This is a genomic window from Amycolatopsis sp. NPDC051071, assembly GCF_040682875.1.
GTDB lineage: Bacteria > Actinomycetota > Actinomycetes > Mycobacteriales > Pseudonocardiaceae > Amycolatopsis.
This window is the reverse complement of sequence record NZ_JBFBBY010000019.1, coordinates 1-57,671: the sequence shown is the minus strand read 5'-3', so window position 1 is coordinate 57,671 and position 57,671 is coordinate 1. Positions and strand designations below refer to the sequence as shown.

General features: G+C 66.9%; 47 protein-coding genes and 8 pseudogenes (1 of these 55 running past the window's edge). 26 read left to right on the top strand and 29 right to left on the bottom strand.

The features are described from left to right. The 8 genes and pseudogenes from AB0M65_RS09765 to AB0M65_RS09730 form a co-directional block, all read right to left on the bottom strand. A protein-coding gene (locus AB0M65_RS09765; RefSeq protein WP_364024173.1) for a hypothetical protein crosses the window boundary here: on the bottom strand, positions 1-1,136 show its 5' portion. 289 nt of this gene lie to the left of the window's left edge; only the first 1,136 of its 1,425 coding nucleotides appear in the window; its start codon is at positions 1,134-1,136; its stop codon lies beyond the left edge, outside the window. Between the two features lie 830 nt (positions 1,137-1,966). Continuing rightward, positions 1,967-2,158, bottom strand: a pseudogene (locus AB0M65_RS09760) (FAD-dependent oxidoreductase); the annotation flags it as partial. Next, a pseudogene (locus tag AB0M65_RS09755) lies at positions 2,133-2,411 on the bottom strand (aldehyde dehydrogenase family protein); the annotation flags it as partial. The pseudogenes AB0M65_RS09760 and AB0M65_RS09755, both read right to left, overlap by 26 nt. Continuing rightward, positions 2,408-3,112, bottom strand: coding sequence for a transporter (locus AB0M65_RS09750; RefSeq protein ID WP_364024170.1), 705 nt, complete (start codon positions 3,110-3,112; stop codon positions 2,408-2,410). The gene AB0M65_RS09750 and the pseudogene AB0M65_RS09755, both read right to left, overlap by 4 nt. Continuing rightward, the gene (locus AB0M65_RS09745) at positions 3,109-4,500 is read right to left on the bottom strand and encodes a flavin monoamine oxidase family protein (RefSeq protein WP_364024167.1); all 1,392 of its coding nucleotides are present in this window, start codon (positions 4,498-4,500) and stop codon (positions 3,109-3,111) included. The genes AB0M65_RS09750 and AB0M65_RS09745 overlap by 4 nt, the downstream gene beginning before the upstream one ends. A 52-nt stretch (positions 4,501-4,552) precedes the next feature. After that, positions 4,553-5,899: an FAD-binding oxidoreductase gene (locus tag AB0M65_RS09740; protein ID WP_364024164.1), complete on the bottom strand. Its 1,347-nt coding sequence runs from the start codon at positions 5,897-5,899 to the stop codon at positions 4,553-4,555. Positions 5,900-5,920: 21 nt separating this feature from the next. After that, positions 5,921-6,844 (bottom strand): alpha/beta hydrolase, encoded by a 924-nt coding sequence (locus AB0M65_RS09735; RefSeq protein ID WP_364024161.1) that lies wholly within the window; start codon positions 6,842-6,844, stop codon positions 5,921-5,923. Further along, positions 6,837-8,369, bottom strand: a complete 1,533-nt coding sequence (locus AB0M65_RS09730; RefSeq protein WP_364024158.1) for an NAD(P)/FAD-dependent oxidoreductase — start codon at positions 8,367-8,369, stop codon at positions 6,837-6,839. Before AB0M65_RS09730 ends, AB0M65_RS09735 begins: the two co-directional genes overlap by 8 nt. Before the next feature lie 163 nt (positions 8,370-8,532). Here AB0M65_RS09730 and AB0M65_RS09725 point away from each other — a divergent pair, with 163 nt between their 5' ends. Beyond that, positions 8,533-9,768, top strand: coding sequence for a helix-turn-helix domain-containing protein (locus tag AB0M65_RS09725; RefSeq protein ID WP_364024155.1), 1,236 nt, complete (start codon positions 8,533-8,535; stop codon positions 9,766-9,768). Between the two features lie 198 nt (positions 9,769-9,966). Here the strand turns inward: AB0M65_RS09725 and AB0M65_RS09720 are convergent. After that, positions 9,967-11,159, bottom strand: a protein-coding gene (locus AB0M65_RS09720) for an IS3 family transposase (protein ID WP_364024152.1) whose coding sequence is annotated in 2 segments (ribosomal slippage) — positions 9,967-10,907 and positions 10,907-11,159 — 1,194 coding nt in all. Because the reading frame shifts where the segments join, the coding sequence is not laid out codon by codon here. 109 nt (positions 11,160-11,268) lie between these two features. Here AB0M65_RS09720 and AB0M65_RS09715 point away from each other — a divergent pair. Beyond that, positions 11,269-11,439, top strand: a complete 171-nt coding sequence (locus AB0M65_RS09715; protein ID WP_199745757.1) for a hypothetical protein — start codon at positions 11,269-11,271, stop codon at positions 11,437-11,439. 141 nt (positions 11,440-11,580) lie between these two features. After that, the gene (locus AB0M65_RS09710; protein WP_364024147.1) at positions 11,581-12,225 is read left to right on the top strand and encodes a methyltransferase domain-containing protein; all 645 of its coding nucleotides are present in this window, start codon (positions 11,581-11,583) and stop codon (positions 12,223-12,225) included. A 113-nt stretch (positions 12,226-12,338) separates the two neighbouring features. On the opposite strand, the pseudogene AB0M65_RS09705 reads toward AB0M65_RS09710, so the two are convergent. From AB0M65_RS09705 to sigJ, 3 genes and pseudogenes are all read right to left on the bottom strand, one after another. Further along, a pseudogene (locus AB0M65_RS09705) lies at positions 12,339-12,665 on the bottom strand (conjugal transfer protein TraC); the annotation flags it as partial. A 122-nt stretch (positions 12,666-12,787) separates the two neighbouring features. Next, positions 12,788-13,177: an NAD(P)H-binding protein gene (locus AB0M65_RS09700; protein WP_364024144.1), complete on the bottom strand. Its 390-nt coding sequence runs from the start codon at positions 13,175-13,177 to the stop codon at positions 12,788-12,790. A gap of 52 nt (positions 13,178-13,229) precedes the next feature. Then, on the bottom strand, positions 13,230-14,156 hold the full coding sequence (sigJ, locus tag AB0M65_RS09695) for an RNA polymerase sigma factor SigJ (protein WP_364024141.1): 927 nt from the start codon (positions 14,154-14,156) through the stop codon (positions 13,230-13,232). Between the two features lie 149 nt (positions 14,157-14,305). Between sigJ and AB0M65_RS09690 the strand changes: the two genes are divergently transcribed. Beyond that, positions 14,306-14,851 carry a YceI family protein gene (locus AB0M65_RS09690; protein ID WP_364024138.1) on the top strand — a complete coding sequence of 182 codons (546 nt, stop codon included), beginning with the start codon at positions 14,306-14,308 and terminating at the stop codon, positions 14,849-14,851. 18 nt (positions 14,852-14,869) lie between these two features. After that, entirely contained in the window at positions 14,870-15,706 is an 837-nt protein-coding gene (locus AB0M65_RS09685) for an endonuclease/exonuclease/phosphatase family protein (protein WP_364024136.1), read from the top strand. Positions 15,707-15,805: 99 nt separating this feature from the next. Here AB0M65_RS09685 and AB0M65_RS09680 read toward each other — a convergent pair whose 3' ends face one another. The 5 genes and pseudogenes from AB0M65_RS09680 to AB0M65_RS09660 all read right to left on the bottom strand — a co-directional run. After that, a complete protein-coding gene (locus AB0M65_RS09680) occupies positions 15,806-16,234 on the bottom strand; it encodes a nuclear transport factor 2 family protein (RefSeq protein ID WP_364024133.1) in 429 nt (142 codons plus the stop codon). A 155-nt stretch (positions 16,235-16,389) separates the two neighbouring features. Continuing rightward, positions 16,390-16,560, bottom strand: coding sequence for a hypothetical protein (locus AB0M65_RS09675; protein ID WP_364024130.1), 171 nt, complete (start codon positions 16,558-16,560; stop codon positions 16,390-16,392). Positions 16,561-16,698: 138 nt separating this feature from the next. After that, positions 16,699-17,229 carry an NAD(P)H-binding protein gene (locus tag AB0M65_RS09670; protein ID WP_364024127.1) on the bottom strand — a complete coding sequence of 177 codons (531 nt, stop codon included), beginning with the start codon at positions 17,227-17,229 and terminating at the stop codon, positions 16,699-16,701. A gap of 48 nt (positions 17,230-17,277) precedes the next feature. Then, the gene (locus tag AB0M65_RS09665) at positions 17,278-17,805 is read right to left on the bottom strand and encodes an LLM class flavin-dependent oxidoreductase (RefSeq protein ID WP_364024246.1); all 528 of its coding nucleotides are present in this window, start codon (positions 17,803-17,805) and stop codon (positions 17,278-17,280) included. 32 nt (positions 17,806-17,837) lie between these two features. Next, positions 17,838-17,933: pseudogene (locus AB0M65_RS09660) on the bottom strand (LLM class F420-dependent oxidoreductase); the annotation flags it as partial. A gap of 101 nt (positions 17,934-18,034) precedes the next feature. Between AB0M65_RS09660 and AB0M65_RS09655 the strand changes: the two are divergent. Further along, on the top strand, positions 18,035-18,367 hold the full coding sequence (locus AB0M65_RS09655; protein ID WP_364024124.1) for a hypothetical protein: 333 nt from the start codon (positions 18,035-18,037) through the stop codon (positions 18,365-18,367). A 164-nt stretch (positions 18,368-18,531) separates the two neighbouring features. Further along, positions 18,532-18,951: a hypothetical protein gene (locus tag AB0M65_RS09650; protein ID WP_364024121.1), complete on the top strand. Its 420-nt coding sequence runs from the start codon at positions 18,532-18,534 to the stop codon at positions 18,949-18,951. Between the two features lie 78 nt (positions 18,952-19,029). On the opposite strand, the gene AB0M65_RS09645 is transcribed toward AB0M65_RS09650, so the two are convergent. From AB0M65_RS09645 to AB0M65_RS09630, 4 genes are all read right to left on the bottom strand, one after another. Then, positions 19,030-19,332 carry a hypothetical protein gene (locus AB0M65_RS09645; RefSeq protein WP_364024119.1) on the bottom strand — a complete coding sequence of 101 codons (303 nt, stop codon included), beginning with the start codon at positions 19,330-19,332 and terminating at the stop codon, positions 19,030-19,032. 129 nt (positions 19,333-19,461) lie between these two features. Continuing rightward, on the bottom strand, positions 19,462-20,430 hold the full coding sequence (locus tag AB0M65_RS09640; RefSeq protein WP_364024116.1) for a sugar phosphate isomerase/epimerase: 969 nt from the start codon (positions 20,428-20,430) through the stop codon (positions 19,462-19,464). Positions 20,431-20,483: 53 nt separating this feature from the next. Next, positions 20,484-21,914, bottom strand: a complete 1,431-nt coding sequence (locus AB0M65_RS09635) for a hypothetical protein (protein ID WP_364024113.1) — start codon at positions 21,912-21,914, stop codon at positions 20,484-20,486. Next, the gene (locus tag AB0M65_RS09630; RefSeq protein ID WP_364024110.1) at positions 21,911-22,513 is read right to left on the bottom strand and encodes a sigma-70 family RNA polymerase sigma factor; all 603 of its coding nucleotides are present in this window, start codon (positions 22,511-22,513) and stop codon (positions 21,911-21,913) included. The genes AB0M65_RS09635 and AB0M65_RS09630 overlap by 4 nt, the downstream gene beginning before the upstream one ends. A 961-nt stretch (positions 22,514-23,474) precedes the next feature. Here AB0M65_RS09630 and AB0M65_RS09625 point away from each other — a divergent pair. Continuing rightward, entirely contained in the window at positions 23,475-24,251 is a 777-nt protein-coding gene (locus AB0M65_RS09625; RefSeq protein ID WP_364024107.1) for a hypothetical protein, read from the top strand. 774 nt (positions 24,252-25,025) lie between these two features. Here the strand turns inward: AB0M65_RS09625 and AB0M65_RS09620 are convergent. Then, positions 25,026-25,181 carry a hypothetical protein gene (locus AB0M65_RS09620; protein WP_364024104.1) on the bottom strand — a complete coding sequence of 52 codons (156 nt, stop codon included), beginning with the start codon at positions 25,179-25,181 and terminating at the stop codon, positions 25,026-25,028. Positions 25,182-25,640: 459 nt separating this feature from the next. Beyond that, positions 25,641-26,465 carry a hypothetical protein gene (locus AB0M65_RS09615; RefSeq protein ID WP_364024101.1) on the bottom strand — a complete coding sequence of 275 codons (825 nt, stop codon included), beginning with the start codon at positions 26,463-26,465 and terminating at the stop codon, positions 25,641-25,643. A gap of 972 nt (positions 26,466-27,437) precedes the next feature. Here AB0M65_RS09615 and AB0M65_RS09610 point away from each other — a divergent pair. From AB0M65_RS09610 to AB0M65_RS09595, 4 genes are all read left to right on the top strand, one after another. Further along, complete coding sequence (locus tag AB0M65_RS09610) at positions 27,438-27,914, top strand: hypothetical protein (RefSeq protein WP_364024098.1); 477 nt, start codon at positions 27,438-27,440, stop codon at positions 27,912-27,914. A gap of 259 nt (positions 27,915-28,173) precedes the next feature. Then, positions 28,174-29,046, top strand: coding sequence for a hypothetical protein (locus tag AB0M65_RS09605; protein WP_364024095.1), 873 nt, complete (start codon positions 28,174-28,176; stop codon positions 29,044-29,046). Continuing rightward, positions 29,043-29,471: a hypothetical protein gene (locus AB0M65_RS09600; protein ID WP_364024092.1), complete on the top strand. Its 429-nt coding sequence runs from the start codon at positions 29,043-29,045 to the stop codon at positions 29,469-29,471. Before AB0M65_RS09605 ends, AB0M65_RS09600 begins: the two co-directional genes overlap by 4 nt. Positions 29,472-29,945: 474 nt before the next feature. After that, entirely contained in the window at positions 29,946-30,494 is a 549-nt protein-coding gene (locus tag AB0M65_RS09595; RefSeq protein WP_364024089.1) for a hypothetical protein, read from the top strand. Positions 30,495-30,617: 123 nt separating this feature from the next. Here the strand turns inward: AB0M65_RS09595 and AB0M65_RS09590 are convergent, their stop codons facing one another. Next, positions 30,618-31,055 carry a DUF4254 domain-containing protein gene (locus tag AB0M65_RS09590; protein ID WP_364024086.1) on the bottom strand — a complete coding sequence of 146 codons (438 nt, stop codon included), beginning with the start codon at positions 31,053-31,055 and terminating at the stop codon, positions 30,618-30,620. 28 nt (positions 31,056-31,083) lie between these two features. Here AB0M65_RS09590 and AB0M65_RS09585 point away from each other — a divergent pair, with 28 nt between their 5' ends. Then, a complete protein-coding gene (locus tag AB0M65_RS09585) occupies positions 31,084-31,233 on the top strand; it encodes a hypothetical protein (protein WP_364024083.1) in 150 nt (49 codons plus the stop codon). Between the two features lie 174 nt (positions 31,234-31,407). On the opposite strand, the gene AB0M65_RS09580 is transcribed toward AB0M65_RS09585, so the two are convergent. Together AB0M65_RS09580 and AB0M65_RS09575 are read right to left on the bottom strand one after the other, a co-directional pair. Beyond that, complete coding sequence (locus AB0M65_RS09580; protein ID WP_364024080.1) at positions 31,408-33,387, bottom strand: CHAT domain-containing protein; 1,980 nt, start codon at positions 33,385-33,387, stop codon at positions 31,408-31,410. 4 nt (positions 33,388-33,391) lie between these two features. Further along, on the bottom strand, positions 33,392-33,754 hold the full coding sequence (locus AB0M65_RS09575) for a hypothetical protein (protein ID WP_364024077.1): 363 nt from the start codon (positions 33,752-33,754) through the stop codon (positions 33,392-33,394). A 129-nt stretch (positions 33,755-33,883) separates the two neighbouring features. On the opposite strand from AB0M65_RS09575, the gene AB0M65_RS09570 reads away from it, so the two are divergent. The 7 genes from AB0M65_RS09570 to AB0M65_RS09540 are packed head-to-tail and all read left to right on the top strand — an operon-like array spanning position 33,884 to position 46,836. Continuing rightward, on the top strand, positions 33,884-36,670 hold the full coding sequence (locus AB0M65_RS09570; RefSeq protein ID WP_364024074.1) for an AAA family ATPase: 2,787 nt from the start codon (positions 33,884-33,886) through the stop codon (positions 36,668-36,670). Continuing rightward, positions 36,667-37,935, top strand: a complete 1,269-nt coding sequence (locus tag AB0M65_RS09565; RefSeq protein ID WP_364024072.1) for a serine/threonine-protein kinase — start codon at positions 36,667-36,669, stop codon at positions 37,933-37,935. The genes AB0M65_RS09570 and AB0M65_RS09565 overlap by 4 nt, the downstream gene beginning before the upstream one ends. Beyond that, positions 37,932-42,884 (top strand): hypothetical protein, encoded by a 4,953-nt coding sequence (locus AB0M65_RS09560; protein WP_364024069.1) that lies wholly within the window; start codon positions 37,932-37,934, stop codon positions 42,882-42,884. The genes AB0M65_RS09565 and AB0M65_RS09560 overlap by 4 nt, the downstream gene beginning before the upstream one ends. Further along, on the top strand, positions 42,881-43,327 hold the full coding sequence (locus tag AB0M65_RS09555; protein WP_364024066.1) for a hypothetical protein: 447 nt from the start codon (positions 42,881-42,883) through the stop codon (positions 43,325-43,327). Before AB0M65_RS09560 ends, AB0M65_RS09555 begins: the two co-directional genes overlap by 4 nt. After that, positions 43,311-43,862: a hypothetical protein gene (locus tag AB0M65_RS09550; protein ID WP_364024064.1), complete on the top strand. Its 552-nt coding sequence runs from the start codon at positions 43,311-43,313 to the stop codon at positions 43,860-43,862. The genes AB0M65_RS09555 and AB0M65_RS09550 overlap by 17 nt, the downstream gene beginning before the upstream one ends. Beyond that, the gene (locus AB0M65_RS09545) at positions 43,862-46,444 is read left to right on the top strand and encodes an Hsp70 family protein (RefSeq protein WP_364024243.1); all 2,583 of its coding nucleotides are present in this window, start codon (positions 43,862-43,864) and stop codon (positions 46,442-46,444) included. The genes AB0M65_RS09550 and AB0M65_RS09545 overlap by 1 nt, the downstream gene beginning before the upstream one ends. Further along, on the top strand, positions 46,444-46,836 hold the full coding sequence (locus AB0M65_RS09540) for a hypothetical protein (RefSeq protein WP_364024061.1): 393 nt from the start codon (positions 46,444-46,446) through the stop codon (positions 46,834-46,836). The genes AB0M65_RS09545 and AB0M65_RS09540 overlap by 1 nt, the downstream gene beginning before the upstream one ends. 1,149 nt (positions 46,837-47,985) lie before the next feature. On the opposite strand, the gene AB0M65_RS09535 is transcribed toward AB0M65_RS09540, so the two are convergent. Continuing rightward, positions 47,986-48,264: a hypothetical protein gene (locus AB0M65_RS09535; protein WP_364024059.1), complete on the bottom strand. Its 279-nt coding sequence runs from the start codon at positions 48,262-48,264 to the stop codon at positions 47,986-47,988. A gap of 235 nt (positions 48,265-48,499) precedes the next feature. Here AB0M65_RS09535 and AB0M65_RS09530 point away from each other — a divergent pair, with 235 nt between their 5' ends. The 4 genes and pseudogenes from AB0M65_RS09530 to AB0M65_RS09515 all read left to right on the top strand — a co-directional run bounded on the left by AB0M65_RS09530 (position 48,500) and on the right by AB0M65_RS09515 (position 51,406). Then, complete coding sequence (locus AB0M65_RS09530) at positions 48,500-48,889, top strand: transposase (protein WP_364024056.1); 390 nt, start codon at positions 48,500-48,502, stop codon at positions 48,887-48,889. After that, a pseudogene (locus AB0M65_RS09525) lies at positions 48,849-49,253 on the top strand (RHS repeat protein); the annotation flags it as partial. The gene AB0M65_RS09530 and the pseudogene AB0M65_RS09525, both read left to right, overlap by 41 nt. 39 nt (positions 49,254-49,292) lie before the next feature. Continuing rightward, positions 49,293-51,233: an RHS repeat-associated core domain-containing protein gene (locus AB0M65_RS09520; protein WP_364024053.1), complete on the top strand. Its 1,941-nt coding sequence runs from the start codon at positions 49,293-49,295 to the stop codon at positions 51,231-51,233. Further along, the gene (locus AB0M65_RS09515; RefSeq protein WP_364024050.1) at positions 51,230-51,406 is read left to right on the top strand and encodes a hypothetical protein; all 177 of its coding nucleotides are present in this window, start codon (positions 51,230-51,232) and stop codon (positions 51,404-51,406) included. Before AB0M65_RS09520 ends, AB0M65_RS09515 begins: the two co-directional genes overlap by 4 nt. Before the next feature lie 949 nt (positions 51,407-52,355). Here the strand turns inward: AB0M65_RS09515 and AB0M65_RS09510 are convergent. After that, positions 52,356-53,477 (bottom strand): annotated as a pseudogene (locus AB0M65_RS09510) (IS256 family transposase); the annotation flags it as partial. A gap of 104 nt (positions 53,478-53,581) precedes the next feature. Between AB0M65_RS09510 and AB0M65_RS09505 the strand changes: the two are divergent. Next, positions 53,582-54,810, top strand: a pseudogene (locus tag AB0M65_RS09505) (IS3 family transposase). 35 nt (positions 54,811-54,845) lie between these two features. Here AB0M65_RS09505 and AB0M65_RS09500 read toward each other — a convergent pair. Further along, positions 54,846-56,768: a hypothetical protein gene (locus tag AB0M65_RS09500; protein ID WP_364024047.1), complete on the bottom strand. Its 1,923-nt coding sequence runs from the start codon at positions 56,766-56,768 to the stop codon at positions 54,846-54,848. A 537-nt stretch (positions 56,769-57,305) separates the two neighbouring features. On the opposite strand from AB0M65_RS09500, the pseudogene AB0M65_RS09495 reads away from it, so the two are divergent. Beyond that, positions 57,306-57,671 (top strand): annotated as a pseudogene (locus tag AB0M65_RS09495) (IS982 family transposase); the annotation flags it as partial.

Here is a 57,671-nt window from a genome sequence, read left to right as displayed (position 1 = left end):
TACCCGAACAACGCGTCCTGGATCCAGCCCCAGACCCGGCCGGCGAGGTGACGGCGTCGCAGGAGATGCCGTTCCCTTGCCAGCCGGACCGTCCGGGCGGACCGCTCGTCTCCCGCGCTCTGATAGTGGGCGGCCAGTCGTTCGAACGAGGCCGCGCTCACCTCTGGATCACGGGTGAGCCAGCCGATCCGCTCGCGGGCCGTCAGGGACTCCGTGGCCCCGATCCGGTCGTAATTCAGTCCTTCCACGTCGAGATCGCCGTCTGCGGGCCAGGCCGCAACCGCATCGACCAGAGAGCTGACCCGTGCGTCGCGCAGGATGAGGCGTCCGCTCGGAGCGGCGCGGGTGTCCAGTCTGAGGCGCGAGGTCGTGAGCCTGGTGAGGTTCGCCGAGGTCGGCGATCCGCGCAGGTCGGCGTCGTGGAAGGTGACGATGTTTCCCGCCTGCATGGCGAGCAGATCCACCGGACCGGACGCGATGAACCCGTATGCGGCGAAGAAGCCGCCGTTCACCGTCACGATGCTCGCGTCGACCTCGCCGACCTCCGCCCCGTCGAACACGATGGAGTTCGCCAGTTTCGCTTCCCAGAGACTGATTCCCCCGGTCGCCCGGAGTCGATTGGCGATCAACGACCCGGACGCCTGTAACCGCGGCGCGTAGAGTGCCCACTTCTCGCCGGTATGGATCGTGACGTCCGAGAGGACGATGTCGCCCTCGATCCGGGCGCTCGTCAGGTTTACCGGAGCGACCACGTCCCGGTCCGGTGTCCGTATCGGAGTCTGCACCTGGTCACCTGTGCGCCGACGGAATTCCTGCGCGGCGGACCGCGGCCCGTACTGGTTCGCCTGCCCTATCCGGGCCTGGTGCAGTACGAGGTCGCCGCCTATCCGCGCGCCGGCGGCGAGGAAGGAGTCCATCTCGGTGCCGGACAGCTCGACCGAACCGACGGTCGTGCCCGTGAGTATCAGCCCGCCGGAGATCGTGCACCCCGACAGATCCAGGTCGCGGGCCAGTCGAAGGTGAGAGAGATCGAGAGAACCGATGATGCGGATATTACAGATCCGCAGGGGGCGCAGTGACGATAGCGTGTGCTGCGCGCATGCCAGTAGCAGATCTCGTACTTCATCTGCGGCCATCGAAAGGTGGCGGTCGATTCCGTCGATTCCGCCGTCAAGCACTGTTTTGAACGCGTGCCGCGACCTTCTCTGGCGATTCAGCATTGGTTCCCCCAGTTTCCGGCGACGGCGAATCACCGAATATAGCGACGGGGAACGAGCGGCCCGGCTATTTCACGTCACAGTCCGCTAGGCGGCGCTGTTCCCGATGTCCGTGTTCGACACGTAGCCCGCCGTGTTGGCCCACTGGACCGTGTTTCCCCGGCGTGGTGGTCTTACGGCCCGGCGGGTTCGAGTTGGGCGCGAGCCGGGCGCGTGACACCAGGTCGCGGCTTGGCTCGTTGAACACCACCACGAGTTTCCAGCAGACGGCGTCACCGACTGAATCACCACCATGGACGAGTGTCGGACGCCGCGCTCGGTCCGCCGCCGCGGTCCGCAGACGCTTATCGGCGGATCGACCGGGACGCCGACGAATACTCGGCCACCACGACGGAGCCGTCGTACACAAGGCGTGATCGTCTCAGCCATCCTTGACCATCACCGAGAAATAAGGCAAACAGTTGCTCCCAACCGAGATCACACGCGCCACAGTCGTTGGTGCACCGTACTGGCAGGGTGTACATATTCGAAGTTGCGTTACTTGCAAGGGTGTCGCTCATGAGTTCGATGTCGCTGGACCTTTGCCGGTTTGGGGGTGTGACCTAAGCAGGGCGCTGTGGCCTGGCGTCGGCGTGGGCAGTGATGTGTCTGAGAGCAGGGCAGAGCCGGTTGGTGCCGTGAGGATGGGACACCTGTCAGGGCGTGGTCGCGGTGGCGGTCTGCCCTGCTCTCGGACGAGGCGGCGAGAGCTAGACCGAGGTGTCTTCTGTGACGCCGAGTTGCTTGGCGATTCGGTCGGCGGCGTGCTGACCTGTCAGTACTGCGCTGTTCATGGTGCCGGCCCACTCGCCTGCGGTTTCGACCCCGGCCCAGTGGACGCGCCCATGGGGTTCGGTCAGGGAAAGAATAGATCGACGCGCTGAATTCGATCTCGGCGACGGCTTCGTCCAGTGGCTTGCCCATCTCCCGGTGGGCGATACGGGCGAGTTCGCCGCTGCGCGCGGTGTGCAAGGCGGCGACGGCGCGCAGTAGACCGGCGCGCTGAGCCACGGTCTGGTGCGACCATTCCCGGTAGGCTTTCGCAGCCGAGTCGAGCGCCAGGTTCATGGTCGCGTCGGTAGCGGTCGGGTACGCCCGCACCAGCTCGTTGGTGACCGGATCGACCACGGCGTACCGCTGCGTGTTCGCGTTCATGACGACGCACCCGCTTCCTGTGTCGTCTTCGCGGCCGAGGCCACGTTGTGGTTGTGCAGCGCGCGATAGGCGAAGAAGTAGACGAATCCCTGGGTTCCCCAGGTCGCCAGCGCGGCGGTGTAGAAGATCGTGCGGTTCGCGTCGTCGAACGGGAAGGGGAAGAAGTCGTAGGTGATCGCGATGGTGGTGGCGGCCGCGGTCACCAGCCCGGTCCAGACCGCCTGCCATTTCGCGCCGATGTCCCAGAGCCGCTTGGCGAAGTACGCTAGGAAGGCTGCTGTGACGAGGTTGACCACGACGTAGAACGTGGAGACGGCGAACGCGGCAGCGTCGACGCGCGGGTCTTCGCCGTGGAACTGGCGGAGAAACAGCCCGGCCGCGGTGGCGAAGGCGAACACGCCGACGTCGACGGTGCGAGACGGCTTGTAGCGATGGGTGGCCTTCATCAGGCCCATCACGAGGATGAGCGTGATGCCGACCGAGCGGGAGAAGGCGTCGAAGAAGTACGCCACGTCGTACAGGAGGCTGTCCGGGCTGGCTCCGAGCAACGACCAGAGCAGGAAGTTGCTGCCCGAGGTCGCGACGACCATCCATTCGAGGCCGAGCAGGTAATTGCCGTAGCGACGGATGAATTTCCAGCCGAAGAAGTAGCCGGCGAAGATCATCCACACATCGGCGAGGAGGAAGAGTGCTTCCTTCATCGCGCCACCACCTCCTGGGGTTCGCGGGCCACCGCGGCCGCGACGCGCTCGGCGGTGCGCTGACCGGTCAGGACGGCGCCGTTCATGGTGCCCGCCCACTCGCCCGCGGTTTCGGTGCCTGCCCAGTGGACGCGCCCGTGCGGCTCGGTGAGAGCGGGGCCGTAGCTCGTGGTCGCGTAAGGGGGGACGGCCGGATTCGGGCCGCCCGGGGCGAAAGGTTCCGCGCCCCAGCAATGGTCCAGGTAGTCGATGGGCACGCTCGCTCGTGTGCCGTAGAGCTGGACGAGCTGCTGGATGACCCTGCTGCGCCTCGACTCGAGGTCGAAGCCGTCGAATACGCGAGGGTCGCAGAACGCCATCAGGACGCCTGGCCCGTCGGCATCAGGTGACACGTCGAAGGTGATGAACACGGCCCCGGTGTCGGTCAGTGCCTCGCCCGAGAGTCCGTCGGCCCGCCAGAAGGGCTTGTCGTAGGCGACGAACGCCTTGCTCAGCACGCCCATGGGCCAGGTGTTGACGAGCCCTTCGGCCTGCTCGGGCAGGGCCGGGTCGAAGCCGATCCCGGCGCGGTGCGCCGTCGCGACCGTGACGATCGCGTACTTCGCCTTGATTTCTTCCGAATCGGTGCGGACCGTGACGCCGTTGTCGTTTTGGGAAATCCGGCGGACCGGTGTGCCGAGGACGACGCGGTCGCCGAGTTGTTCAGCGAGCCGCTTCGCGATCTCTTGGGTCGTTTCGGCGTACCGTTCCTGTTGCTGGCCACCCTCCACGTCGAGCATGTGGTCGACCCCGCCTGCCGCGCGGATGTAGCGCAACGCGTGCAGCAGCGAGACGTCCCCCGGACTGCAGCCCCACTGCACCTTGCTGACGATGGTCATCAAGGCACGGGTGGCAGGCAGCGCGTTCTTCCGGTCGAGCCATTCGCCGAACGAGATCACGTCGAACCGACCGGCCTCGGGAGAGTTCCAGGCGGCTTCGACGTCGATGCTCGCGACCAGCTTGTTCAGCGCCAGCTGCACGCGGGCCATGTCGACCAATGCCGCCGGCGAGACCTTGGGAATGGTGCTCTGATAGGTGCGGCGACGGCCGGCCATCCACAGGACGTTGCGCCCCTGGCTGAACTGGCCGGTCGTGGTGCACCCCGTCCGGCTCGCGAGGTCGCGGATCGCAGTGTGCCGCCGGGAAACCCAGGTCGCGCCGAGATCGACCGGTACCCCGGCGACCTCGCCGGAGAGCGATCGGCCGCCGACGCGGTCACGGCCTTCCAGGACGAGGACGGACCGGCCCATGCTCACGAGCCGCTCCGCGGCGCTCAGGCCGGCGAATCCGGCGCCGACGACCACGACGTCGACTGACGCTGGGGAGCCTGCCTTACGAGAACTCGACATGCTTTTCTCCTTTGCCCACGCGGTTCGCGTGCTGCGAGAGGTACTGCGTGATTCAGCGCGCCCGAGCGGCGGCTCGAAGAGCGCGGCGCCGGCTTCCGTTGATCAGATCGGTGAAGCGGTCGAGTGCCCACACCATGCGCAGGCCGCGCGGGCCGACCATCGTGAAGGGAGGGAACTTCGGCTTCTCCGCCCAAATGCCGTCGAGGTCCTCGTGCCGCGCCCCCTCCACGATCAGGTCGGCGATGAGCGACCCGACGTACGGCGCCTGGGCCAGTCCGTGCCCGTTGCACGCGATCGAGTAGTAGATGTCGTCCTCGATCCGGCCGGCGATCGACAGCCACGACGAGGTGATCGCGATCCAGCCGCCCCACGCCCGTTCCACGGCGACGTCGGCGAGGGCGGGGAAACGGGTCGCGAACGCACCGGCGAGCTCTTCGACCACCTTGCGGTCCGGCGCTTTCGCCGGCAGGGGATAGGTCATGCCGCGCTCGACGCGCCGGACGCCGAACACGATGGTGCCCCGCGCGGTGAGGCGGTAGTGCTCCATGACCTGGTGCTGGGTGATCACTCCCGACCGGCTGCTCCAGCCCAATGCGGTGAGGCGTTCCGGAGCGATCGGCTCGGTCTCCATCTCGATGAGCCACATCGGCACCGAGAGACGTTCGGGGGTGATGTCCCACTCTCCCGAGTAGGCGTTCGTCGCGAGCACCACCTTGTCCGCGCGCACGGAGCCGCCGGGGGCCGAGAGCACGACCTTGCCGCCATGGCGCCGCACGTCGGTGACCTTGGTCCGTTCGAAGACCCGGGCAGGCGACGAGATCAATGCGCGGCGTACTCCCCGGCTCAGCTTGCCCGGGTTCAGCATTCCGCCCACGGCCTCGCGCATGCCGCCGACGAAGGTGCGGGGAATGCCGAGTTCCTCGCTCGTGCCGACGTGACCGCGTCCGCCGGCGCGCCGGAGAATCGCCGCCAAGGTCCGCGTTCGAAGCATCTGCCCGTGTCCCACCGCGGCGAACGCCAGACCGTTGGGCTCGTAGTCGCAGTCGATGTCGAGGGTCTTGATGAGGTCTTCCACGAAGCCGGCGGAATTCTCGGCCAGCCGGACCATGCCGGGCACTTTCCTGGGATAGAAGAGACTCAGCAGACGGAGGTCCCCGCCCGGGACGCTCGCGATCTGGCCCCCGTTGCGCGAACTGGAACCGTAGCCGCAGAACTCGGCCTCCAGCAGCACCACGTCCTGGCCGCGTTCGGCGAGCCGCAGCGCGGTCGCCATGCCGCCCATGCCTCCGCCGATGACCGCGACCTCGCATGTGACGTCGCCGTCGAGGCTGGGGAGGACGTCCGCGGGCGGGTCGATCCAGCCGCTGAAGGTGCTGTACTCGACGTTGTCGATCTTCATGAGACTGCGCTCGCTTTCCGCTCAGGAGAGCCGGACATGGTTTCCCCCTGCGGTCACGCGCTTGGCGTGTTCGGAGATGTATTGGGTGATGGGCTTGACCAGGGCCTCGGGAATGTGGTGCCCCATACCGGGGATGACGACGTGCTGCGCGGAGCGGATCGCCTTCACCGTCGCGGCACCGCCACTGGGGGCGACCAGCAGATCCCGGTCGCCGTTGAGCACCAGGGTGGGGGCGGTGATCCAGCTCAGCTCGGCGGTCCGGTCCCCGGATGCCTGGATCGCCTGGATCTGCCGGGCCGAGCCCGCGGCCAGGTCACCGGCAGCGCGGTCCCAGCCGCCCGCCGCGACGGCGGCTTCGGCCGCGTCGTCGATGGGGTATCCCGTTCCGGCGATGTGGCCGGTGATCCGCAGGTGGGCGCGTACCGCCGCGGTCCTGGTCCGCGACGGCGGCCCGGCGAGCAGCCGCATCGTCGACCACGCCGGTCGGCCGACCTTCTTCGCGCCCGTGGTCGAGAAGATCGAGGTCAGGGACAGGACCCGGGCCGGTGCGGCCGCGGCGACCGTCTGCGCGATCATCCCGCCCATGGACCGGCCGACCAGGTGGACCCGCTCGATCCCGAGGTGGTCGAGGACGCCGACGGCGTCGGAGGCCATCTCCGCCAGCGAGTAGGCGTCACCTCTGGGGCGTGCGAGCAGTTGGCGCCACAGGGCGGGCGGCGGGGTGGCCGCGAACGTGGACTGGCCGACGTCGCGGTTGTCCATCGTGACGACCCGGAAGCCCCGGTCCACCAGCGCACCGACGAACGAGCCGGGCCAGAAGGTGAGGTCCTCGCCCAGCCCCGCGATGAGCAGGATCGCGGGGTCGGCCGGGTCACCGTGGTCGCGGAAGCAGATCGTCGTGCCGGACGGGAGCGCCGCGTACTGGTCGGCGTTCGCTTCAGACATGGGCCGACCGCCTCTCCCCGGGCAGCACGGCCGGCCGGGTACTGCCGAACTCGAGGTGCTCGTCGGCGACCGGGCCGCGCAGCGCCTTGGCGTCCTCGGGGAAGGACATCGCCATCCGCCACGGGGCGGCCTGCCCCTGTTTGGGCAGCTGCTTCTCGGCGCGTTTGGCGTAGCCGGCCTGCAGGTCCATGACCGGCCTGCGCGGCATCCCCGGCGACGTGATCGCGACCACCCGGTCGTAGCCGTTGGCGTCCATGTGCCGGACCAGGTCGATGAAATAGCGGCACATCAGGCTCACCTTGAGCGTCCAGGACGAGGTCGTGTAGCCGATCGCCATCGCCCAGTTGGGAATCCCGCTCAGCAGCATCCCGCGGTAGGACACCGAGTCCGCGATGTCGGTCTCGCGCCCGTCGACCACGATCGGCATCCCGTCGAAGAGCCGCATGTTCAACCCGGTCGCGGTGACGATGATGTCGGCTTCCAGCTCCTCGCCCGATTCCAGGACGATGCCGCGTTCGCTGAACCTCGTGATGGCGCCGGTGACCACGGAGGCGTTGCCCGCCGAGATCGCGTCGAAGAAGTCGCCGTCCGGGGCCAGACACAGCCGCTGGTCCCACGGGTCGTACGGCGGGTTGAAATGCTTGTCGACGTCGAATCCCTTGGGCAGCCGCTTGACGTTCTCCCGCCGGATCAGCGCTCGTCCGATCTTCGGAAACGCCCGCAGGCCCTTGACGATCCCGTGTTCGATCCAGATGTTCTTGAACCTCGTCGCGGCGTACCCGCGCTTCTCTCCCAGCAGCTTCGTCAGGGTCGTGGCGACCCGGTCGACGCGGGGCAGCCCCATGATGTAGCTGGGGGTGCGCTGCAACATCGTGACGTGCGCAGCGGCGTCCGGCCCGGTGGACATGGCGGGCACCAGCGTGATCGCGGTCGCGCCGCTGCCGATGACGACGACCTTCTTGCCACGGTAATCGAGGTTCTCGGGCCAGTGCTGCGGATGGACGATCGTCCCGCGGAAGTCGTCACGCCCGGGGAACTCCGGCGTGAAACCCTTGTCGTACCGGTAATAGCCGGTGGCGGCGAACACCCACCCCGCCCGGATGGTCTTCGTCGTGATCGACCCTGTGGCTGGATCCGACGCTTCGACGTGCAGCGTCCATCGAGAGTCCTCTGAGGACCATTCCGCCCGGACGACCCGATGGCGCAGCCTGATCAGCCGGCCCAAGTCGTTCTCCTCCACTGTTTCCTGGAGGTACTCGCGGATGAGCGGAGCGTCGGCGATCGCGGCTTCGTGGCGCCACGGCTTGAACTCGTATCCGAACGTGTGCAGGTCCGAGTCCGACCGGATGCCCGGGTAGCGAAAAAGATCCCAGGTGCCGCCGACGTTGTCGCGGCCCTCCAGCACGACGAGCGACTTGCCGGGCAGTTCACGGCTGAAATACGTTGCCGCGCCGATTCCGGAGATTCCCGCGCCGATGACGACGACGTCGAACTCCTCGACTGCGTCCGACACTTCAGCTGTCATGTCTGCCTCTCCTCACTGAGCCGGCTGCTGATGAGGCTCCACTGTCGCCAGCTGCGACTCCGGTCACAACGACACCGTGCACAGGGTTCGCCCGGAGCCGGTGCACGATGCACTCCTCCCGGCAGGTCGTGCCGACTCATCGCCGGGAAGGCACACTTCGGAGATGGAAGAGCTGTGGCCCCCGCCGACCCCCGAAGCCGCCGAGGCGATCCGGTCCGTGTGCCAGCGACTCCTGCCGGACGCGGAAGCGCTGGCCGATGCCCTCTCCGCGTCCGCCCGCAGAGTGCAGTTCGACCCGGCCGTGCTCTCGGACGCATCGCTGGGCGAGGAAGACCGCGACCTCAACCACTCGGATCTCGTCCAATGGCTGACCTCGAACATCCAGCACCCCGGACGACGGGTGGAGCCCTACCTCGGCCCGCGGATCACCGCGTACATCGGCGATCTCGTGGCCCGCGGCATCGCACCCGATTTCGCCGCGGGGTGGCGGGCCGCGCTGGGGATCGGCTGGCGCCGATGGCTGGAGGAATGTTCGGCGCACTGCGCGGACCGGGACCTTCTCGTGGACGTCTTGGACGTGTCGGCGAAGTCGCTGATGCAGTACGCCCTCGACTCGGTCGCGACCCTGCGCGAAGTCGGCCTCGCCGCCGCGATGGGCAACGCGGACGCCGAAGCGATCGCCCTGATCCAGATGATCGCCAGCGGGGCGCCGATGGCGGAGGACTTCGCCGAAGAACGTCTGCGCTACCGGATGGCACGATGGCACGTCGGTCTCGTGCTCTGGGTCGATGATCCCGGCCGGCAGGGCACGCTGGACGAAACGATCGCGGCCCTGCGCTCCGCCGAAGCGGGCCGAAGCACGCTGGTCGCCCGTGCCAGCACCACAACGCGCTGGATCTGGCTTTCGGGAGCCGACACCCCGGACCTGCACCCGGCCGAGAAGATCGTGGCAACGCAGGACGAGGTCCGCGTAGCGGTGGGCAGGCCCGGACGCGGACTCGACGGGTTCAGATCCAGCCACCAGGACGCTCTCTCGGCCCAGGCACTGATCGTCCGCCTCGGATCCGAACGCCGATTCACGGCCTACGCCGACGTCGAGCTGATCGACGCCCTCACGAAAGACCGTGCCGGCGCACGCCGGTTCGTCCTCAACACCCTCGGCCCGCTGGCCGAAGCCGACTCGGCGCTACGGCAGGCCCTCCTCACCTACGTGCAGTGCGGCTTCAACACCACCCGTGCGGCCGCCAACCTCTACGCCCACCGCAACACCATCGAGCGGCGAGTCTCGCGCGCCAACGATCTCTCGGTCGTCAAAGTCGAGAACAACCCCACCCATGTCGCAGCCGCACTGCTGGTGCTGGACATCGCCCCCGAAATCATGACGACCAGCCCCAGCTGAGCTCACCAATACAGATCGCGGAACGCGCTTGGGGACTGTAACGCGAACGGCTCTGGCCGACTTTCGGTGGTGAGTTATCCGAGGAGGATGCGGTGGCGCAGGAGAGCGAAGCTGGCTCTTCCGTACATCTGAACCGCCCCGGGTTTGATGGAGGCTGAGGGGCCCGGCGCTTTCCGGACAGCTGCTTAGTTGCTAATTTTACGCTGTGAGCTGTCGGTTCAGATGCTCGGCGTGGACCTCGTGTGGGGTCTTGTAGCCGAGCCCCGAGTGGAGACGTTGGCTATTGTAGCGCAATTCGATATAGCGTGCAATATCCGCCATGGCATGCTGACGCGTGGGATAAACCGTGCGGTGGACAAGCTCGTTCTTTAGCGTCGCGAAGAACGATTCGGCCATGCTGTTGTCGTAACAGATTCCTGTACGTCCGACAGATTGCCGGATCGTGAGCGATTTCAGTGTCATGCCGAATCGTGCCGATGTGTAATTGCTGCCACGATCGGAGTGGAAGATCGCATCCGGTGCGAGTGTGCAGTTTCGTGCGGCCATGCGGATCGCGTTCTCGATGAGTGGGGTTTTGTAGTTATCGTCCATGGCCCAGCCGATGACGGCCCTGGTGTGGCAATCAATGACCGTGGCGAGATAAACCCAGCCTTCCCACGTCGGCACATAGGTGATATCGCCAACCATTTTCTCGCCGGGCGCGTCCGCGGTGAAATCCCGCGCCACGAGGTCGGGGATCTGCCGGGCGGCTGGGTCGGAGTCGGTCAGGCTGTGCCGCCACGGACGTGGCTGACAGGGCATCAAGCCGAGGTCGCGCATGATACCGCGGACCAGTTCGGGTGTGCACGATTCTCCCTGGCGGACCAGCTGGGCGTGTACGCGCCGGTGACCGTAGGTCTCGTCGGACGCCTCGAAGATCGCCGTCACGAGCACCGCGAGGCCGGCCCGCCGCCGTGCCGTCGCCGAGTCCGGCCGCTCACGCCATTCGTAATATCCAGAAGTTGACACGCCAAGCCAGGCACACATGATGATGACGGTGTATTTCTTCTCACCCTGCTCGGTGGTGTTCTTCTCCGCGTCGATGAACTCGTACTTGTCGCTCACCGATACTCGCTCGCGAAGAAGGCCGCGGCTTTTCCCAAAAATTCCTTCTCGAGCCGCAGCTCGCGGACTTCTTTCTCCAGCTCACGTAACCGCGCCCGCTCCGGCACCGTCAAGGGTGGCTCGTCCGCGACATGAGTTTTCCGGTAGTCGTTAACCCAGTTGCGGAGCGTCTGCTCGGTGAGGCCCAACTCCCGCGCGACCGCCGCCGTCGACCGAGATGACTCCACCACCATTTTCGCCGCTTCCTCCTTGAACTCAGGAGTAAACGACCGACGTTTCCTTGACACGAAAACCCTCTCTTCCGAATGAAAACCCTAGTGGGTTCGCTATCCGGAAGATCCGGGGCCCCTCACCACCCGGCCGGTCACCCCGTGGTGGATTCGCAAACGCCTCGGCATGAACGCCCAAGCCATCCGCCAGGACCGCATCCTCGACGAAGCCCACGCCAGCAACGGCAACGTCCGCCTCATCTGCGACCTGTTCGGCCTCTCGGTCGTCGGCGCCTACCGCTACGCCGCCACCGTTGACCACCCCGGTGTCAGGAGGCATCAAATCCACGAGCGATGAGCTGCCCGTTGCCACCACCGCACGCCCGCCTGCCGTACAAACCTCTGGGGGACAACAACCATGGTGCTCAGGTGCCTGCCCAACGACGAACAGATCGAGTCGGCTGCCTACGAGATCGCGATCAGGCATATCGTTCCGGTCATGAACACGGACGACTGGTTGGCCGACACCCGGACCTCGTACGACACGGTCGCAGTTAGCTATGCCAACCAAGTCCGTGGTGCCCTCGCCGGTCACCAGTACCTTCGCGCGGCTCTGGCGGTGTTCGCCGACTGTGTGAGGGCCGGTGGAGGCGGGCCAGTAGCGGACGTCGGCTGCGGCCCCGGAGAAGTCACCGCCTACCTGCACGAGCTCGATGTCGACGCCTTCGGCATCGACCTTTCCCCAGGGATGATCGACGTGGCCCGGCACGAGCACCCTGGTCTGCGGTTCGAGGTGGGCTCGATGACAGACTTGGACCTCCCGGCCGCTTCGGCGGCTGGCCTGCTTGCCTGGCAGTCGTTGATCCACATCCCCGACGGCGATGTGCCGACAGTCTTCGCGCACTTCCACCGAGCGTTGCGTCCGGGCGGACCACTGCAACTCCTGTTTCACGTAGGCGACGGGTCGCAGTTGAAGACCGAGGGTTACGGCGGCCATCCGATGAAGCTCCATGTCCACCGCCGTCGGCCGGAAAGGGTCGCATCCTGGCTGCGTGAGGCCGGATTCGAGGTCGAGGCCCAGTGGCTGCTCGACCCGGACGAGCAATTTCCGCAAGCGATCTTTTTCGCACGTAGCCGTTCCTAACGACTGCATCCATCGCGATATGGATCGGGCGATACCCGTGCCGGTTGGCAGTACAGGTGGTGCGCTGCCCCAACTACATGCAGTTCCTGAACCCCGGGACCGCGATACCCTCATTACAGCTCCACCCACCCTGAGTTCGTGCCGGAATCCTGAAGAGTTGCGAGGAACTTCGGGTCAGTGGTGATCAAAAAGTTCTCCGTGGGCGAGGCCAGCGACTGGACCGCCACGCGCAGCGTGCCGGAGCTGAGAAGCCCTTGGCCGCGGTCGGCCGACAGCAGGAACCGCCGCTCTCCGGCGGAGAGATCAAAAGCCTCGGCGATCTCGTCGATGGCCTGTGACGCCGCGCGAAGAAGCACCTGGGTGGCGGCGTTGGACACGATGGCTTTGCCCAGGTCGCTGCCGAGCAGGTCAGCGGCGTCTTGGGTGGCCACGGTGAGCCCTCCGCAAACTCACCACATAGAGAAGCTCATAGCGACCCAATTCCCTGGGTTTGCTCACCAATGCCGAGTTCCCGAGCGATCTGAGCTGTCGGTCGAGACGTCTCGATCACCATCTTCGCGGCCTACTCCCGATACTCAGGAGAGAAACTTTCTACGCTTCGAGGACACCAGCATCCTCGCTTCCGGACAGTGGATTTTAGTTGATCCACTGTCCGGAAGGTTCGGGGCGGCTCAGACATGCTGAAGGCTGGCTTCCCTGGGCTTCCCTGGCTGCTTCGAGGAATCCGCCTACCGCCGTCGAAAACGGGAAACAGGAATGCCCGCTCGACCCCGGTCAGCGCCGCTGGCAGGGTTGTCGGCCGGGTGAGGTCGCCGGGCACGACCTCGACCTGGTCCGGGAATGAGCAGTTGCTGGGATGACGGGTGAGGACGCGGACCTTCTCCCCCGCGTCGAGTAGTTGGCTGACCACGTTGGCGCCGACGTTTCCGGTGCCACCGGTTACCAGAATCATGGTTTTATATCCCCTCCTTGTCCTTTTTGGTCTCCAGAGCGATCTGTGCGCGTCAGCCCGCGGTCCAAAGCCGGAGTTTGTCCGGGTTGCGTACTCCCCAGATGTGCTTGATCCGGTCGGCTGTGACCTCGAACGCCAGTACTGCCGTGGTGACGCCGTCCACTTGGAGCACCAGACCGGGCTGGCTGTTGACCGTGCGCTCCAGGATCGCCGGTGCGGGTGTGCTGCTGACGAGATCGATCAGGTAACGCGCGATCCGTTCGCCGCCTTCGACTGGATGGAGCGCGGCGCTGATGAGGCCGCCGCCGTCGCCGACCGCGAGGGCATCGGGGTCGAGGAGGCCGATGAGGACGTCGATGTTCTTGGCTTCCCAGGCCAGCCTGAAATCCCGGACGATGCCGCCGAGCCGCGTTGCCGGAGCCGGGTGAGCCTGCGACGCGCGGATGCGGCGGCGGGCCGAGGAGGCGAGCTGGCGGCACGCGGCTGGCGTACGGCCGACGATTTCGGATACTTCGGCGAAGGAGTAGCGAAAGACATCGTGCAGGATGAACGCGACGCGCTCGGCCGGGGTCATCGTATCGAGTACGACGAGGAAGGCCATGGTGATCGACTCGTCGAGGGTGACCCTGTCGGCCGGGTCGCCGTCAGGTCGTGCGGAGGCCCACTCCGCACGGTCGGGCACCGGCTCCGGGATCCATTCGCCCACATAGCGCTCCCGCCGGGCCCGTGCCGATCCGAGCAGGTCGAGGCAGATTCGGCTGGCGACCGTCGTCAGCCAGCCGCCGGGGGACTCGATAGCCTCCTGCTCATGCCGGGACAGGGCGTACCAGCGAGCGTAGGTCTCTTGCACTACATCCTCGGCGTCGGCCAGTGAGCCGAGCAGGCGATAGGCAAGGTTGATCAGCTGCCGTCGCTCACCCATGATCGCGCTCAGGCTCGGATCGAGCCGGCCGTCGGCCTGCTCGGCTGGGGTGGTCATGGTGTCCCGCTTTCCTCTGGTGCGTCTGCTCTCAGAGGTACGACGAGACACCCCGCCGAAATGTCAGGCGACGTGCCGGCCTCACGTTTCGCGAGGGTGTCTCGTCGTACCACTGAACCAAACACCGTCCCGGCTAGGAGCGACCAAGCATGACCACCATGACCACGCCGAGCGAGCTGACCGGCGACTACGTTCTCGACACCGCCCGTACGCGGATCGGGTTCGTCGCCCGGCACACGATGGGCACCAGGGTGCGCGGCCGGTTCGACGTGTTCGAAGGCAGCGCGCACCTGGACGGCGGCGACCCGTCGAAGTCCGGCGCACGGCTCACGATCCAGGCGAAGAGCATCCAGACCCGCAACGAACAGCGCGACGAGCAACTGAGCAGCAAGTTCCTGAGCGCCGACGACCACCCGGCCATCACGTTCACGTCGATCGCGGTGGACCAGGTCGGCGAGACCACCTTCGAGGTCGCCGGTGACCTGACCATCCGCGGCGTGACCAAGCCGGTGACTGTGGACTTCGAGCTGACCGGCGCCGAGCACGACCGGCGGGGCGACCTCCGGGTCACCTTCCGGGGCGGCGTCACGATCAGCCGCAGCGACTGGGGCGTGAACTGGAACGTCGCGACCAGCGCCGCGGTCGGCAGCAAGGCGCGGCTGGAGCTCGACGTCGCCGTGATCCGGCAGGCCTGACCAGACCGGAGGGAACGGATGCGGGTACGAATCGTCACGATCAACGTTCAGAACAGCGAGGGCGACCCCCGGCGCGTCGGCCTGCTCAACCAGGAGTTGCGCCGGCTGGCTCCCGACCTGGTCGCCTTACAGGAGGTCGTCGAGGGCGACGGGCGACGACAGCTCGACGAACTGCTGGAGGGCACCGGACTGCACGGCACCCATCAGGCCGACAAGCTGGCCTACGCGCCGCCGTTCGCCGATCGCTATGGCGGCAACGCGGTGGCCACCCGCTGGCCCCATCAGGTCATGGAGGTCCTCGATCTGCGCCTGGCGGGGGCCGGCGACGTTCCCTGGTGCACTCTGGCAGTCAAGGTCGCGCTTCCGGACGTGGGCGACCTGTTGTTCATCTCCGCCACCGCGTCCTGGCGGCTGGACGCCGAAGCCGTCCGCGAGCAGCAGGCCCTAGCGCTTGCCGATCTCGACGCCAGGCACCGCACCGACCTGCCGACGATCATCGCGGGCGACTTCAACGCCGGCCCGGACGCGTCCAGCATCCGCTTTCTCACGGGCCGCCAGTCGATCCGCGGGCGCAGTGTTCACTACCATGACGCCTGGGAGGTCGCCGGCGATGGGCCGGGCCATACCTGGAGCACCGACAACGGCAACGCCGCCACCCTGCTCGACCAGGTCGTGCGCCAGCCAGGGCACCGCCGCCGAATCGACTACGTGCTCACCGGTTCCTGGCACGCCCATCCGAAGGCACGCTGCGAGATCCGTACCGCCGGCCTCGCCTTCGACCAGTCCATCGATGGGATCTGGCCGAGTGACCACTACGGCGTCGTCGTCGACGTCGAGATCGACCGGGACGCGTGAGCTGGGGCGGCCCCACCCCCCGGCGGCTGCCCGTGCGATCGCGTCGCCTTGCCGAGACGGTCAGGGCCGCCTTCGCCGGCGGCCCTGACCTGGTGCGACTCACACCTCCGGCGGGAACCAGGCCTGCAGGGTTTCCATGTCGATCGGAAGTGAGATGTGTTCGTGCGTGATCAGCCACGCGCCGTTCGACCGCCGGCAACCAACGGTCGAGCGCACCCAGATCGAGGTTTCCAGCCCGTTCGTGCGCTTCCCGGAATCCAGGTGAAGCATGTGCGCGAACGCGACGTCGCCACTCACCGCAACGTCACAGTCGTGCGTCCGCAGGCTGATGGGTCCGTCGTAGCCGTCGAACCACCGCACGAAATTGCCGCGGACCTCATCGGTTCCCGCGAACCGGAGAGGGGGGACGACATCGTAATAGACGATGCCGGGCGAATAGTGGGACATGAGCCGATCGATGTCTTTCGCCTCCGCGGCTTCGACTCGGCTGTCCAAGAATTCCCTGATGCCGGAATCGATCGACGTCATCGCGTTCTCCCTTTCGCCGTTCAAGAACCCTGACCGCGACCAGTTCGGCCGACGATGGTCCCTGTGGTTTCAGTAGTCCGACGACGCAACCCACCGAATTGTCAGGCGTCACGACGCTCTCACCGCAGGGACGTCATCACCGTCATGTCACCCGCTCAGCTCCGGAAGGCTCCGGCATGCTCGGCGGCCCACGTGCCGAAGGTGAGCGCGGGGCGGTCCAGCACCCGTTCCACCGCGTCCGTGGTCGGGCCTGGTCGCCGGGCATAGTCGGCCAGCGAGCCGAGCAGCCGCTCGGGAACCTCTTCGGGAAGCCCTTGCGCGAGCATCCCCTGGTGGACACTCTCGGGCGTAAGCTCCTCGAACGAGATGTCCTTGCCGATGGCAACGCCGATGAGGCGCGCCTTCTCGGGCTGGGTGAGCGAGTCGGGCCCGGTGAGCAGAGGACTGTCCGGCGTGCCGGGGATTCACACACGCCTGTACGGCCACCGCGGCGATGTCCGCTCATGGATGGGTGACGTCGCGGCGTCGGCGTACGCGCCACGAACCACGCCGGTCGAGCGGATCTGCGGGGCCCAGGCCAGACTGTTGGCGTTGAAATCAGCACACCGAAGCACTGTCCACTGTAGACCGGAGGCCGCCACGGCCTCCTCGGCGGCCTTGCACTCGGCGGCGAACTTGGGATTTCCCGCCGGCTGAGCCACTGTCGCCGCCGACAGCAGCACCACCCTCTCCACCCCGTGCTCGGCGGCGAGCGACAGGAGTTTCGGAATGCCGCGCCCGGTCGCACGCGGGCTAAGGAGGATTCCCTTTACCTCACTCATCGCCTCCTTCGGGGTGGCCGGGTGGGACGGGTCGCCCTTCACCACCTGCACGCCCGGCGGCAGCCCGGCCCGTTCGGGGTCGCGGGTGATGGCAACCACCTCCTCGCCGACCTCCCGCGGCAGGTCCGCGGCGGTACGACCCACGGTTCCGGTCGCTCCGGTCAGCATGATCATTGCGCTTCCTTTCCGATCTTCTCAACAGCGAGCACTTCAGGGCGGTCGCTATGCCGAGCGCAGGATGGCGACGACGTCCGCCAGGCGCTCCGCCTGCTGCCTGAAGTCCCCCGTCGGCGTGAGGTTCATCGAGGAGAACCCCAGTCCGGTGAACGTGAGCAGCCGCTCGGCCACCTCCTCGGCGCTCTCCGACACGACTCCTTCCGGCACCTGGGACCTGCCCACGTGAACCGGAACGTTGTAGACGCAGGTCACCGTCCGTCCGCTCGCCTCGGCAGCGGCCAGGACCCGCTCTCGCAGGCGTGCGGCCTGCTCCGGCGGTGCGAATCCGTACGACGGGATCCATCCGTCGGCGAGCCGGCCGGTGGCTTCCAGTGCGCGGTTGCCGTACGTCCCGAGCCAGATGGGGATCGGCCGGTCGGGTTTGGGCTCCAGGTCGGCACGTTCGGTGTGATATCGGCTGCCGTGGAACGTGAAGGCCGGCTCCGACCAGAGCCCGCGGATGATGTGAATGCCCTCCACCATGCCGTCGACCTTCTCCGCGGCGAGGGCACGCCGAGCCCGAAGGCCCGGAATTCGTCATCGGAATAGCCGCCGCCGAGGTCCAGGATGAGCCTGCCGCCGGAGAACCGGTGCAGGCTCTCGGTCATCTTCGCCACCATCGCGGGTGGCCGGTACGGCATGCCGAGCACCCTGGTGGCCACCTGGATGCGGGAGGTGGCGGCCGCGACCCAGGTCAGCAGCGTCCACCTATTCCAAGGGATGGCTGTGCCGGAGGTGAGGCGAGGGTGTCCATGATCGTTGTGTGACGAACAACCTGGACATCCGCGCGACCGCACTCTACGTCAAGATCGATGATCTGCTTGAAGGGTCTCCTGAGCTGCGGTTATGGCGACCGGTTGTGGGGATCGCGCCGAAGCTCACCGATGCGGAGCTGGTGACGTTGGCGGTGATGCAGGCGTTGCGTGGGTTCACCTCAGAGTCGCGCTGGTTGCGCCATGCTCGGATGCACATGGGACACCTGTTCCGGTACCTGCCCCCAGCAGCCTGGCTACAACAAGCGTCTCCGCGCGGCGGCTGGGCTGATCAAGACGGTGATCCGGGTGCTGTCGGCCGACACCACGCTCTGGACCGATGACGTATGGGTGGTGGATTCCACCCCTGTGGAATGCGGTCGCTCCCGAGAAACCACCAAGCGGTCCGACCTGGCCGGATGGGCCGAGTAGGGCTACTGCGCCTCGCATTCACGCTACTTCTCCGGGCCTGCGCCTGCACCTGGTGTGCACCCTGGGCGGGCTCCCTGTGGGGTTCGCGCTGACCGGCGCGAAAGCCGATGAACGGCAGACCTTGCTCGACATCTTCCACACCGACCCCACCCTGACCGCGGACCGGCCGGAACAGATCATCATCGGTGACAAGAACTACTTCGGCACCGAGTTCGAGACCACACTCGCCGAAGCCGAACTCACCCTGCTCCGCCCAGCCCGCAAAGGCGAACCCGAACGACCCGGCACCGAGCTGTTCAGACCTCTGCGGCAGACCATCGAATCGAACAACCAGAACTTTAAAGGCCAGCTCGACCTGGAACGACACGGCGGCCACACCCCCAACGGAGTCATCGTGCGCGTCCTGCAACGCATCCTCGCCCTGGTCGCAGCCATCTGGGACAACGACAAGACCACCCAGCCAGTCATGCGATCGTTGACTGCCTACGACCACTAATTAGTACTGCGGCGATCGCCAGGACGACCCCGACCAGCGCGGTAAGTCCGGCCGCGACAGGGTTCCGGCGGGCATACTTCACCACCTTGCTTTTGACCCGGACGTCCGGGTCCCGACGAAGATCTCCTGCCCGGTGATGTTGCCCGTTGCCACGCTCCCCGCCAGGTCGCGGGCTCTCCAGTCACCCCTGGTTCCGTCGCGCTCTGGGGTCAGACGGCGCAGTTCGTCAGCGAACGTCGCGTCCTGGCTCACGGCCTGCTCCAACGCCGTCTGAGCCGCGGCACTGGTCCCCGCCGGCACCGCGGCCCCGGCCTTCGCGGCGGCGAGGAAGGCCTGGATCACAGAATCGTCGCCCAGACTGGCGACGGCCGCCGTCGGCACCGACGCCGGTCTGGCAGGTGCCGCCGGTCCTCTGGGCCTTGGGGCGGGTTGTACGCCGAACCTCAGCCGATCGTGCCCGCCAGCGTCGACGTGGCGCTGGCGGCCGTCTCCTTCTCGGCCGCTGCAGGACTAAGCTACGGCGGCGCGGAGGGGTGGCAACTGCGGATCCGACTGGGCAACGATTAGGGGTCGCAGGGTGTGTGCAGCGATCTGCATGCCCTGAAGGGTCTTGTCGAGGGGGCCGCCCCATACAGGGTCTTCGTGTTCGACGGCGACGTCGCCGTCATATCCGGCTGCGTAGAGTGCGTCGATGATTCCATTCCAGTCAAGCTGCCCCCGGCCGGGGACGCGGTAGCGCCACCATCCGACGTCGGTGGTCGAGGTGCGTCCAGCGGTCTTGCCGAAGACTCCGTAGCGTGTGCGTTTCCGCTCGTCGATCTGGATGTCTTTGGCCTGGACATGGCCAACCATGCCGGCTTCCAGGGCGTGTTCGAGTGCGTCGAGCGGGTCGATGCCGAGCCAGGGCAGATGGGAGGGGTCGTAGGTGAGGCCGAAGCCGAGGTCGGCCATCCAGTCCCACAGCTCCGGTGAGTAGGCGAGGTTGGCTGGGTATCCGTCGGGGTGCCAGCCTTCCATCGGGCAGTTCTCGGCAAGCAGCTTCACGCCGCGGTCAGCGGCGTACCGAGCCAGGGGGGGAAGATGCTGCTGGGCCTGCTTGAGGTTGTCGGCCACAGGCAGGGTGATGTCCCGGCCGACGAAGGTGGTGACATTCCGCACGCCCAGGGCGGCTGCCGCGTCGATGCAAGCTCGTAGGTGCCGGTGGATGCGGTCTCGTTCGGCAGGGTCGCCATGCAGGTTGTTGCCGCAGTAGGTCACCGAGGAGATGGTCAAGCCGTGACCGTCCATCAGCTCCTTGACGTGGGCAGCGTCATCGGCGGTGAAGCCATCCACGTCCAGGTGGGCGGCCTGATGGATGTGCTCGTTGCCCACCGGCCAGGCCGCTACCTCCAAAGCTTCGTACCCCGCATGGCGGGCCCAGGCAGCGACCTCTTCCAGGGACATTTGGCCAAGAGCGGCCGTGAGCAACCCAAGCTTCATTCTTACCTCGCTATCCGTTCAGAGATATTGGTCGAGTGTTTCGGGACGCGCCGTTATGGCGCGACAAACGGGATTGTCTGGCTCTGTTCTTCGTCAGCGATCGGGACATGCCGCAGACGGGAGATCGGTTCGCCGCGGAAAAGCTTGCAAAGCGATGCGGCTGTGTCTTGCAACATGGGGTGGCCCTGGCCATGTCGTTCCCGCTGGATGCGGTCGATCTCGACAAGTTCGCGGATCGCGCGCGCGACGACGCGGTCGTCACCAGGCTCCGCCTGCACATGGGCCAGGTGGAGGTACTTCAGGGTCTCCAGCGTGTCGGGGTGACGGTCTCCCAGGACACGCGCACGGTCATCTGCCAATGCCTGCAGGAACGAGAGCGCCTGTGCCCCTTGCCCGTCCATGACGAGGATTTTCTGCTGGGAGTGCCGCGCGTCAAGGGTGTCAGCATGGTCTTCGCCCAGCTCGTTGGTCCGACTGACGATGACGCGGGCATAGTTGTTCACCGACTCAACCAGCCGTCCCAGCCGTCCCAGCAGCCAGGAATGCCTACACTGCACATGCAACAGCAGCGTGTCGGCGCCAGGTGACCTGGTCAGGCGATCCTCCAACGAGCGGAACCCGTCGTGGGCCTCCGCAAGTCGGCCTTGGCCGACCAACGCCCAGAGCGGCAGCAGCGCCGTCCGTGGATCAGCAGAGCCGAACACCCGCTGTTCGTCCTCGCTCAGCTCACGCAGCCTCGTCTTGGCCTGCCGGTACAGGCCGAGTTCGGACAGGGCCCCGGCCCCGGCACGCCGCACCTCGAACCCGGCCGGATGGCGGTGGCCCAGGAAGGCCAGATGGGGGGAAACGGCGTGGACCAGGTTCAAGGCGGCGTGCTCGTCCCGGTCCGCGATCAAGGCCTCCGCCAGCGCGGCCACCGTCCCCACGACCATCGCCGAGCCTTCCGCACCGAACACCCCGGCCGGGCAGGCGCCCAGCAACTCTCGCCACTCCGCGACCACCGCTCGTGTTTCCTCGCGGTCACCGTCGCTCATCATCCGCAAGTCACCGCCGGGAACCGTCAGCGATCCCCAGCCCTCCACAACGCGGTCCGCAATACGGCTGACATACCTGCTCTGAGCAAGAGAAAACCCGGCACGCCGGGGAAAGACTGCGCCAGCGGCCAACACGGTGCCGGCCAGCGGTGTGACGAGGGCCAGGAGCGGTCGCGACTCACCGAGTGCACCCGGATGGCTGGTGTTCAACGAACCCGGTGCCTCCTCTCCGAGGAGGGCAGGACCGGATGTGTTGTCGCCGCCCGACTGACCAGTGCCATACCCGCGCGCGATCTCCACGATCTGCTCCCACTGCCGGTCTAACCGCTCCGGGGTGAAGTAGCGGTCGAGCATCTGGTCAATGGTGGCCAAGTCATCGACGCACTCGTGGAGGTTGATGTCCTGTCCGGGCGCGTCGGGCAGGTTGGAGGTCTCGTGGGTCTCGTTCACCGGACATCCTTCTGGTTGATCTGTGACACGTCCGCCCTCGGATCGATCTCTGCTGCAACCTGGTTGCTGTCACTGACAAGGGATTTGAGGCGTTGGCGGGCGAGTTGGTGGTTCTTGCGGACCGTGGCCGGGGTCTTGCCGAGCAGATCAGCGATCTCCTGGCTGCTGAGCCCGTCCAGGACGCACTGCATGACCTTCTGCTGGGCGGGTGGGCAGTGGGCGAGCAACTGGTCCACCCACTGTCGGCCTTCCCATTCCTCCAGTCGGAGGTCTTGCCAGGCTTCCGGGATCGCATGCCCGCCCTGAACGGCCAACTCGTGACCACGTTTGTCGCGCATGCGGCTGGCGATGAAGTGGTTGAGCACCGACTTCCGTGCGTAAGCACGAGGAGAATCGATCATCTTTCCGTTCATGACACGGCACAGCATCTTGACAAGGGTTTCCTGGGCGGCATCTTCGGCCTCCTGTAGCGTCCCGTGCGCCGCCATCACCACCCTTGCGAGCACCCGGAATTCGTCCTTACAGAACGGCTCGAACCAGACGGGCAGCTGACCCGGGGGCGGTGGAGGAGGCGGGGTCACCCTTCCCATCGCGACCATGCCCCTAGATGCCACCAGTGCTCCCAAACGGTTGAGCCGTCTTGCCCGTCTCCGTGTAGATCACCAAGGCAGCCCCGGTGTGAAACCGGAAACGAAGAAAATTCCTCGACCCCTCGCGGACGGCGGGTACGGGGCAGGCCCTCCCTGGAACACATCACCTCTTCCCCATGATCAGCATGGCGATCAGCAGGGCTGCGGCGCCCGCGATCGCCGTGACCAGTACGGAACGGGTGGTGATGTAGGCCCCGACTATGGCGGCGATTACCCCGTTGACCAGAACTAACAGAGCGCCTGTGTCCCCAGGCGGCCGGGACCACCGCGGGGGATTGGCCTCAGGCTGGTCAAAGTCATTGTTGGCGGTCAAAGCTCGGGTTCCCTTCATGAAAGGACGGCGGGGTTGCCGCTACTGAAGAGACTCCTATCCCGGCACGGATGTGAAAATCGCAGGCCAAAGGGGCCCATTATGGCCCAAGGCAGCTAAGTGATCTTTCGTGTTGTGCGTCCAGCGGAGTTGGTTCGGGGTGGCTGTGCGGATCGCGGGTCAGTTCGCTCGACCGAGTCACGGCCGTGGGAACGGGAGTATCTGGAGTACTAGGCAGGTCGAGCACCGAACCGATTGGACGTCAGGGCTGCCGTCGAACGCGGTGACCACCTCGACGACCGGTTGCCCGCGCAGCGTTCTCGCGAGCGTGCCGAGACTGGACAGGGCGAGGATCATGATGGCGAGCACGACGGTGAACCGGGAAGGGTGCCCACTGGCGGGTAACGGGGACGAGATGGTGCACGCGCCCGATCTCAGTGTCCGAGACGGTCGCGACGCTTCCGGCCGCCGCGAGCGGGCATGCGCCGCTGTCGTTCGCAGACGGTGGCAATTTGGCCTGACAGTCGAATTGGCGGTAACGGGACGCGGGCTGAGTGCGACTGGGGGAGGGGACCGCGTTGACGGGGGGGTGGTTTGTTAATGGGGCTGGCTGTCGGAGGCGTCGGGGGTTGGCTGGTCCAAGCTCTGCCCGATATCTCCAGCAATCTGATCGCGGCGGCCATCGGGGGTGTGCTGGTCTGGTTGGCGACGAATACAAGACGGCGGCTCAGGCTGGCCCGCGCGCGCAGGTTCTGGCGGGCTTTGGGTGGCCGTCACCCGTTGATCGTCCTGGGAGCACATGACTTCGGGCAGCATCGGCGGTGGGCCAGAGCCGGTGTGGTGGGCATGGGGGACATCGGGGCGCTGGTGCAAATCGAGGCCCAGCTTCGTGGACTGGGCTTCGCCGGCAGGATCGCGGAGTCGAAGCAGTTGTCGTCGCGTGAGCTGAGTTCGGACCTGGTCCTGATCGGTGGGCCGGTGGCGAATGCCGTGACGAGGACGATGCTGGCGAAGCTGAGCGGAGTGATCTCCTACACTTTCGTCGAAGATCTGGGCCATGGGGCGGCTGTGGTGTGCGATGTGAGAACCGGCCGTGTGTTAGCGCCGCAGTACGAGGAGTCAGGCTATCCGGTCAGTGACTATGCCTTGATCATCCGGACGCCGAACCCCTTGGCTCCGGATACGTCGGAGATTGTCATCGTGGCGGGGTGCTGGGAACACGGCACCGCGGCTGCGGCGGAGAAGCTCGGAGACCGGAAGTTTCTCCGCACGTTGAAGAGGATGGAGCACTTCGAGGTTCTCCTCGAGACTACGGTCGTGGACGGTGCCCACTACAATGCCAAGGTCGTCGAAACCCGGCGGATCTCACCAAGTTGACGTCGGGCCTCCTGAGAAGTCCGCAGGCTCTGTCGAGCACGCCGGTGAACGAGGTGCCGACATGAGGCGCGGCAGCTGAGACGCCCTGGCAATGCGAGCACAAACCACTCCACGATTGAACGCCTACTCGTCGGCGACACAGCCGCCCACCGCGGTCTGAGGTTCACACCAAATGGTGGACAGGGGCTTACGAGGGTTCAGGCAGCCGTTCGGAGTGACTGCTCGAAGTTGTCGGGACTGAGCATCCCGATATCGGAGTGCCGCCGTGTACTGTTGTAGAAACGGATTCATTTGTCAAATCGCGGCACCGAGTTCTGTCTTCGTGACGTAGGTATGTCGGTAGTAGTGCTCGTGTGTGAACGTCAACCAGAACGATTCCGCTGGGCTGTTGTCCCAGCAGATCCCGGTCGCGCCCATCGACCGGCGCGGCCCGTGCCGGGGAGCACGCCTTCGCTGTGAGGTGCGCGGTGTATTCCCCGTCGCTGAAAGCTCACCAACACCTCAACGAACTGCAGGGAAATGATGATGGAAGAAGACATTCACCGGTTCGATTCCATTGGGCTTTCGCACCTCAGCCGGCACGATTCGGGCTGCTGCTAGTTCGCGCTGGCAGCGCTCCTATCAGCGCTCGACCGAGGTGACACCGGAGGAGCACTGGCAGGAATTCCCGAGGTCATCACCTGGTCGCCGACCCCGTGGCCCGTCTACTGGTGCGAGGTCTGGCGCACCGACAACGAACACCGGGGAGACTGCGGCGTCGATGCCGCAATCGCGTCACGGATCCTCACCAGAAGAAAGGTGGCACACCGCCGCGCGGCCGAACTCGTAAGCCATTGAGGAGTCGTAGGCTCGGCACATGGAAAACGCGACGAGATCGTCTCTGTGGAGTAGTCCCGTGTCCAGCCCCTTGGCCAGTACGTCGCGCTCCATGCAAGTTCTCCCAAGTATCCTTCCGTTTCCGGGAGGAAGGGGAATCCAAAATTCCTCTCTAAGCACGGACACCAGATGGGACCAGTACGTGCCTCCGGGATGTCGTTCAGTCCCGCATCCACGATAACGCCGGCGTTCCTGCCTCGGACTCCGTCGATCAGCACTCTCGTGACGACGGTGGCGGCGCTCTGGGTGATCATCTTTTCTGGTTCCAGAACCCAGGCGCTGGAGTCGTCGTTCATCGTTCGTGGTCCGTTCGAGGCGACGCACTCGAGTGCAGGCCTGAGGAGGTCGAGGTCGTCGAAGTGCCAGCCTCCGCCAAAATCGAAGATCGCCGGTGCCATGTTCAGGTATTTACTCAAGGGATCTGCGGCCTTGAGCGCGGCGGCGCATTCGTCCACCCATCGTTCGGCGCCCAGGACGCTCTCCGCGTGGTGAAAATAAATTCCCCAGGACGCATCAAGTCGTTCTGTGAGCTTCCTGAGAAGCCTCGCCGCCTCTTGCCGTGTGGGAGGTCACGGGCGGGCACCCCGAAGCGGCTCTCGACCCCGCAGGGAGCGACCCGAATGCCACCACTCTGATGTCCAGCTCGAAGCCGTTGTCGAGCATCTCGTCCACCAGTTCGAGTTCGCGGACCGAATCGGCGAAGAACGCGTCACAAGTGACGGACTGTCGCTCCGGCCACCACTTCGCGGGGCCGTTAAGCATCGCATTACGAGCTGAGAACCCGTGCTCGATTGCGGTCGCCAGCTCGTCCTGGGTGATCGCCTCGGCGACCATGCCGAGGTCGGCAGCTGCTTTTAGGAGGCTGGGCTCAGGACATGTTTTGATGCTGTGCGCGAGTGTGACATCTCGAAGTGGCGCCAGGGCCTGCCTGACCTTCAGCACTCGATCAGTGAACCGCCGCGGCAGCAGCAGCTGGCAGGGAGTGTCGGAGCTCTTTATTTCGGCGGGGAGATCCATGATCGGATCCTGAGCTGCTTCGGCGCGGTCGTGTTCAGGCGATGCTGCGGCGGATGTACGAGAAAGCAGGCGGCGTTTTCCGACAGTCGGCATACCGGACGGGTGCTTCGTCGCGGCTGCCGACGACTCATCGGCCGTCCATGGAAATGGAACGATGCCCAGAGACCGGTGTACCGGGATCTCCTCGATTATTCGAGTGAATCCAGAGCTCAGCCGTCGTAACCCGGAGGGTGTGGTGCCGCTCAGCAGGGCCAGCGGGAGGTTCGCGCCGCACACGGAGGCACCGCGCACCCATGCCGGAAGTCGGGGATTGATTTCCATGAGTGTGACGTCGTTCGACCAGCTCCTGACCAACTCCAGCTCGCCCCGCCGTCCTACCGGTCTCCTGGACCCATTCGGCGAGCCGCTCGCGCAGCTGGTCGTCGAGCTCGGTGATCTCACCGGACCAGGTCTTTCCCTGTGGGGTGAGCACCGACTTCGTCATCATGACCGCGTCGATCAGCCGACCGTCTCTGGCGCAGAAGGCGAGACCGCACTCCTGACCGGGCACGTGCCGCTCGATGTGCCAATAGCGACGCGACGTGGTGACCGGCTGTGTGAGCGTCCGCGGCATCCTCAACCCGGAATGCCTCGTAGTGCTGTCCCTTCACCCATGTCCCCCGCGGTGCACTGCGAACGAACTGTTCGATCCGGGTGAGTGAAGAGGACTCCGTCGCGAACTCCACCGACTTGAGGCCTACTAGAGGTAAGCCCTGGAGGAGAGCTGATCACGCTCCTGATCGAGCGCGGCGCCGATGAGAACGCCGCAGACATGCACGGCTGGGTGCCAGCGGAACGATCCAAGGGACAGCTCGGGTTTCCCGACGAACTCAGGGAGCTGCTGACCCCATGGCCGATACACGCCTGGCGGGTCAATTCACACGATTCCTCCGTGAAGGTACGCAAGCCGGACAGCGCGAAGGTGATGTCGAGCTCTAGCGGCACGAACGCCCCGAGTTCGTCTCGTTCACACACGAGGGCTGTCAGCGTTGGACGTTGCCGCGCTGAAACCCCCAGGAGCCGGTGTATTCGGTTAGCCCTTACTTTGCTTTGGTGGTCCGCCGTCGTCTGGATCGCGGTCACAGCCCCCACCGCGCTCCTTGTTCCGGATAACACGTCGGTTCACCGCGCGCGGCGTCCGCCCAGGTCGTTTTCCGACCGGAGACGCCTTGTTCCAGATACGGCATTATCTGGTACACGGATCGCCGGGGCCTGTCGAGGCAACCGCGACAGCGTCCTGGGCGTGCTGAGGGCATGACGTCGTCGAGGTCCTGGCTGCCCGGGCTGGTCGTGTTGTGGCTTCCCCTGATGTTGCTGGTCTGCGGGCTCGCGGTGCTGTGGCTCGGTGTTTCCGTCGCCGCGGATGTCAACCGGTCGGCTGGGCTCGTCCCGGGGCGGGTCGTGGCGACCGGGTCTCGGATGACCTTGACCGCGGACGTCAAATACACCGGACCCGACGGGGTGACGAGGACGGAAACCTTTGAGCACCACAAGGGGCGCAGGGTCCACCAGGGAGGCTGGGTACACATCCGGGTGTGGCCGGACGAACGACGCGCGGAATTGGACGAAGGTGACAAGCACACCGGCGTGATCGTCATGGGCAGTGTGCTGACTCTGCTCAGCGCGGGCGCCATCGTCGTGCTGTTGCTGTGGCATCACGGCGTGCGGATGGAGAAATCCCGAGCACGGTTCCACCTGTGGTGGTGCTGGTTGGTTTCCTACTGGCGGTGACGTCCCGCGACCGCGACGACACGCAGTACCTGGTCTTGTGGTTAGACCAGCCCACCGATCGTCAACCGCCAGGAGACGCGCCACACCGACGAGCCCTTATGTCAAACCAGCAGAGCTGATGTCCTTTACTGTCATCCTGTGCAGATTCGCAGTGAAGAGCAGTTGAATCCGGTCGCTGACGAGGTTTCGGCTATCACCGCCGTGGTCAGGCCCATCCTGACCGGCATCCTGTACTCCCTCAAAGCAGATGTGGTTGCCAATGCGGGAGGCCGAGAAGGTGTCAAAGCTGATGATGCTTCCCCGGCTTCGGCGACCAGGTGACGGCGACACAGGGATCTGCTTCGAGTACGCGGTTCACGATGCTGTAAGCCGCGGTGATCAGGCAGTAACGGAGCGAATCGGCGATGCGCTCCGCTTTTGCAAGGTGCCCGGGGATGAGGTCGGCTCGATCCTGTTCGGTGCGGAGAAGGCTGGTTCGCAGCAACTCATCGACACGGCTGCGGAGCTCCTGACCAATGACTCTTCACTGTTGTCGGGCTCTCGTGGTCGTCCAGTCAAGCTGAAGCGTCACCTCACCTCAGCCGCCGCGGCCTTCCGAAAGAAAGGCCGCGGCGGCGACCTGCCTCAGAGCATCAGCGGCCTGTGGCGAGCCGATCTATTCCTCGGTTCGGTGGAGACCGACTACTGGATCGGAACCACGGTCAAGATTAACCCAGCTGGACTACAGGGTGATCGAGGACTACGGGTCGGCGTTGTGCCTGCCTCTCAGGGAAAATCGGATCGGATTGTACGAGACGAACGTCGGAATCTGGTCATCTGCCCACTACCATACGACGGCAGCTTCATCGAGACCTTCTACATGGCGTGGGAGGTCGTAACATCCTTTCTCGCCGCCGATGCGCAGGTTCCCAAGGAAGTTTCCCTGCCCCGCCCAGCAGCACGCACTGTCGCCCGGTACCTCGCAGATCGACGTGACTACCCTGTCGTGGACGTGATCGAAGCACTAGGTTCGTTGGCCCAGCCAGAGCTGCTGCGGACCGAAGCTGAATCAGTCGGCATCGTGCTGGCCGGCGGTACCTCCGAGGTCGTTGAAACAAGCGCAGTTCTCGCACCCGTTGCACGGCTGCTTTGACCAAGTCAGAGGCACCCGAGCCCGGCTCCGAGAAAGTCGACCAGTTCATCGTCTACGGCGCGTACGGCGAGATCATGCACAAGTTCCAGATCGTCGAAATGGTTCTGTGGGGGTTCCTTGCGCGCGGCCTCAAGCGCGACATCACCTCTGACCAGGGCCTGGCCAAGGTCGAGCAATGGGACGCCACCACCTTCGGCAAGGTATGGCGCGGCCTGCGCACCCAGGACCATTGGCCGGAGGACGTGGTTGCCGAAGTCGACCAAGCCGTCAAGGCTCGCAACTACCTTGCTCATCACTTCCTGCGGGAGTACTTCCTCGTAGCCCCTTCCGAAACGCACCAGGAGGACGCTCTCACCCAGCTCGTCCGGATAGATCGCCGACTCGCTGCTCTGCGCGCCCGCCTCACGAACACGCTCGCGCACTAGGTCTACCCGACACCAACGATCTGGATGAGCAGACTCGTCGGGAGATCGAAGCGCTGCGGCCCAGGACGTGGTTTACGGCATCCAGCGATTGAGATCGCCGTCGTCGACGAGGAGGAGCGGGCGCGGGGCGGAGCCAGTACGTGGTGAACGTGGCTCCAGCGCATCCTCACCAGCTGCAGCAGCGATCGGACGCCCTGCGCAGCTCCTGAGGCCCCTTCGATCAGATGGGAAGTCTGGTTTGCGCTGGTCCCCGAGATCATCGAGAAGTCTGTCCGCACCGGCGAAGGTCTGTGCGGGCAGTCGGCTTCCTAATGCGACGTGGCCATCGAGGAGGTCCCCGAAATTGTCGGGGTGACGTCGTAGCCTCAGGTGATGGGGTACTCCGGAGATCGTTCAGCGTCAGCGGGCCGTGGGGGTCCGTTGTTGTTCACCAACTTCCTGCCAGTCCGGTTCACAGGTCAGGTGATTGCCGGTGTGCTGCCCTACGAGTCGGCGGGCCACCTCGGGGAACTCCGCAGTCGGCTCCGCGAGTCTCATGTAGTCGTCCGGGATCGACACGACGTCGTGTGCGTTCCGCTGGCACAGGGCGCCGAGCAGATCGGCGAGCGCAGGGTGATCGCCTCGACCGCAGGCGACGTGCTGCTGCAGCCCCGGCTGCTCGAAGAGTGCCTCAGGCGCATCCTCACGGTGGAGTGGAAGTACCTGCTGAGGCGTGAGTACCCGGTGCGCTTCGTGTCGAGGCTGGCCGGCAAGGACCTGGTGGAGCAGGCGTTGGGCCGGGGCATCGACAGGTTGCACGTGTATCCGGAGTACTCGCTGGACGTCCGCCGCGCTGGGCCGCGCGAGTACCCCGGCGTGGTGATCGGGAGAAAGGCCCGCTACGAGATCGATCTACCCGTGGACGTCGGCGGGTCGCAGTCCCGCAGCCTCCAGCTCGCGGGCTGCGGTGTCGAACGGCTCGCAAGGCCAGGTGCAAGGACTGAAGCAGTACGAGCACTCGCTGGGGTCCGCCGGAGTCGGTAGGTGCTGTGTGAGTGTGTTGATCGCGTCGTTGAGCTGCCCGGCCCGGCTGAACCGCGCGACGCACACGGCCAGCATGGCAACTATCGTGGCAGGGGCAGGGTCATCGGTGCTCTCGTCCATGTGTCATGCCTTTCCGTGCAGGTCCGAGACCTGGTGGCGGGGGAGGCGGCGGCGTCCGAGCAGGACGTCGTGGGTGAGGTCGTCGTAGGCGTCGGAGAGTTCGGCCAGCGCCGCTGAGGCGTCGTGGACGCGCGGGTCGCGCACGGGCAGTACGGCCAGCTGCTGCGAGTGCTGCCATGCCTGGGCCAGCCGGGAGAGCAGCGTTCCGAGAGTTTCGGTGTGGAGGGCGCCGCCGCGGTGATGCTGCAGGAGGCGCAGGACGTGGCGGTCGATCCGCGCGACCTGGTCGGCGATGACGCGGTCATGCCGTCGGAGCCTGCGGACGACCGCGGCGGTGATCGTGTCGTCGGCGTCGGCAATGTACGCGGCCGGTGGAAAACTGCGGGACGTACCCGGACCCAACACGCTGTACCAGGCACCGTCGTTCGCCTTCTCCGACATCGAATCAGGCGCCAACCTCATCCCGCCGTTGAGCGGTACCGACGGCCACTGCTCCGCGGCCTGGGAGCCGAAACTGAACCGGCCCCTCACCCGGTTCGACGATCGGATGTGCCGGGCGCAGCCGGGCTGGGACGGACCCACCGGCCTGGGCGTTCCGCACGGCCTGCTCGCCTTCTGACATGCCGTGGCAGGACCGCGGTGCCGAGGACGAGCCGATTTCAGAGAGGGACAAGGAGAAAGGCCACGGCACCGGATCGACGCCCCACCGTGGCCTTTTTCTGGCCCATCTGGCGAAACGGGGACCTCGCCGATGCCATTTACCGGACGTCTATTGTGGACAGTCCGACCGCTGTTACAGATCCTGGACCAGGCGGTCGGGATCGACCGATGATCTTCTGAGGACTTCGCGCGCCGAGGAGACGGAGTCGGCTAGGAGGTGGCGAAGGACGGTGGCTTCGTCGAGCGTTTCCTGCTCGCCGAGGGCGTCCAGAAGGGCTTGGCGAGTACGAGGGGAAAACCGGTTTCGGCGGGTCCGGCGTTTCGGGACGAGCGACTCCATGACGGCCGCGCCCGCGTCACCCTGCCGTTCGAGAGCCGTGCGCACCGCGTCGCCGCCGGCGACGACGAAGCCGCAGAGGAGCAGGGCCGTGCTGATCGTGGAGCCGCTGAGCGAGGCGAGGAGGGCCGCGATCCGGATGGCACGGGCGACGTCGGGGTCGAAGCGGTCCGCCCGGATGTCACCACCGCCATCGAACAAGTCGCCGTCGGACACGTCGCTGTCAAGCCCCGTACCGGGGGCGGTCTGCGTGGTCGTCTCCCGGGATCCGGTCTGGCTCGGTGTGGCTCCTCCGGGGCCCGACAGTGGCATGCCCATCAACCCGAGGAGCTGACCGGACGAGCCGCCGCCCAGCGCGATGAACTCGTCCACGAGGTCGGCGATCGTGATGGTGGCGCGGCCGGCTCGCTGGGCGGCCCGTTCGGCACGGACCAGAACGGTGCTGACCGTGTCGGACAGCTCGACGCGGCCACCGGCGCCGGGATCGCCGGCGGGGAGGCTCTCCCGGAGGATGTTCAACAGCTCGGTGGCGAACTTGAGCCTGCCCGCGTCGACCGTGTCCGAGATCCTGGTCCGCATCGCGTCGGTGGGCAGCAGTTCCATCAGCAGCTCCAGTGAGCTGGCCAGCCCGAGTGGCGCGGCGTTGTGGATCATCCGGTCGACGAGCGCGCGCGCCTCGTCGTCCATCCGGTACCGCCCGAGGTCCGACGGCGGCCTGGCCGGGATCGCCCGCTGCGGTTCGCCCATGGCGATCCGGGTGGCGGGATCGCCGTACAGCACGAACGTCGCCCACTCGATCGAGCCCGCCTTGCGCAGCGACCGCCGCGCGGTGCGGACGGCACCGCCCGCGGTCGCACCGGAGACCAGTTCCGTGTAGAAGCGCTCGGCGAAGTCGCGGGAGGGGGCTTCCCGCACCGGGTGGCGGGTGCCGACGACGACCTTCGCGCCCATGACCATGAACGACACGCAAAGGTTGGCCAGACGGCCGGCCGAAGCACATCCGTTGACGACCACGATCGGCGGTGCGCCGAACGTCGCGAGGGTCTCCAGTGCCCGCCCGTCGAGTAGTTCCTTGCCGTGCAGAAGCAGGCCGACGAAATTGGTGTCCGTCAGTTCCGCCACGTGACCGGCGTAGTGCAACAGGTCGTAGCGTCCGGTGGACAGCTCGTCGATGACCCGCAGCAGTGTGGCCGACTCACCGAGCAGAACCGTGCAGTCGACGCTGTGCCCGGTGAGCCAGGACGTGACCTGCTCGGCCTCCGCGCGAGCCGCGAACAGGTCACCCAGCGGGTCGCCGATGATCAGGGCCCGCCTGATCGCGTCGGGCGCCCGGCCGCTGACGACCGGCCGGGTGACGAACGTGCGCCTGCCGATGTCGCGCCCCAGCGCCAGGAAGTCGTCGCCGTCGTGCAGCAGTTCCCACGGGATGCCCGACTCGTTCGTGCGGACCAGCAACGGCCCCTCGGCCTTGGACAGCTGGGCGACGAGCGAGGGAATGCCGCCGCCGGCGGACGTGAACAGCGCCCTGTAGAGGAGCTTGCCGACCTTGGCCAGTTCACCCTCGGCGTCGGCGGCGCCCGGGGCAGGGCCGACGGCGTCCTTGATAATCCGGTCGAGCTCGTCGCACGTTCGCCGCACCAGGTCCGGCGACGGCTCCGCCACGTACTCCTGCTGCAGCGGTCCCGTGCCCTCGGCCGTCGAGGTGCGAAGCTCGTACTTGCATGTCATGGCCGGATCGCCGGGCGCGCCCGTCACACTGACGACCAGTTCGGCCACGCCTTCAGCCCCGTTCGCAGACGTGCCGGACGAATGCCTGCACCAGCTGTTCCTCGCTGGCGGTGGTGAAGCCGGTGAGTTCGACACTGGCATCGCCGATGGTCATCTTGAGCGTGCGCCGGGGGCGCCGGGCGAGCCAGCCGCGCAGGGTGGACACGATGCGTTCGAGCAGCCCGATCGCCGGCGTCACGTTCGCGACCACGTCCGCTATCTCCGCGTCGACGCCCCGGGTGCCAGGAACCGGGGTGCCGAAGCGGGGCCGGGTGACGTCTTCGGCACCCGCGCCGCGCAGCAGGTCGGCCAGTTCGGCCAGCTCCTCGTCCGCGGCCGTGTCGAGCTGGACGGCGAGGTGAACATGGGTATCCATAGGCAGCGGATAGTACGCGACTGGTGACAAATGATGACCTATTCTTGCCGTTTGCCGGGCGGGAGGCCTCCGGGTTGGGGCAAAATCGCCGATACGGCACCGAACGCTGAGACAGTTGAGGGAGCCCGAGTGCTTTTCGAGGATGGGGTGCTGAGCGCGGCAGGGCTCGACGAGCGGACCGAGAAGGTCGTGCTGGCAGCGGTCGACCGGGCGACGTCGCCGGTGCGCCCCAGCGATTTCCTCGCCGCGGCGCTGTCCGTCGGTGACCGCCAGGTCCTCACCGCGGTCACGATGGCGCTGGCGACCGGCGCCGAAGTCGGTCACGTGCAGCAGATCATCGCCGTGCACAATCCGCGGGATTCGGCCGAGGAGGAGTTCGACGGGCGGCGTGAGCGGTTCTCGGCCGCGGCGCTGCGGGCGCTCGACGCGTTCGACGCCGCCCGGACCGGCGAACCGGCCGGGCACAGCCTGGAACTGCTGCTGGCCCAGGTGTTCGAAAACCTGGAAATCCGGATCAAGATCCTGGATACCGACGTCGTGCTCCGGGTTCTACGCGAACGGGGCGAGCACGGTACCGAGCCCGGGATCGAACTGTTCGAAGGAACGTCCGGACGACTGCGCTCCGAGGTGTTCACCGAGCCGGCGTGGGCGGTCCTGCAGCACGCGTGTGTGCACGCGGCGGAGCTGGGTTACGACCGGGTGCTGACGCCGCACTGCCTCATCGCCCTGCTCGGCGAGACTGAAGGACTGACCGAGCAACTGGTCCGCCTGCAGGTGCCCGCGGACGTCGGCCCGGCGCGGGTGGCGGAGGCGCTGGTCAGTGGCTTCCGGATTTCCGAGCACGCCCGTGATTCCCTGCAGCTGCGCCGCGCCGACCTCGGCGACGCCATGGTCACGCTGCTGCTCGCCGCGCACCGGCTGGCCCGCCTGTGGGATGTCGACCGGGTCGGGCCGCAGCACCTGCTGGGCGCGCTGCTGGAGGATCCGCCCGTCCGGCTGGCTTCGATCCTCGAACGCGAACCGCTCCGGCTGGATCTGGCCACGGCACACCGCCAGCTCGACCAGATCCTGCGGGACACCCGGGGCAGCGCGCCGCCGGAGGTGGCGTTCCGGCTCCCCGGTGATCTGCTGCCCGCCGAGGACCTCACCCACAACGCTCGCACCGAGACGATTCCGCACGCCGCGCATCTCGACGAGCCGCTGGCACTCATGGTGCGAGCGCTGTTCCGCAAGACCGCCAACCACGTGCTGGTCACCGGCCACGACGGGGTCGGCCGGACCACCCTGGTCCGGGAACTGGCCAGGCTGGCCGCCACCGGGGAGATCGCGTTCCTGCGCCACAAGCGCTTCCTGTGGGTCGACGGCCGGGACGTGGCGCCCACAGACAGCGGACGCAAGCTGGCCGCGGTCATCGCCCACGTCTCCGGACGCACCGATCTGGTGCTCTGTCTCGACGGGTTGGGAGCGCTGCTGCGCGGGGAGTCCGGGACCGACCACCGGATGGTGCTGCGGGCCGCGCTCAAGGAGGGCCGGGTCCAGGTCGTCGGGATCATGGACGCCACCGACTACGAGGACCTGCTCGCGGGCGACCAGTCGATGCGGTCGCAGGTGACCAGGGTAGAGGTGCGTGAGCCGGACCGGGAGATCGCACTCGACATGGTCGGCGCCGCCGCCCGGCTCCTGGGCGCGGAGTTCGGCCTGGAGATCACGGAGAAGGGCGTGGAGCGGGCGGTGGGCCTGTGCGCCGACTACATCTTGAACGACCGGCTGCCCCGCAAAGCCGTCGCGGTATTGCGGCGTGCGTGTGAAGACCTGGACTTCGAACAGGCGGTCCAGGGCAGTGAACGGCGCACCGTCGACGTGGCCGACGTGATCCGGGTGGTGTCGCGGGTGTCCGGCGTGCCCGAAGGCCAGCTCGCCGGCGTGGACACCGAAGCGGGCGAGGACTACGAGCAGGCGCTCGGCGCGCATGTCGTCGGACAGCCGCGCGCGGTCGCGGCGGTCGCCGAGGAACTGCGCCTGATCAAGTTCGGGCTGCGCTCCGGGTCGGTGCTGTTCTTCGCGGGCCAGACCGGCGTCGGCAAGTCCGAGCTGGCGAAGGCGCTCGCGCGGTTCTATTCGGCGTCCAAGCGGCTGCAGACCTACGCGATGGGCAACTTCCTCGAGGCGCAGTCGGTGACCGGGATCATCGGGGTCGCGGCGGGCTATGTCGGGCACGAACGTGGCGGCAGGCTGATCAACGAGCTCAACGCCGACCCATACTGCGTTTTCCTTCTCGACGAGGCGGAAAAGGCGCACCCCGACGTCTGGAAGCCGTTTTTGAACCTCTTCGACGAGGGCTGGATCGAGGACCAGCGCGCCGTCCGCGCGCACGCCGACCGGGCAATCTTCATTCTGACCTCGAACGCCGGGGCCGAGGTGATCTCCCGGCTGTCGGCGGAAGGCGCGGAGCCCGCCGAGATCGCCCGTGCCGTGCGGGAGCACCTGCCGAAGGTTCGCCACCCCGGCACCCACGAGGCGGTGTTCCCCCCGGAGTTCCTGGCCCGCATCCAGCGGATCATCGTCTTCGACCCGCTGGACCGGGCGGCGATGGCCGGTATCACCCGGAAGATCATCCAGGAGCGGCAACGGTTCTGGCTGGAGAGCCGTGAGAAGGAGCTCGTCGTCCCCGGCTCGCTCGTGGCGCACATCGCGGACGTCGCCGACACGGAGAACCGCCGCTCCGGCGGCCGGGAGGGCGGCCGGATCGTCAAGAAGCTGATCGCCGAACTGGTCGAGGACCCGATCGTCCGGGCAGCGACCCGGCGGCCGAAGGACTACCTGGCGTGTGGCCGGATCGAAGTGCTCTGCCGCCACCACGCCCTGCCCTCGGCACCGACGGTGGACGTCGCGTTCACGGCGGCGGTGAGCCCGTGACAGCACCGATCGGCGAGGTCCGCGCGCGTGACCTCGAGGGAAAGCTCGTCGGGGACTACGTCCTGGAAACCTACCTCGGCGAGGGCGCGTTCGGCGCGGTCTTCCGGAGCAGGCAACGCGCCTTGGGCAAGCCGCTGCGCCGGGTCGCCCTCAAGCTTTCCCACCGCACCGGGCTGACCGCCGCCGCGGCGCTGGACCTGCTGGACGACGCTTTCCTGCTCGCCGACGCGATGGACCGGATCACCGACGCCGCGGCCAGGCAGCACCTGGTACAGGTGTACGACGCCGGACTGATCGGGGCCGGCGGCCGGGCGTTCCTCGCCATGGAATACGTCGAAGGCGGCACGCTGGCCGACCGGTTCGCGCGGCAGCGCAAGATCGACGCCGAACAGCTTGCCACGTGGGTGAAGCAGATCGCCACCGCGCTCGGCGCGCTGCACCGGCTCGACCCGCCGGTGGTGCACCGCGACCTCAAGCCGGACAACGTCCTGCTGGGACTGGACAACCGTGTCCGGCTGGTCGACTTCGGTCTCGCCGCCCGCGTCCAGGAACTCGGCTACGCGCAGGGCGTGGCGGGGACGGTGACCTACATGGCCCCGGAGACGTCCGAAGGCTTCAGCAACCCGGCTTCCGATGTCTACTCCCTCGGGCTGCTCATGTACGAGGGGCTGACCGGGCAGCACCCGTTCCGTGATCTCGTGCCTCCGGTTCACGTACCCGACCACCTGCACACGCAGTGGGTGGCGGAGGCGAAGCGGCGGCACCCGGCCGTGCGCCCGTCGGTGCTGAGCAACACCGTCACGCCGAAACTCGACCGGATCGTGCTGCGGTGCCTGGAGTTCGAGCCAGGTGCCCGGTTCCGCGACGCCGCCGAGCTGCTCGAAGCGCTCAGCCGCAAGGACCCGGTGCCCGACGAGGTCGAAGTGGAGTTAGCGCGCCCGGCCGACAGCAAGTCCGTCCGGCGCCTGCACAAGGTGCGGGACAAGCTCGAAGGCGAACTCGCGGCGGCCACCACTCGTGACGCCAAGTTCGAGCTGTTGCGCAAGCTGGGCGAGGTGCTGGGCAAGCTGGACCTGCACACCGAGGCCGCGCGCAGGCTGCGTGAGGCGTGGGATCTGACCGAGCAGTCGGCACTGCTGCACGACACACGCGATCGGGTCCGGCTGCTGTCCCGGCTCGCCGACGCGTACCGCCGCTCCGGCAACGAGTTCCAGGCACGCCGCTACGAGACACTTCGCGGGCGTGAGCGAGGTGGCGGGCGATGACGTCCTTCGCGAACCGGTTCACCCGCCACGGCAGGCTGCGGAACCGGTGGGCCGCGGCACTGGCCGAGCCGGATCCGGCGCACCGGCTCCGCTCGCTGCTGGCTCTGCAGACCGAGTTCACCGAGCACCCGAAGGCGCTTGCGGCTTCGTGGCCGCCGTACGTCGCCGACGTGCTCGCGATCGGCGGCGGGACGCTGCCGTCCGACGATCTGAGCGATCTGGAGGCCAGGGGCGCGATCGTCGCGGACGGGTCAGGGGGGCGGCTCGGCCTCGCCGACGCCTGGTCGCCGCTGATCGCCGCGCGGGACGCGCGCGGCGAGTACGCCGTCGCCTGCGCCAGGATGGCGGCGCTTTACTGGTGGGCGGGCCTCCCGGCGCCGGCGAAGTCGGCGCTGGCGCGCGAGCTGGCCCGGCGCGGTGCCGACGGCCCGTACTTCCGGGAGGTCTACGTCGACCATCTGACGGGTGGCGCGGCATCGGCGGACGAGGGCGCGATCACCGCGATCCTGGCCGCGGCGCTGGTCGTCGGGTTCGATGCCGACCCGGACCGGGTCGCCGCGGCCGGTGAGCTGGCGGCCGTTCTTCGCGCCGCCGAAGTCACGTTGCCCGGGATCGACCTCGCGCTGGGCTACTCGGCTCTGCTCGTCGAGGACGCCCCGGCCGGGGCCGCCCGTTACCTGGAGGCCGCGTGGCAGCAGGACCGCGGCGGGCACCACGCGCTGGTGGGCCTGGCGTCGGCTTGGCTGCGTTCCGGCGCGCACGACCGCATCGCTGCCCTCGCGGCGGGGCACGATGTCCCGCGGGTTGTCGGGGAGCTGGCCGAGCTGAGCGCGGTCCTGCGCTGGTTCGACGATGCCGACGTCGACGGACTGTGCCCGGCGGCTTCGGCCCGGCTCGCGCGGCTGCGGGTCGGCGTGGAGGCCGCCGAGTGGCTGGACTACGCGGTCGGCCGGGCGCTTCTGCTGGAAGGCGACGCGGAAGGAGCGGCGCAGACCTTGGTGCCGCTCGCCGACCGGCATCGCGACCGCCCCGGGTGGAACTACCACGCCGCATGGGCGCTGCTCCTGCTCGGCGACCGCGAAGGCATCGCCACGCGCTTTGCCGCCGCGGCGGGACATTCGGACCGGTGGACCATCGGCTGCCTGCTGATCGAAGCGGACCCCGGTGCCGCGGACACGATCGCCGCGGAGGCCGCCGCCGACGGGCTTCCGGAATCCGCCGCCGCGGTCGTCGCGGCGCGCGCGGCCCTGGCAGGCACCGGGACCGCGCCGCGGACGCCGGACGGGGTGGACGGCGGTCCCACCGCGCATCTGGAGCACGTGCGGGGCGGCATCGGCGCGAGCATCGCCGCGCAGAACGGGAGTGACACCACGAGGTGGGTGGCCGACCCGTGGTTCACCCGGCTGCCCCTGGCCGACCAGCTCGTGTGGACCGGGCTCGCCTGGCCGGAGCCAGGGCTGCTCGAGTACGCGGCCGACGGGCTGGGGTACGCGCGGGCGGCCTTGGTGCTGTCGGTGCTCACCCGGGATCCGGCGAGGCTCGAGCGGTTGTCCCGGCGCACGGATCCGGCCGTCGAGCTGATGCGGGCGTGGGCCGACCAGGACAACGCCGGAGTCCGGCTGTCGGCGCTGCTGGAGGTGGGCGAACCGAGGGCCCGGTACGCCCACGGGCAGTTCCTGCTGACGACCGGGGACTTCGCGGGCGCGGCCGAGGAGTTTCGCGCCGCCGCGGAACTCGGCGACGTCACGCCACGGGACGCGCGGCTGCTGCAATGGGCGGCCGCCGCGGCCGGTCCGGACGGCGACGGCACGCCCGTGCCGGAACAGCCGCCGTGGAAGGCCGAACCCACGTGGGTTTCCTGGACCGCGGCCCTGGTCACGCTGGCCCGCGAACCGGCGACGGCGGGCATCGACGCGGCCGCGCACTGCGTGCGCGCGCTGGTGAGGGCGGACGACCCGCCCGCGGCCGCGGTGCGGGCCGTGGCGGTGGGGCTCGCCCGTGCCCGCCTCGAAACCGACGACCCGATCCGCGTCACGGCCCTTGGCGACCTGGCGGACGAGCTCGCCACCGCGACCGGCTGTCCCGACGCCCTGCGGATGCGCGAGGTCGCCGCGGCAGGCCGAGCGCGCCGGTACGGGGCCACCCACGAGCTGGTCGGCGCCGGGGCGCCGACCGCACTGGCCATCGCCGAGCGTGTTCTGGGGAACGGGGACGACGCCGGCGCGGCGCGAGCGCTGCGGGCGGTCCCGGCCGACGAGTCCGCCGAGTCCCGGTTCTGCCACCTGGCGGCCGCGGCGCTGACCGGCGCGCCCGCCCCGCTGCCGGACCCGCCGCCCGCCCCGGACGTACCGACCGGGCTGGCCACCCTCCTCCTCATGGCCGCGGTGCAGGTGGACGAGGCCCCGGCCCGCGCGCTGCAGAGCCTGGTGCCGGTGCTGCGTGAGCACGACCTGACCGGCCTCGTCGACCTGAACGCCGCCCTACCGCATCTGCACGCCGCGGTCCGCACCCGGCGGGCCCCCGAATACCTGACCCGGCTGGTGCACCGGGCGACCCGCGACGCCGTCGGCGATCCACTGACGGCCGCGCGTCACCTGACCGCGATCGGCGAGCACGAGACGGCGGATCCCTTCTGGCGTAGGGCGATCGGCGACGCGGGCCTGGGTGGCCGGGCGTGCCTGGAGTACGCCGCCATCCTGCGTCACCGCGCGGTCATCGCCAGGCGGGCAGGCGACGAACTGCGCGCCGCCGGTCATCTGCTGCTGGCCGCCCGGGTGGCGGACGCGACGACCGCACCGGCTCTAATGCCCACCTCCGCTGAATTGGACAAGTTGCGCCGTGATTTCCGGAAAGTGAAACTCGCGGTGTCCAAGGGCCGGAGGAAGAGGCTCGACGGCACCTGGACCACGAACGAACGCGCGCTCGCCGCGGCCACAGCCCGGGGTGACGAGGAGCGTGCGCTGCTGTGCCTCGCCCGGCTCCACGAGTGCGTCGAGGACGGCTTGGAATCCGGCCTCTCCGCGCGGGCCCGGCGGCTCGTGCTGGCCCGGTGCGTGGATCGCCTGCTCGGCCACTTGTTCCCTGGCGACGACGATCGCGAGTACGCGGGGCGGTACCGGGTGCTCGAACGCGCCGTCGAAAGTTACGACGCCCTCTTCTACGCGTTGCTCGACAAGGACCGGGCCGCCGGGCTGACGGCATGGCGGCGGTTCGTGCCGCACCTGGGGTCGGCTCTGCTGATTCAGCACGCCTTGGCCGTGCTCTACCGTGAGCGTGCGCTGGCCGCCCCCGGCCAGGCCGGCACGCTGGTGGTGGCCACCGCGTTGTGGGCCGGGCTGCTGAGTTCCGAACGGTTCTGGGCGCGTTGCCGCGACGAGGTGCGCGACGACGAACGTCGCCTGCGCGCCGAGGTGATGCGGGAACTGCTGGCCGCGCACGCCGTCCGTGGCCGTCGGGCGCTGGCCGACGGTGACGAGGACGCGGCGCGCCGGCACCTGGGTTTCCTGGCCGGCTGCGACGACGTGACGGCCGTGCAAGGCACGCTCGCCGAGTTCGGCCTGCCGTTTCCGGGCGGCGTCGATCCGCAGCGGTTCGCCGAGGTCGCGGCGATCGCCCGCGAGACGTTCGACGGGTGGGTCGGTGACGTTATCGCCGCGGCTCGCGAGGTGGTCGCCGATCCGGCAGCGATCGCCCGGCTGCCGGAGGGCATCAGCGCGGACTACGAGGGCGGCATCGCCGCTATGAAGCCCTTCCTGCGCCTGGACGTGCCCGTGCGGACGGTCCTGCAGACCGTGCTCGGCTGGTACAACGAGTGGGCCATGGCCGTCTACCACCGCGAAGAGATGGCCGAGCTCGCCGACCTGACCGAGGCGGCGGCCCCGGTCGCGCGGGCGCTGGAACCGCTGTGCGACAAGGGGAAAGCCATGGACCCCGCGAACCAGACACTGTCGCGGCACCTGATGTTGCGCGGCTTCGGCCTGCGCGACCCGGCGAAGGCCCGGTCCCGTTACCGGGAAGCGCTGGCCTGGGATCCGGGGAACAGCAACGCGGAGACCCTGCTCGCCGACGCCGCCGACGAACTGGCCGCGCGGCAGCTCCAAAAAGCGGCGAAAGCCATCGAGGCGGGCCGCGACGACGAAGCGTTGTCCACTTTGGACGGTATCGAGCCGGGAAGCGCGGCTACCGAGCAGGTCCGGCGGCAGCTGCGGGCCGCGGCGTACTTCCGGCGGGCGACGCGGCTCATGGAGCAGGGCAAGCTCGATGCCGCCCGCAAGGATCTGAACCTGGTCCTGCGGGAGGATCCCGAACCCGGCATCCGTGCGCTGGCCGAGACCAGCCTGGTCACCGTGAATCTGCGCGCGGCGATGCGCGCGAAGGACTGGACCCTGGCCAGAAGCCTCGCGGACGAGCGGATGGCGCAGGCACGCGGTGCCGAACGCAAGGCCCTGCCGGAACAGCTGGCGGCGGCGTTCAACGCCGAGGCGATCCACCTGGCGAACGAGTCGCGGGAGGCGCAGCAACCGTTCGAGAACGCCTTCGCCGACGTCATGAAGCGGGCCCGGCTGGCGATCGAAGGAAGCCAGTACGGACTCTCCGCCGACCTGTTCGCCGAACTGGACGGCAGATTCCCCGGCATCCTGGACCGCAGCACGCGTTTCCAGCCGGGCGGCCAGGATTGCGCGGTGTGCGGCGGAGCGGCGAAACCGGCACGCGTCGCGCTGATCGCCTCCGTCGTGGCGCGTGTCACTGTCCAGGGAGAGTTTCAGGCCACCGTCAAAATGTTCTGGGACGAGCACCGCGGCCGGCTCTGCCGGTCCTGCGCGGCCCGGTGGATCGAGCACACGCAGCTGCTGACCACGGCCTGCGAGCTGCTGGAGGACGGACTGGCCCTGGATCCGAAGAACAAGACCATCCGCAGGAACCTCGAAGAACTGAGGCGCGCACAGTGAACCGCAACCCCTTCCACGTCTTGCAACTGCCCGCGGACGCGACCGGCAAGGAGATCGTCGATCGGGCCGCCGAGGCGGCCGAGCTGGCCGAAACCGACGCCGAACGCCATGCGATTGCCGAAGCGCGGCGCGCGCTGATCACCCACCCGGAGGTCCGGCTCCGGCATGAGCTGCTCGAAGTTCCCGGCAGCGACTACCTCGAGCGCGACTGGGAGCCGTTCGAGCACGAAAACCGGCGCAACCCGGTCGACTTCTCCGCGATGACGGAGGGCGCCGTCCCCCTGCGCCGCGCGGACTTCGACCTGCGTGCCGTCCTCGGGCTGGTGCTCGACGAGGTGCTCGCCCTGCCGGAACCCGACGTCGCCGCCGCGCTGGCCGACCCGCCCGTGCGTCCCGTCTGGGGCACCCCGCCGATCGAGGTGCGCCATGTCCTCTTCGGCTGAGACACCGGCGCCGGTCGAGCTCGGCTGGTCGGCCTTCGGCGAACGGCCGGTCGCCGCGCCCGTCGAGCTGCTCTCGCCCGCCTCGGAACTGGCCGCGGCACTGCAGCGCTGCCGCCGCGACCTCGACGCCGAGCGCGCCGCGGCGGCCGAGGCGCTCGCCGGGGTTCACGCCGCCGCGGCCGAGCAAGCCGTGCTGGTCTTCACCCTGTCGGCCGCGCTGCGCAGGCATGACCAGGCACTGATCGACGCCGGGCTGGCCGTGCCCCGGCGCACCTTCCTGGTGCTGCGCGACCAGATGATGGCCGCGCTCGACCGCGGCGGGCTGACGGTCCTGGACCCGACCGGGCGGCCGTTCGACGAGGTCGGCGACCTGGTCCGGGTCACGGGCTGGCGGCACGGTCCCGAATACGCCGGCGAGGTGGTCGCCGAGACCATCGAGCCGATCGTGCGATACGGAGCCGAGGTGGTCCACCCCGGCCTGGTGATCATGGGCGCGCCGGACCCGCGCGAAGGCGCCGACGAGGGGAAGACGTGATGGAACACATCCTGAGCAAGGCGGTCGGGATCGACCTCGGCACCACCAACAGTGCGGTCGCGGTGATGAACCGCGCCGACACGGACGTCCTGCTGCACAAGGAGACCCGGCATACGGTGACCACCCCGAGCTGCGTGTGGAAGGACCCGAGGTCGGGAGACCTGGTCGTGGGACGGATGGCGGCCCGCCGCGCCGGTACGGCACCGGAGCCGATCCGCTCGGTCAAACGGCTGATGGGCGGGCGCACCACCGTGCGCGTGACCGACGAGGACATGTCTCCCGAACAGGTCTCCTCGAAGATCCTGGCCGAGATGAAGCGGCAGATCGAAACGGACGTCGCCACCTGGGAGTCCGACGGCGCCTCCTGGGTCGTCGACCGGGCGATCGTCACCGTGCCTGCCTACTTCGACTACCCCGCCATCGAGGCCACCAGGCAGGCGGGCGAACTCGCCGGTCTGGAGGTGCTCGACCTGCTGCACGAACCGACCGCCGCCGCGTGCTACCACTGCTGGTCGACCAAGACCACGGACGGCACGTTCCTCGTTTACGACCTCGGCGGCGGCACCTTCGACGTGAGCGTGGTGCGGTGCACCGCGGGGGCGTTCGAGGTGCTCGGGATCAGCGGCAACACCATGCTGGGCGGCGACAACATCGACATCGAGATGGCAGGCCGGATCCAGGAGTACCTGATCGAGGACGGGTACGCGTTCGACCTCGACGTCGCGAGCGATGCCGACGACCGGATCCGATTCGCGCAGCTGCGGATGCTGGCCGAAGGGGTGAAACAAGCTCTGTCCACTCAGGACGGTTTTATGTTCCGCGACGCGGGGACCGTCCGGGACAAGGACGGTACCCCGGTGATCATCGACAGGTTCGTCGAGCGGGAGGAGTTCGAGGCCGTCGCCCGCCCGCTGCTGACCCAGACCCTCGGCTACTGCCACGAGGCGATCGCTGTCGCCACCAAGGAGGCGGGTATCACGCTGTCCAATGTAGACCAGGTGATCTTGGCAGGCGGGTCCACTCACATCCCGCTGGTGCGCGAGCTCGTCACCCAGGAGCTGTGCGGGCCGACCGGAGCGCGCTGCGCCGCGCCGGTCTACGACAAGGTGGACACCATCGTCGCGCTGGGCGCGGCGGTCCGCGCGTCGGCCACCGGCGGCCTGGTCAGTCAGGACCGCGGTCGTACCGTGCGCATCTCCTTCCGGGGCACCGGGGCCACCGGCACGACCCGGACCCGCGTCGCAGGCAAGGTCGAGGCGCTGACCGACGACATCGACCTCACCGGCGGGCACATCCAGCTGAATACCGGAACCTACGACGACGACGCCGACCTCGGTTCCGGCGGGACGTTCGCCTTCACCCGGGTCCCGATCCAGTCCGGGGCGGAAAGCCTGCTGTCGTTCGAGGTGTTCGACGGCGCCGGGACACCGGTGATGTCGACCGCGCGCCCGGTCTCGCACAGCGATGACCTCGGTCCCGACGGCGGCGACGCGCCCGGCAAGCTCCCCAAGCCATTCCTGCTGGAGGTCAGCCGGGCGGGCAAGCCCGTTCGCAAGGAACTGCTCCCGGCGCTGACGCCGCTGCCGACCGACGCACGGTTTAGCTTCCAGCATCCCGGCGACACGGAAAAGGTGCTATTCCCGCTGTACCAGCGCCGGCGCCGGATCCAGGTGATCGAAGTTCCGGTGCCCTCCACGACCGCCCGGGGCACGGAAATCACCTTCGTCGTCCGCGTCGACGGCCGGGCCATGATCACCGTGCAGGGCGCCATCGGCTCGGTTGAGTTCGACGCCAAGGTGGTCGACCCGCCCGAGCGGGACATCCCGACACGGGCGGAGATCGACGACCTGACCGCCCGGTTCCGCGACGGCGTCCAGTTCCTCAAGGCCGGTGACCGGGCGGTGGCCGAGGAGAAGTGGGATTTCTTCGCGGAACAACTCGAAGCCGCGGTGGCCAGGGGCGACCGGGCGCAGGCGGTCCACGACTTCGAAGAGCTCGAGGTCGTCGTCGACGACCTGCCCGCCACCGAAGACGTGCTCGAGCCACCCAAAACAGAGTTCGACGAGCTCGTCGCGAACTGCCGCGAGCTCAACGTGATCGTCCACCAGGTCACCGAGGGCCTGGCCATCCAGCACGACCAGCACGACGTCGCCAAGTCGATCAACGCGCAGGCCGACCACGGCGAACGTGCCTACCGCAACCGTGACCAGCGCGCCTATGCCGAGGCGATCGCGCAGCTCGACGCCATCCGCAACTACCTCGCCGGGCTCTACCGCCGGTCGGGGCGCGGCGACGACACCGGGACCGAATCCCAGCGCACCGCCGCCTACGTCAGGGAAGTCGTCCAGTTCGCCACCGAAGTGATGCGGCTCGCGGAGTCGAGGCGCCGGAAGGACTTCCAGCGGGAGATATCGGAGATCCAGCGCGCCCTTGCGACCCTCGAACGCGACGTCGACCGCGATCCGGCCATTGTCCGCACGCGGGTCGGTCAGCACTCCCAGCGGCTGCGGCAGATCAGGAACGTACTGACTCCCAAGTCCGGCGATGGGTACGCCGCTCTCCTCCCCGAGGAGCTGGTGTGATGCTGCGCTGCCCGTTACCCGGCTGCGGCGCGGAAAACGCAGCGGACGCCGACGCGTGCGTCCGCTGCACCGCTCCGCTGCGTCACTTCGGCCGCCTGTCCGCCTACCCGGCCCAGCTGTTCAACGCAGGCCTGGCCGCAGCGAGGGCGGGTGACCTGAACGAGGCCAGGGAACTCTTCGCCGCCGTCGTCCACTGGTGTCCGATGGACGCCGAGGCGCGCAACGCCCTGGCCCTGGCGAGCTACCAGCTCGACGAGCACGAGACGGCACAGACCCACTGGCAAGCGGTCCTGGACTGCTCTCCCGGAAATCCTTTCGCGACGGAGGGCCTCGGTCGCCTGCCGGCACCGACTTCCGGAACTGGGCCCGCGTCGCCGCGGATCCGGTCATGACGCCCGCCGCGTCTCGAAAGACCGGCGGCAGGGATGTCGTCTGAGGCGGGCAGGCCGCGCTGCCTCGTCGACTGTCGTTGTCTTCAGCAGTAGCCAAGGCGGTTGTAGACGTGGTGATAGTCAGGCGGCGAATACCGAATCCAGCCGCCACGCCGAGCCGGTGTCCTTCCGGAGGACACGCCGTCGACTGCCTGAGCCGTGGGTGTGCGCCCCACAGGGATCGACCACTCCCGAGACCGAGCCTGTCTGTGTTCGACTTCGGTGTAGTTACCGTCTAAGTGTCCCGAATGGACAGTGGTGCCCGGCCGACGGCCCAGCACGCCGTCCGTATGACGGACACCTTCCACACCCAGTGACTTCTATCGGCCCAGGGCCGCAATCGACAACGTCGAGCTTTGACGTTGAGCCGGTGACACCTGCGGCGGTGAGTACGTCGTTACCATCCAACCGCGGCAGCGTCTGATCAGTCCCACTCGAGGTGGTGATCAGAGAGGCCGTGTCATAGCTGGCGTGATGGCGGCGAACCGACGAGGATAATGCTGGTCGGGGGGACTTGTGCGGTGATGGGCCCCGGAGCTTCCGGCCGTCACCGGCCGCATCATGCACCCCGCCTCCTTCAGGATCTCGTCCACCCGGTCCGTGCGATCATCCAGTCCGCTGGTGATGGACGTGGCCTTTCTGCCGAGCGCGAACCACTGGCCTTGAGTCTTCACGCCACGGCCGCCGATCACTGACGGCGGCAACTCCCGACCGCGCCTTCTCGACCAGGTCCTCGTCGTTCTCATCCTGATCACTCGAAGACGTGGCCTGGTCGGCAGGGCCGGTCAGTCCAGAAGTTCCAGTTGGCGGGGACTCCGCTGGCACGCCCAGCACCGTGAGATGCCCGGCGAGCAGGCCGGAAGCCCGGTCGATCAAGCCAGTGACCGCAGCCTACCGGGAAGATCGGTTCGTCGACAGTTTTTCGCAGGCCAAGAGGCAGTACTCGGCCTCGGACCATGTCTGCCAGTGAGGTGGCGGTTCAGCGGGCTGAAGCTAGGGTGCAGAGCGTCGCGGAGATGTCGCGTGCGCTGGTGAAGCCATCAACCGGGTGACCACTCTTGCCCGAAGCCATGGGGCTATCAGGACGATGACCGTGCGGCGTCTGCGGTGCTACCAGGCTACTTCGGCGAGCCGGATCAGCTGTTCTCGACGTAGGGTTCGAATCAGAGCGGGCGTGGCGGAACTTGCGCAGTCCGCATCGAGTGCGATGTCGCCGTCGGGTGTCAGGCCGAAGCGCCGCAGTTCGTTGGCGTGGGCGACGAAGCCGTTCACAGCCAGGAGCCGGAGGGCTTGTAGCGATAAGCCGTCGTCGCTGACGGCATCCCGTGCCAGTTTCTCGGGTGCGTTGTGGAAAGCGGGCAGGGCTACCAGGTAAGGCTCAGCGTGCATGGTTCCAGCTGCACTGGCTGAGCTTACGCGGCGAAGATCATCTATGCGGTCCTGTTCCGCGAGCCGCTTGGCGAGCCGCTGGCGGTAGTCGAAACCGATCCACGGACGGCCGTCGGCGTAAGAGGGCGTCTGAGAACTTGATGGCGGTGGTTGGCGTGGTGATGCCGGGGAATGGGGTGAGCTCCCGGTAGGACTGGTGGTTCTCACACCAATACCGGTCCCACCAGGAGCTCGCGTGCCAGTGTCGCCTATCTGCCGGTGTTTGTCGTGTCCGGCCCACGGTGAGTCGCTCACCTCGCCGCCGCTGTGCCCGTTCTACCCGTCGTCGTCGATGACCGACGCCCAATGGGTGATCCTCGCGCCGCTGCCGCCACCGCCGGGCAACAACACCGACAAAGGCGGCCGGCCCGAGAAACACCCTCGCCGTCTCGTCCTGGACGCGATCTTCTACCTGAGCCGGGGCGGGATCGCCTGGCGGCAGATGCCCAACGACTTCCCACCCGCGATGACCATTTACGACACAGGCCGACCGCAACGGCAACAGCACCACGCCTCGCTACCACGGCAACGGCACCCTCGCATCGATCACCGACTCCCAAGGGCGAGTCACCACCTTCGCCTATGACGGTGCTCAGCACCTGACCGCCATCACCGACCACACAGGCACCACCGCTGCGAGCTACGTCTACGACTCAACGGGCAAGCTGAGCAGCTACACCGACCGTGCGGGCAATCAGACCACGCTGCAGTACGACGCCGCGAACAATCTCAGCGCCCTCATCGACCCGAACAAGGGCAAGACCCAACTTTTCTACGATTCGTCCGACCGGGTCACCGACGTACGGGTTCCCGGCCAGGCGGGCCCGCTGACCACCTTATTCGCCTACGGCGACAAGCAAACCACCGAAACCGACGCCAACACCAACAAGGTCACTTACAAGTACGACGACCAAGGCCGCCAGACCGAGGCCATCGACGCGCTCGGCCACTCACAGAAGAAGACCTGGACCGCCAACAGCGATGTCCAGGTGACCACGGACGGGCTCACCAACAACACCACCCGCAGCTACGACAGCCTCAACAATCTGATCGGCACCGAACTGCCAACCGGCGCCAAGAACACCATCGGCTACACCAAATCCGGGCAGCCGCACCTACCCACCTCGGTCAAAGACCCGCAGAACAACGAAGTCACCCGCGACTACGACAACGCGGGCAACCTCACCAAGGTGCGTTCCACCGGTTTGAACGCCGACTTGCAGGTCCTCACCTACAACCATCCCCAGGGCACCGTGGCGTCCAGCGCGGACGGCAACGGGCAGCTCACCACCTTCGGCTACGACGCCGCGGGCAACCTGACCTCGATGGACCCGTCCGGCCCGATCCAACCCACCCGCTACGGCTACGATTCGCTGTCACGGGTCACCAGCGTCACCGACGGCAACGGCGTGCGCCTCGACTACAGCTATGACAAACTCGACCGCGTGGTCGCAGTCAGCCGCAACGGGCAAGCCTCGCAGTCCAGCACCTACGACGCGATCGGCAATCTGATCACGCGCCGATTCGGTGCGGTGACTACTTCATTCCAGTGGGCGAAAACCCCGGCGGCCAGCCAGCCGGTCCAAGTCAAACGTAGCGAAGGCACCTCAGTGGAGACCGTCGGCTACACCTACGACAAGGTCGGCAACCTCGCAACCCTGACCGACGCGGGCGGCACCACCACCTACACCTATGACGCCGCGGACCGGCTCACCACGCTGGCCGATCCGTTCGGGCAGAGCACCACCTTCGGCTACGACGACGCCGACCGCCGCACCCGCAGCAACCTCGCCGGCGGCACCGTGCAGTACACCGGCTACGACAAGAGCGGCCGTCAAACCAGCATCACCGTCAACAAAACCGGCGGAATCCCACTCCTGCGCCACACCTACAACTACACCAAACCCGGCGGCGGCGACAGCAACCAACTACAGGCCAAGAACATCAACGGAGACACCACCGCCTACACCTACGACAGCCTCGGACGGCTCACCAAAGCCGGAAACAACACCTTCGCCTACGACAACGCCAGCAACATGACCAACCTGGCCGGCACCGCGTTCACCATCAACACCGCCAACCAGGCCACCACAGCAGGCAACGACAAACTGGCCTTCGACGGCGCCGGGAACCTGACCAGCAACACCGCGGGCGACACCAGCCACACCTACAGCCCCACCAACCAACTCACCCGCACCACCACCGGCGGACAGCAGGTGTTCTCCGCCAGTTACGACACCGTCGACCAAACCCAACGCCGCACCATCACCGAAACCGTCAACGGCACCAGCACCACCCACGTCTTCGGCGAAACCGCACTCGGCACCACGCAGGTCACCGACAACGGAGCCCGCACCAGCTACACCCGCGACCCCGACGGCACCCCCATCACCCAGAAAACCGCCACCGGAGCACGCCACAACCTCATCACCGACTACCAAGGCAGCGTCCTCGGCCTGATCGACACCAACGGTGACCTGGCCGCCACCTACACCTACAGCCCGTACGGCACCACTACCGCCACGGGCCCGGCAGCCGACACCAACCACTTCCGCTGGATCGGCACCTACCAACTCCGAAACAGCACCTACCTCACCGGCTACCGCAACTACAACCCCACCTGGGGCCGCTTCACCCAAACCGACCCCACCGGCCAAGAACCCAACCCCTACAACTACGCCCAAGCAGACCCCTGCAACAGAACAGAACCCCACAGGCGCCGCGTCGTCAGCATGCGTCAAGGCCGGCGTCACCTCCATTCTCGGCCTGGTGGGGACCGCCGCCACCTACGTCACCAGCGCCGCCACAGCCGGCGTCACGGCCGGACTGGCAGTGGGATCGACAGTCGCCACCGTGACCGCTATCACCAATGCGGCGCTCGCGTGCAGCTAGCCACATCAATTGAACGCAAGGAGAACCAGACACGATGAGCAAATCCACAAGCATGGTCTTCCTGGTCATCTCAGGAATCTTGCTCGTCACCTTCGTCGTGCTGGCTGTCTTTTGGCCCACCACCCTCAATATCGTCATGGCGGCGGTTCTGGCACTGCTATTTGCCTACTCTGCCCTTTCCGTGAAGCGCAGATGGGAAAAACTGCGATAGCCACAGGATGGGAAACGATGACGGAGAGCGCGGCTGGTTCTTGCGCTCTCCGTCATCAGCTTACCTGGGGTCGCTTCACCCAACCCGACCCCGCAGGGCAGGAGATCAACCCGTAACTACGCCACCGGCGACCCGATCAACAGCGGCGACCCCACCGGCGCCTACAGTGTCGACGACTTCATCTCGGACGCGGATATTATCGGGGAATTCGCTGGCGCTGGCATCGGCGCTATGGGCGGGTCTTGTCGCCTGTGCGTTTGGCCCAGTCGGCTGCGGTGCGGGCGCCGGAGCGGGTGCCGGTATCGGTGGTGGGCTCGGCGCCGTCGTAGGCATTGGAGTCGCAACGCGCAAACGGTTCGGTCCAGCCCTGTGCCGAACCTTCTGCCGCAAGTAATAAACGCGAAGTGCTAAGGGCTGACAGGGTCTTGGACGATATGTACCTGGCCGGGACCCTGTCACCTTCTCTGCGCGGCGAACGCGAACCCGAAGGGAAATTGACTAAATGGGACATCGACTTAAATCAAAAACTATACACGTCGTAGCGACTTTGGTAATGGTACTTCTTGCTCTCGTTGCAGGCTTTGTTGGCGCTGCCCTTGCAGAAAAGTATAATTTGCCATGGCTAACCTTCCTACTGCTAACCGTCGTAGTAGTGGTAGCACTCGTTCTATTTTTCAGGTCAGATCTTGCCAAAAATTTGCCTAAGAAGAGGAGGTAGTCCACCACTTCCGTCGCGGATGCGACGGCTGATCGAGGGCATTCTCATCACCCAAAAAACACCGCCGGGGCTTCGGTGATCTCATCACTGACTTTCCCGGCAGTGTATACAGGATCGGCAACTGAGCCTGTCACGTTTTTTGTGTAAGCCAGAGGTGATTGCTTACGTTTGTAGGTTATCAGAAAAGTATGCGTCCGGGAAAGATGTTGATCAGTGTGTCCCGGAATCGCCTCCTCGTTGACTGGATATGTTGCGGAGTCCGAGATAGAGCAGTTTCATGGCGGCGTCTTTGTCGGGGAAGTGTCCACGGTTCTTCGTGATTTTGCGGAGTTGGAAGTTGATGGACTCGATGGCGTTGGTGGTGTAGACGATTCTACGGAGTTCCGGTGGGTAGTCCAGGAACGGGATGAACTCGTCCCACGCGTTGCGCCACACGCCGATCGCACCCGGGTATTGCGTACCGAATTGCCGGTCGAATTCCGCCAGGCCGAGTTCCGCGGCTTCGAGCGTGGGCGCGGTGTAGATTTCTTTCATCGCCCTGACGACTTTCTTGCGGTCGCCGTAGGACACGAACCGCATCGCATTGCGGATGACGTGCACGACGCAGGTCTGCACGACGGTGTCCGGGAAGATCGCGTGAATCGCGTCAGGCAGGCCGGTCAGGCCGTCGCAGCAGGCAATGAGGATGTCCTTGACGCCTCGATTGCGCAGATCGGACAGGATCTTCTGCCAGAACTTCGCGCCCTCGGTGTCCTGGATCCAGCAGCCCAGGGCGTGCTTGCGGCCGTCCACGTCGACACCGATGGCCAGGTAGGCGACCTTGGTGGTGACGACCCCGTTGTCCTTCACCCGGATCCGGATCCCGTCGACATACAGGATCGGATACACCTCGTCCAGGGGACGTGATTGCCACGCCTTGATCTCGTCGACCACCACCTCGGTCACATTCGAGATCAATTCCCGGGACGCATTCACCCCATACACTTCACGCAGGTGTGCCTCGATATCACGAGTCGTCATCCCCCGCGAATACAGCGACAGGATCATGTCATCAATATTGCCGATCCGTCGTGCTCGCTTCGGCACGATCGCCGGTTCGAACGAACCATTCCGGTCACGCGGCACCTCGATATCGACCGGGCCGTTCGTGGTCGACACAGTTTTCCGGGACTTCCCGTTACGGGAATTGCCGGACCCATGACCGGCGGGATCGCCCGCGTCATAACCCAAATGGTCAGTCAGCTCGGCCTGCAAAGCACGTTCCAGCACAGCCTTGGTCATCTGATTCAGCAGACCATCCACACCATCGATCGGCGTGCCAGCGGACTTCGCGTCCTTCAGCAACGCGTCAATCGTGGACGGCGAGAACGCGTCCGCGAGCCGCCGCGATGCCGTCTCATCACCCTGAACCGCCCCGGGTTTGATGGAGGCTCCTCGTGTGAGTGAGGATGTAGATCATGGCTCGGAGGATGAAGTACTCGGTTGAGCTGTGGGAACGTGCTGTTGCGTTGGTGTTTGAGCAGGTTGGGCAGTATGGCTCGCAGTGGGAGGCGATCGTGTCGGTCGCGGCGAAGGTGAATGTGTCCAGTGAGACGCTGCGCAAGTGGGTGCGGGCGGCTGAGGTGGACGCGGGGACGCGGGCGGGCATGTCGAGCGAGGACTCCGACGAGGTGAAGCGGTTGCGTCGGGAGAATGCGGAGCTGCGTCGGGCGAATGAGATTGTGAAGGCGGCGTCGGCTTTCTTCGCGAGGGAGCTCGACCCTCGACTGCCGCGCTCGTAACGTTCATTACGGAACACAAGGACCGGTTCGGGGTCGAGCCGATCTGTACCGTGCTGACCGAGTTCGGAATCAAGATCGCCCCTTCCACCTATTATGCCGCTCTGACGCGTCCGCTCTCGGCGCGGGCGGTGCGTGACGAGGAATTGATGAAGGAAATCCAACGCGTGTACGACGAGAATTACCGTGTTTATGGTGCCCGGAAAATCTGGCGTCAGCTGAACCGGGACGGTGTCGTCGTGGGCCGGTGCCGGGTGGAGCGGCTGATGCGCAGGCTGGGTCTGGCAGGCGCCGTCCGCGGCAAGACGGTCCGCACCACCATCTCGGACAAGGACGGTGTGCGGGCGGTGGACCTGGTGAAACGCCAGTTCGCTGCGGGTGCGCCGAATCGGTTGTGGGTTGCGGACTTCACCTATGTCGCCACCTGGGCCGGCACCGTCTATGTCGCGTTCGCCATCGACGTGTTCTCCCGCAAGATCGTCGGCTGGCGGGCGAGTATGTCCAAGGAAACCGATCTGGTGCTCGACGCTATCGACATGGGATTGCGGCACCGTGACTACCGGTGACAAGAAGGCGAGAGCAAACTTGTTCACCATTCTGACGCCGGGAGTCAGTACACGTCTTTTCGGTTCACCCAGCATCTTATCGACGCGGATATCGACGCGTCGATCGGCACGGTCGGTGACGCATACGACAACGCGCTCGCCGAATCCACGATCGGTCTCTACAAGATGGAGTTGATCAAACCGCAAGGCCCGTGGCATAATATGCGGGAGGTCGAAACAGCCACGAATGCATGGATCGACTGGTACAACCATCGGCGACTGCACGAGGCCTGTGGCTATCGGCCACCGACCGAGTTCGAGACCCTGTACGAGATCGGTGACCTGACCAGCCTGGTTGCCTGACCCCAGTAACGAGTCTCTACCGAACCCGGGGCGGTTCACTGAAGGATCTCGGCGGGAAGGTCGGGGTCGTCGTGGGCGACGCTAATGGCTGAGATGGCTTGGATGACGGCGACAGCGGCTTGTGCTGTGGTCAGGTGGTCGAGTGTGCTCGATGGTTCTGTGTTGTCTGTCGTCGTCTTCAGCAGGCTGGCACCAGGATCCGGGCACGGTGGCTGATCACTGAGGAGTTCGGGTTGCTGGCGGATGACGTGGAGGACGCGGTTCCACCAGATGTTGACCTGGTTGCGCAGGGCGGGTTCGTCGCGAGGGTCTTTGCTGCGCAACGCGGGGAGGTCGGCGGCGTAGCTTCCGGCGATGGTGGGGTCAAGGGCGGCTGCGGCGATGAGAATGTGTATTTGCAGCCGTTGTTCGGTCCGATCACTGTCGTCGCTGGATAGCAGGACGCAGGCTGTCGCGGCGGGCGCGATGGTCAGGCTGCTCGCGATCTTGGCTGGTGTTTCGGATGCGGTGTTCGCTGCGGCGGTGAGCAGCGACAGGAAGTCGCGGATCAGACGGAGCCGTCTATTCGTTTTCTTGCGTGGCCCGGGAAGTAGCTGCTCGAGAGCGTGGAAGAGATCGTTGTATGGGTCGCCCTCGTCATCCTCGTTGTCTTCTTGCAGGGCCTCGATGGCGCGGAGAGAGGGCAGCACGAGGTCTGCGGTCTTGCGGAGTTTGGTGGTGCTGGCCGCTTTTTGGATGGCGTCGGAGCCTAGGGCGGTCAGTGCCTCGCCGGCGATGTGGTGCAGTGGTCCGGCGGTGACTGTGGTGTCGGACAGCGGTGACCAGGGCTCGGTGAAGTCTTCGCTCTCGAGCAGGTCGGGATACAGCAACGCCGCACGGACGATCAGATGCGCCTGGGCCGCGCTGGCGAGTTCCTCGGTGTCGTCCTCGTCGGCCACGGTGAGGTGTTCGTCGTCGATTTCGGCGAGCACGCCGACCGCGGGGCTGATTCTGTCGATGCGGAGCCCGGTGAGCCAGAGCCAGGGCGAGCGGGCGTGGTCGGTGACGTCGTGGCTCAGGGTGGCCAGGGCCCGCAGCCCGGCCCACAGCAGCGCCCGTAGTTGGTCGCTGCTGCGCCGTTCGCCGGCATCGGGGTCCTCGTCGTTGTGCTGGTTCCATTGCAGGTCGTGGCGTTCCATGAACTCTTCGACGAGTACGTGGCCACGCATCCGGTCGTCGTCGAACGCGATAGTCGGCTCGTCGATCTCGCCGCGTACGGACTCCAGCAGCTGCTGTGCGAGTGCGGTGTCCCCGCCGCCACGGCCGATCAGCGGTCGGCGGGTGCCGGAGGCGGCTTCGCCGCGGCCGGCCGCGATCAGGAGTGTGCCGAGGTCTCCTGCCACTTCGCGGCCCCAGGGATGCTGTGTGGCGGCTCCGGCGACGAGGTCGGCGGCGTCGACCGCTTCGGGGGTGTAGCGGCTTTCGCCGGTGGGGTCGTGCAGGTCGCGTACGGCGCCGGCGATCAGGAACTGGGCAGCCATCTCGAGCAGGTCGCTGCGCAAGTGCTCCGCCACAGGGAACCGGGGGCCGTCGTCGCGCAGCGGCGGTAACCAGTCACCCGAGGGGTCTGGCGAGGTCAGCTTCGTGGCGCGTAGGGAGTCGGTCGTCCAGCCCAGCAGGGCGGGTGCAGCGTCCGCCAGGTGACGTCCGAGGCTCGCGCCGATAGTGGTCGCGACCTCCAGGACTTCGGTGTCGACAGCGAGTCCGATCATGGCGCCGTCGGGATATCCCAGCACGCGCATATCGAGAAGGCCGGGGCCGGTGTCTTCGTCCTCATCGACGGCAGGAGGGTCATCCTCGTCGTCGAGCCTCGGCACGACGGGAACGTCCCAGCCTGCCTTCAGCAGCTCGACGATCAGATCCGGCAGTTGCCGGCGGCCGCATCGCGCACCGGCTCCGGTGCAGTCAGCTCCAGCCATACGGCGTACGGCAAGCCTCACCCTCCAACCACTCATGTTCCGGCCACGACCCGGTGCCAGTTTATGGGCGGAGGCAAATAGCCGTTGGGACTGCCAAGTGACGGGTGGTCGGTCACGTGTGCATTTGGCGGTACTCCGGGCATGTGACCGCAGGGGGTGTGAGTGGTGCTGTGATTTTCCGGCGGACAACTGGTGAACGTGGATCAGTGGGGGCCACGACAGGTGCACCTCCGGTTCCGCAGCCCAATCCAGCGGCCGACTTGGACGACTACTACCTGCGGCATCTGCCCAGCCATCTCCTGGGCGCACGGGACCACGACCGGCTGCACCGCCTGATGCGTTTGGAGTGGTCGTGGAACGAGGAAGTGTCCGAGCCGGGCGGCTTTCTGCGACGCAGGAGGACGGCCACGCGAGTGCGGTGCCGGAACGCCTGGTACGAAGCCAAGGCACGCGCCGGTCTAGATGAGTGATTCCGTGAAGGTTGCGTGAAGGGGGGCGGCTGTGCGGGCATGAGAGGAGGGTGTCCAAGATCAAACTGTGACGAATGAGCTGGACACCCTCCTGACCGCACTGTACGTGCTGGTCGACGACCATGTCGTGCCGCCCCGTGCTGGTCGTGGTCGGCGGCCGGCGTTGACTGACAGTGAGCTGATCACGATGGCGGTGGCGCAGGTGCTGCTGCGTTACAGCAGTGAGCGCCGCTGGATCCGGCATATTCATGCCGACGCCGGGTGGCGGGCCTTGTTTCCCGCCATGCTGACTCAGTCCGGTTATCACAAGCGGCTCAAGACCGCGCAGCCGTTGCTGCGCAAGGCGATCATGACTGTGGCGATGTGTTGTCCGTCCTGGTTCGACGATCTGTGGATCACCGACGCCACGCCGGTGCCGTGCGGGATGTCGCGG

Bases quoted from the DNA above. Each gene is read 5' to 3' on its own strand.
- AB0M65_RS09750 (WP_364024170.1), bottom strand. From the start codon at position 3,112: ATGAAGGAAGCACTCTTCCTCCTCGCCGATGTGTGGATGATCTTCGCC.
- AB0M65_RS09745 (WP_364024167.1), bottom strand. From the start codon at position 4,500: ATGTCGAGTTCTCGTAAGGCAGGCTCCCCAGCGTCAGTCGACGTCGTG.
- AB0M65_RS09740 (WP_364024164.1), bottom strand. From the start codon at position 5,899: ATGAAGATCGACAACGTCGAGTACAGCACCTTCAGCGGCTGGATCGAC.
- AB0M65_RS09735 (WP_364024161.1), bottom strand. From the start codon at position 6,844: ATGTCTGAAGCGAACGCCGACCAGTACGCGGCGCTCCCGTCCGGCACG.
- AB0M65_RS09730 (WP_364024158.1), bottom strand. From the start codon at position 8,369: ATGACAGCTGAAGTGTCGGACGCAGTCGAGGAGTTCGACGTCGTCGTC.
- AB0M65_RS09725 (WP_364024155.1), top strand. From the start codon at position 8,533: ATGGAAGAGCTGTGGCCCCCGCCGACCCCCGAAGCCGCCGAGGCGATC.
- AB0M65_RS09715 (WP_199745757.1), top strand. From the start codon at position 11,269: ATGAACGCCCAAGCCATCCGCCAGGACCGCATCCTCGACGAAGCCCAC.
- AB0M65_RS09710 (WP_364024147.1), top strand. From the start codon at position 11,581: ATGAACACGGACGACTGGTTGGCCGACACCCGGACCTCGTACGACACG.
- AB0M65_RS09700 (WP_364024144.1), bottom strand. From the start codon at position 13,177: ATGATTCTGGTAACCGGTGGCACCGGAAACGTCGGCGCCAACGTGGTC.
- sigJ (WP_364024141.1), bottom strand. From the start codon at position 14,156: ATGACCACCCCAGCCGAGCAGGCCGACGGCCGGCTCGATCCGAGCCTG.
- AB0M65_RS09690 (WP_364024138.1), top strand. From the start codon at position 14,306: ATGACCACCATGACCACGCCGAGCGAGCTGACCGGCGACTACGTTCTC.
- AB0M65_RS09685 (WP_364024136.1), top strand. From the start codon at position 14,870: ATGCGGGTACGAATCGTCACGATCAACGTTCAGAACAGCGAGGGCGAC.
- AB0M65_RS09680 (WP_364024133.1), bottom strand. From the start codon at position 16,234: ATGACGTCGATCGATTCCGGCATCAGGGAATTCTTGGACAGCCGAGTC.
- AB0M65_RS09675 (WP_364024130.1), bottom strand. From the start codon at position 16,560: ATGCTCGCGCAAGGGCTTCCCGAAGAGGTTCCCGAGCGGCTGCTCGGC.
- AB0M65_RS09670 (WP_364024127.1), bottom strand. From the start codon at position 17,229: ATGATCATGCTGACCGGAGCGACCGGAACCGTGGGTCGTACCGCCGCG.
- AB0M65_RS09640 (WP_364024116.1), bottom strand. From the start codon at position 20,430: ATGAAGCTTGGGTTGCTCACGGCCGCTCTTGGCCAAATGTCCCTGGAA.
- AB0M65_RS09630 (WP_364024110.1), bottom strand. From the start codon at position 22,513: ATGGTCGCGATGGGAAGGGTGACCCCGCCTCCTCCACCGCCCCCGGGT.
- AB0M65_RS09625 (WP_364024107.1), top strand. From the start codon at position 23,475: ATGGGGCTGGCTGTCGGAGGCGTCGGGGGTTGGCTGGTCCAAGCTCTG.
- AB0M65_RS09620 (WP_364024104.1), bottom strand. From the start codon at position 25,181: ATGGAGCGCGACGTACTGGCCAAGGGGCTGGACACGGGACTACTCCAC.
- AB0M65_RS09615 (WP_364024101.1), bottom strand. From the start codon at position 26,465: ATGGAAATCAATCCCCGACTTCCGGCATGGGTGCGCGGTGCCTCCGTG.
- AB0M65_RS09610 (WP_364024098.1), top strand. From the start codon at position 27,438: ATGACGTCGTCGAGGTCCTGGCTGCCCGGGCTGGTCGTGTTGTGGCTT.
- AB0M65_RS09605 (WP_364024095.1), top strand. From the start codon at position 28,174: ATGCGGGAGGCCGAGAAGGTGTCAAAGCTGATGATGCTTCCCCGGCTT.
- AB0M65_RS09590 (WP_364024086.1), bottom strand. From the start codon at position 31,055: ATGTCGGAGAAGGCGAACGACGGTGCCTGGTACAGCGTGTTGGGTCCG.
- AB0M65_RS09575 (WP_364024077.1), bottom strand. From the start codon at position 33,754: ATGGATACCCATGTTCACCTCGCCGTCCAGCTCGACACGGCCGCGGAC.
- AB0M65_RS09560 (WP_364024069.1), top strand. From the start codon at position 37,932: ATGACGTCCTTCGCGAACCGGTTCACCCGCCACGGCAGGCTGCGGAAC.
- AB0M65_RS09550 (WP_364024064.1), top strand. From the start codon at position 43,311: ATGTCCTCTTCGGCTGAGACACCGGCGCCGGTCGAGCTCGGCTGGTCG.
- AB0M65_RS09545 (WP_364024243.1), top strand. From the start codon at position 43,862: ATGGAACACATCCTGAGCAAGGCGGTCGGGATCGACCTCGGCACCACC.
- AB0M65_RS09540 (WP_364024061.1), top strand. From the start codon at position 46,444: ATGCTGCGCTGCCCGTTACCCGGCTGCGGCGCGGAAAACGCAGCGGAC.
- AB0M65_RS09535 (WP_364024059.1), bottom strand. From the start codon at position 48,264: ATGCACGCTGAGCCTTACCTGGTAGCCCTGCCCGCTTTCCACAACGCA.
- AB0M65_RS09515 (WP_364024050.1), top strand. From the start codon at position 51,230: ATGAGCAAATCCACAAGCATGGTCTTCCTGGTCATCTCAGGAATCTTG.
- AB0M65_RS09500 (WP_364024047.1), bottom strand. From the start codon at position 56,768: ATGGCTGGAGCTGACTGCACCGGAGCCGGTGCGCGATGCGGCCGCCGG.